Origin of the sequence: Acinetobacter sp. Leaf130 (assembly GCF_001423205.1) — a bacterium.
GTDB classification, from domain to species: domain Bacteria; phylum Pseudomonadota; class Gammaproteobacteria; order Pseudomonadales; family Moraxellaceae; genus Acinetobacter; species Acinetobacter calcoaceticus.
Map to the genome: position 1 here is coordinate 1 of NZ_LMOE01000008.1, position 57,671 is coordinate 57,671.

The window sequence follows — 57,671 nt, forward strand, 5'->3', positions numbered from 1 at the left end:
CGCTGATGGTAGTGTGGGGTTTCCCATGTGAGAGTAAGTCATCGCCAGCTCATTATTCTAAACACCCTCAACTTTACAGTTGAGGGTGTTTTTTTATGTTTGAATTAAATGATAAAAATATTGAGCCTGCGTAAGTAGCAATTAATTAACAAAAATATCTAATCAATAGATAAGGTTATTCTGTAGCAATATTTTTTAATAAAAAATCTATTTTTCTTCTGAAAATTTCAAACTGATATGTATGATAAATAGAAACTATATGTTATAAATATTGAATAGGCATGATTTTTGCTTGTTTTATGGAATCTAAAATATATGAAATTATCTGTTGGGTTGAAAGTTGCGAATTCTCTATCGTTAACACCTCAATTGCAGCAGGCGATTCGTTTGTTACAACTCTCTAGTTTAGAGCTTGAACAAGAAATTCAGATTCAATTAGATAGTAATCCTTTACTTGAAAAAATAGAAGAAGAGTCATTAACAGAAAGTTTGTCTACATTAGAAAGTAAAGACTCAGATGACTTAACAACTGAACTAAATGCAAACCATTTGCCTGATGATTTACCAGTCGATACTGAATGGGATGATATTTATACTCATCAATCGACGGCTTTGGCTACTCCAGAATTTGAAGAGCGAGAGGATAATCGCCAAGTTCAATTATCTTTAAAAGAACATATTCTAGAACAAGTTAATCTTCTGCACTTTTCTAAAATAGATCAATTAATTGCTTACTGTGTTGTTGATGCATTAGATGATAAAGGGTTCTTGGATGCTGAGTTGGAGGAAATCATTTTAGCATCACAGCAATTATTGAATGAAATGGATATCGATGAAGAGATAGAGGAAGATGAAGTTTTAGTTGTTTTAAAACATATTCAAAGACTTGATCCATTAGGAATTGGTTCACGTAATTTAGCTGAATGTTTAAAGATACAGCTCGAATTTTTATCGAAAGACGTTGAATATTTAAACGAGGCAAAAAGCCTATTGCAATATTATGAACTTTTAATAGCAAATGATCTAAATAAATTACTCAAGCAGACAGGTCTAACGAAAGATCAATTGAAGTTTGCAATCAATCTTTTAAAAACATTAAAACCCTATCCTGGTATGGACTTTGATAAAGAAGAATCAGACTATCAAATTCCAGATGTGGTGGTTTCTAAAAAAGATTTACACTGGCAGGTTCAACTAAATCCAGATGTGCTGCCTAAATTAAGAATTAATAGTTTTTACTCTAGTATGATTCGTAGAGCAGATCAAAGTGAAGACAATTTATATTTACGTAATCAGATGCTTGAGGCAAAAAACTTTATTAAAAGCATTGATGAGAGACATAAGACGCTATTAAAAGTAGCATCTTGTATTGTTGAGCATCAAAAAGCTTTTTTGGAGATAGGTGCTGAAGCAATGAAACCGCTGGTTCTCCGAGATGTTGCTGAAGAGGTAGAATTGCATGAATCTACAGTTTCTCGTGTAACAACAAATAAGTATATGCTTACTCCACGCGGCCTTTTTGAGTTGAAATATTTTTTCTCTAGTCATGTAGGCACTACTGCGGGAGGTGAGGCTTCTTCTACTGCAATTCGTGCCATGATTAAAAAACTTGTAGCAAGTGAAAATCCATGTAAACCTTTGTCAGATAATGTAATTGCTACATTATTAAAAGATGAGGGAATTGAAGTGGCGCGACGTACCGTCGCAAAATATCGAGAATCGTTACATATTCCTTCATCGTCTGAAAGAAAAGTCTTGATCTAAATTTTGAAGTATGGCTATTCTAGAGATTCATTATGACGAAATAATGAAATTTCATTTTCACCAAGAGGAGTAGCTAAAATGGTTTAATTGCCCCAATTTATCTTTTTGATAACATTAAATCGTTTTAGTTCTTCTTTAGATAACCTAAAAAAGGTGAGGGATAGAATTATGCAAATAACGATTCGTGGTCATCATTTAGCAATTACACCAGCTATAGAAGAAAATATTAAATCAAAATTTAATCAATTAACGAAACACCTAGATCAGGTGAACAGTATGCAGATTAAATTAACAAAAGATCATCAAATTGATAAGCGCTCTCATAAGGGCAGTTCAAATCATGTTGCAGAGGCTATTGTAAGATTGCCGGGGATTGAGTTGTTTGCTCAGGCAACTGCTGATGATATGTATACTTCAATTAAAAAATTGACTGAAAAATTAAAAAGACAATTATTAAGATATCGAAAAATGCAATGTACTTATTCGCAAGTTACTGTTTCTGTTTAATAAGTTTTTTGAAGTTAAGAGAGGCTTGAAAGATAGCCTCTTTTTTATTGATAAAATATAAACACGTACTGAATTCTTGGAAAAAGTTATAGTAAAATACTCCGTTTTACCCCTTAGGTTGTGTCAGAGGTCTTTGCAATGAATAGTGAACAGCTCACTCAAATTTTAAAAGAAGCTTTCCCTGTAGCGGAAGTGGCGGTGAGCGGACAGGCTGGAAAATTTGACCTCCGTATAGTGGATGATCAATTTGAAGGTAAGCGTACAGTGGCTCGTCAACAGTTAGTTTATGCACCATTAAATACTTATATTGCAAGTGGGGAAGTTCACGCGGTAACAATTCGTGCAATGACCAAAGATGAATGGCGTAAAGCAAGCCTTTTCGGAGCTTAAATATTAATGGATAAATTTTTAATTACGGGTGGTGTTAAGCTCGAAGGTGAAGTGCGCATTTCTGGTGCTAAAAATGCGGCTTTACCCTTACTTGCTGCAACTATTCTTGCAGACTCTCCAATTACAATAACCAATGTTCCAAATCTTAAAGATGTTAATACGTTGGTAAAGCTAATTGGTGGATTAGGGGTAACGATTGGCTATGAAAATGACACAGTAAAAGCAGATACCTCTACTTTAGATAATCAGTTTGCACCTTACGAACTAGTAAAAACAATGCGTGCCTCAATTTTGGTTTTAGGACCATTATTAGCACGTTATGGTAATGCTAAAGTTTCTTTACCAGGTGGTTGTGCGATTGGTTCAAGACCTGTGGACCAACATTTAAAAGCTTTAGAAGCTTTAGGTGCGCATATTGAAGTTGAAAATGGTTATGTCCATGCTTCAGTTGATGGTCGCTTAAAAGGTGGTGAAGTTGTTTTTGATATGGTTACTGTTGGCGGTACCGAAAACATCTTAATGGCAGCAGCATTGGCAGAAGGTGTTACGACTATTCGTAATGCAGCACGTGAACCTGAAATCACTGACCTTGCTCAAATGTTAATTAAAATGGGCGCCAAGATTGAAGGTCTTGATACAGATACTCTTATTGTAACTGGCGTAGAAAGTTTGCATGGCTGTGAATATGCTGTTGTTGCTGATCGTATTGAAACAGGTTCGTATTTAGCAGCTGCTGCAATTACGGGTGGACGTATAAAAACAACTCATACAGATCCAGCATTGCTTGAGTCTGTTTTAGATAAGTTTGAAGAAATGGGTGCTGAAGTCACTCGTGGTGATGACTGGATTGAACTTGATATGTTGGGTAAACGTCCTAAAGCTGTAAGTTTTAGAACTTTGCCACATCCAGAGTTTCCAACCGATATGCAAGCACAACTGATGGCTGTAAATGTTATTGGTCGTGGATTCGCAACAATCTCTGAAACGATTTTTGAAAATCGTTTTATGCATGTTCCTGAATTGTCACGAATGGGCGCTAATATTCAGGTGGAAGGTCACGATGCTGTTGTAACCGGAGTTGAAACCTTACAGGCGGCACCTGTTATGGCAACAGATTTACGTGCTTCATTCTCTTTAGTTCTGGCTGCTTTAGTTGCAGAGGGTGATACCTTAATTGATCGTATCTACCATATTGACCGTGGTTATGAACATGTCGAAGAGAAGCTTCAAGGTTTAGGTGCCAAAATTAAGCGAGTAAGTTAATGAATGATGTAAGAAACGATGATCCTAATTTTGATGTGATGGGTAATTTTGATCATGGTTTGACCTTGGCATTAAGTAAAGGGCGTATCTTAAAAGAGACGTTGCCTTTATTGGCTACAGCGGGTATTAATTTGCTCGAAGATCCGGAAAAGTCTCGTAAGCTCATTTTCCCTACTACGCATAAACAAGTACGTATTTTGATTTTACGTGCGTCTGATGTACCGACCTATGTAGAAAATGGTGCAGCAGATATAGGTGTAGCAGGTAAAGATGTATTGATGGAGCATGGTGCTCAGCATGTATATGAGTTGCTTGACCTGAAAATTGCTAAATGTAAGTTAATGACTGCTGGCAAAGTAGGCATGGAGCATCCAAAGGGTCGTCTAAAAATTGCCACGAAATATGTCAATCTTACACGTCAGTATTACGCAAGCTTAGGTGAGCAGGTTGATGTTATTAAGCTCTATGGTTCTATGGAGCTGGCACCTTTGGTTGGTTTAGGTGATTACATTGTAGATGTGGTTGATACTGGTAATACTTTAAGAGCAAATGGTCTTGAGCCATTAGAGGAGATTTGCAAAGTATCTTCTCGGTTAATTGTAAATAAAGCCAGTTTTAAACGTAAACAAACTTTGTTAAATCCAATCATTTCACAGCTTGAGCAAGCTGTTCAATCACGTTAAAAGCAATTTCCCATCATGCTTTTGCGATAGTTAAGCCAGATGATGCCCACAAGCGCTTAGAAAAAGAGTAAACTTACTTTTTCTTTTTCGCCTTGTGGGTAAATTGATGCGACGTTTATCGACTCAAGATCAGAACTTCAAACAGGTTTTTGCTAAGCTTTTAGCATTTGAAACCGTGAATGATCTTAATTTAGTGCAAACAGTAGATCAAATTATTGCTGATGTTCGTCAGCATGGTGATGATCATGTTTTAAAGCTTACTCAACAGTTCGATCGACATCCTGCGCATCAATTTTCAGATTTAGAATTATCTCAAGAACAACTTAAAACTGCTTTTGATAATTTAAGCCCAGAAATTCGTGATGCTTTAGAGTTAGCCGCAAAGCGTATTCGTATATTTCATGAAGCTCAGAAACAAGATAGCTGGACTTATATAGATGACTTGGGCAATACATTAGGGCAAAAAGTGACGCCTTTAGACCGTGTTGGTATTTATGTGCCAGGTGGTTTAGCCTCTTATCCATCTTCAGTTCTAATGAATGCTGTACCTGCTCATGTTGCGGGTGTACCTGAAATTATTATGGTTGTTCCTGCACCAAATGGTGAGTTAAATCCATTGGTTCTTGCCGCAGCTTATCTTGCGGGAGTTAGCCGGGTATTTACCATTGGTGGGGCACAGGCTGTAGCAGCTTTGGCTTATGGTACACAGACCATTCCACCTGTAGATAAAATTACTGGTCCGGGGAATCGTTTTGTAGCAGCTGCTAAACGTGCTGTATTTGGTCAAGTCGGCATCGATATGATTGCTGGACCTTCTGAAATTTTAGTATATGCAGAAGGTGAGAATAATGCAGATTGGTTAGCGATGGATGTTTTATCACAAGCTGAACATGACACAGTGGCTCAAGCTATTTTTATAACTCCAGATGAAGCTTTGCTTAATGCAGTAGAGTTGGCAATCGAAAAGCATTTAAATGAATTGCCAAAGGCAGATATTGCACGAACTTCAATTGAAAACCGTGGTGCTTTGGTATTAGTCAAAGACCGTGCAGAAGCAATTGAGTTGATTAATCAGGTTGCACCAGAGCATTTGGAGCTGTGCTTAGATGATGCCGAAGCGATGAGCGAAGATATTCGTCATGCTGGAGCAATTTTCATGGGACGTTATACACCTGAAGCAATCGGTGACTATTGTGCGGGTCCAAACCATGTATTACCGACATCTGGAACTGCTCGTTTTTCTTCTCCTTTAGGCGTTTATGATTTCCAAAAACGTTCGAGCTTGATTATGTGTTCGAAAGATGGGGTTAAAACCTTAGCTAAAACAGCCGACATATTAGCTGTCCAAGAGAACTTAGATGCTCATGCACGCTCAGCACGCTATCGTTATCAATAAGCTTATAAACCTTGTAGTTTTTTTTTAATTATTACTCAGGGCTGATTTTCAGCCCTTTTTTGAGATAAGACCATGACTTTATCTACAGCACAAATGCGCTTTTGGAGTCCAGAAGTTCGTGAATTAGAGCCTTATGTTCCTGGTGAACAGCCTAAAATTCAGAATTTATTGAAACTTAATACGAATGAAAATCCATATCCGCCATCACCAAGAGTAGTTGAAGCAGTTCAAGCTGTTTTAACTCAGCAAGCTGATGCATTGCGTTTATATCCAGACCCAGATGCTACAGCTTTAAAGCAAGCAATTGCTAAACAACAGAATATTGAGGTATCTCAAGTTTTTGTGGGGAATGGCTCAGACGAAGTACTTGCTCATATTTTTAAAGCATTTTTCCTTCAAGACGAACCTATTCTTTATCCGGATATTACTTATAGTTTTTATCCAGTTTATAGTCAGTTCTTTGGAACAAAAACTAAAGAAATTCCACTTAATGAGAATTTCGAGATAGAAGCTAAGGACTATATACAACCAAATGGTGGGATTGTTATTACAAACCCTAATGCACCAACCAGTATTGCAATGGCTTTGCCAGATATTGAGCAAATCTTAAAAGCAAATCCAGATCGGGTAGTGGTGATCGATGAGGCTTATGTTGATTTTGGGGCAGAATCCGCAGTTGGTCTTGTAAATCGTTATGAGAATTTGGTTGTTTGTCAAACAACTTCGAAGTCTCGTTCATTAGCTGGTTTGCGCGTTGGTTTTGCAATCGCTCAGCCACATTTAATTGCAGCGCTTGAAGCTGTCAAAAATAGTTTTAACTCATATCCTATTGACCGTTTTGCAATTGCAGCCGCGGTAGCTTCTTTTGAAGATCAGGCTTATTTTGAAGAACAACTTCAGAGAGTTATTTCTAGTCGTGAAAAGCTAGTAGATGACTTAACTGCTTTGGGCTTTAAAGTTTTACCTTCTAAAGCGAACTTTATTTTTGCTTCACACTCAGTCCATGATGCAGGCAAACTTGCAAAGCAATTACGTGAACAAGGTATTATTGTGCGTTATTTCAATAAGCCTCGTATTAATCAATTTTTGCGTATTACAGTGGGTACTGATGAGCAGAACATGCGTTTAGTGCAAACGTTAAAACAAGATATTCTTTAAGTTTTAATCTGCTGTGCTGTTCATCAAGTTCAGCATAGCAGAGATTTTATCAAGGCTTTCTTGATATTCTGCTTCTGCATTTGAGGCAATCGTAATACCACCGCCGGCCCATAAAGAGAGCTGATTTTGATATTGTTGAAAGCTGCGGATAAGAATATTCCAGCGACCCGTTCCATCAAAATTGAAGTAACCTAATGTCCCGCAATATGCACCTCTTGCTTCTTCTTCTAATTCTTCAATAATTTGCATTGCCCGAATTTTTGGTGCCCCTGTAATTGATCCTCCCGGTAAAGCAGAGAGCAACATTTGCATAGGGTTGATATCATTTTTAAGAGTCGCAACAATCTCACTGACCATATGATGGACTTGATTAAAACTCTCGATTTCGAATAATTGTGTTGTTTTTACCGACCCTGTATTGGCATAAATGCTCAAATCATTACGTAATAAATCAACAATCATGACATTCTCTGCCTGATCTTTTTGCGAGTTTTTTAAAGTTTGTTTAGAAATAAAATCTCTTTCAATATTCTCATATCGAGGCATAGTTCCCTTAATCGGTCTGGTCTTAATTTGTTTATTTTGATTGAATTCAATGAAAAGCTCAGGGGAACAACTTAATAACTCAAATTGATCTAATTTTAAATAACCTGCATATGGTGCATTAGTAAGATTCCATAAATCTTCTGCTTTATTTAACAACGACCCTATAAAATTAGCTTTAAATTCTTGAGTTAAATTAATTTGATAACAATCACCCGCTTTAATATATTCTTGTATTTTATAAAAGGCCTCAAAATATTGTTCTTTAGACCATCTTGGCTGAATCGCATTCTTTAATTTAAATGTATTTTTAGAATTATTGACAATAGGAGTCTCTAATTCTTTTTCAATATATGTGAAGAGATCAAGAGCATTTTCTTCATCGCTAAAAAAATACCATTCATTATCTATATATTTTAAAAAAGAACGATATTGGCCTAAGAATAAAGATGGCTGTATATGATTCTGACCGTTAATAAATTGATGTGCTGCAAAATCATAACTAATAAAACCAATATAGCCACCGTTAAAACTTATTATCGATTTATTATCTTTATTTTCTTTTAAATTATTTTCTTTAAGTTGAATAAAATCTAATAACTGATTCGATTTTGAGATATTTTTATATTCATTAAAATTTTGACGCTGAAAAACTAAATCATTTTTATTTTGAATAAGAATGTATTGTTGAGGAAGAAAGCCAATAATAGGATTGTTATTGTCATTTAAATAAATGAGCCCAGTTAATCCTTGTAAATTTTTTAAAATCTCGGCAGCATTTTTACCATTTAATGAGATTTTTTTCTTTAACTGAGACATTTTTGAATAAGAGAATAGTTAATGAGGGGAATATTAGTTTACTACAACTTGTGGATCGTCAGGGAGAAGACTTATAGGGGAGGTGTTTTTTGCTGATAAAATAGTCGAATTTTAGTGTGGGATTGGGGGATATTTAGAAATTAAAAGTAGAATAAATTGAGTGTACCGTTTGTCGGGTAGTTGGCAAAAAATGCACAACACTAGTTGAACAAAAAGTAACGTAGATGTAATTTAGTAATTGCTAAGCAAAACTACTCAAGGATTGGAAGTTTCGGTTGCTATATAAAGAAAAATGCAACTTGAGACAATGAGAGTGGTTAAAGTCAAAAAATAAATGCTCTTGGGAGAGTGCTCAATGAAAATGTTCACTAAACTTGCTTTAGTTTCTTCTTTAGCTATCAGTGCAAATGCAATGGCAATGCAGTCAATGGATGATGCTGCACTGAGCGCTGCTACAGGTCAGGATGGTATTAATATCGGTATTGCTTTAGGTGCTGGTGGTATTTCTATCGATAAATTATATATTCACGATAACGATGGTTTAGACCCAACTACAGGTATTACAGGTGCTGCAGCAACTGCGGGTGCAATTACAATCACAGGTACAACGGCAACTGGTGGTAAAGCGATCACTCTTACGCAGGTAGATACGACAAAGAATCTATTAGATCTTAAAATTGATAGCGTTGGAGCATCTGGTGGAAATGGCGCGTTTTTAAACGTTGCTGCAAATGTAGGTGCAGTTAATATAAAAGTTGGCTCTATTGGTGTTGGTAGTTCTGGTACTTTAAATGAAACAACTGCTGTACGTGGTATTACTGAAGCTGCTCCAACTGAAATTCTCACTGGGTTAGATTTATCTTTAGGTGCAATTTCAGCGAATGTTCAGTTAGGTGCTACTCCACAAGGTGCAATGATTAAGGTAAATTCAAGCTTACAAGGTGGTTTGACACTATCTAACTTGGGTATTAACGATGCTGCTGGCGGTGGTAAAATTGTTCTAGACAAAGTAATGGTCCGTGGTGCTGGTAATACAACTGGTAACTTAGATGTGAATGCAGATATTTCTGTTGTACCTACTGGGTTGAAAATTCAAAATAATAGTACCCAAGGCATGAACGTATATGCACAGGGTATTCGTTTAGGTTCTAATACTGCTGCTTCAATAGGCGATGTTGAAATCCAAGGTATTAATGTAGGTACTTCTACAATTACAATTTCTGGTCACTAATTTAGAAAGTTCAAAATTAAAAAAGCGCGTTTAGTACGCGCTTTTTTAATTGAGGTTTTAATTAAATTTTTCTTAAGAATTAATAAAATTACTATATGTATATTAAATATATTAGAAGTGCTCATAGTTAAGAATGAGAGCCAATTAACAGTTTAGTTAGAGTAGAACTATGCATTCATCAAAAAGATTAAAAAAAAGCTGTTTTTTACAAAAAAACAAGGTATCTTCGAGTCACAGGGATGTAGAGCTATTGCTCTAAGAATAAAATGAATAAGGCCAGTTAGGCCACCATTTAGACCAAGTGCTTATGTTAGAGATAGTTTTAGGCTCAGCATTGATGTATTACTTTGCGACAGAAGCCTTCGAAATAGAAAAAAAGCCGCCGGGAACTGTTTATTACACAGAGACTGCCGATTCACGTAATTTATCTTTTCGCCGAAATCATATTGAACCCGTTACGATTAGACCTGCGATAGAGGATCAATTTCGCGGTATTGTTCGACAAGCATATGATTATAGCTGTGGTTCGGCTGCACTTACCACTTTATTAAATGGCTATGTGGGCACTAGCTTGACTGAACAACAAACGATGAGCGGCTTGCTTCAGTATGGTGAATATCAACGGATTATTGAACGCCGTAGCTTCTCACTACTTGATATGAAGCGTTTTGTGACTGCTATTGGTTTAGATAGTGGTGGTTACCGAGGGGAGTTCTCTGATTTAGTTAGATTAGGTCAGCCTGCAATTGTTCCCATTTCATATGCTGGATTTAAACATTTTGTCGTATATAAAGCTTATAAAGATGGACGAGTCTATGTTGCTGACCCTGCATTAGGGAATATCAGTTTTGACGAAAATCGTTTTAAAGAGATTTGGGATAATAATACTTTGTTTGTTATTTCTGTTCCTGAATCGCAACGTAAAGACTTATTGGCATTGAAAGATGCGGATATGCGTCATGTGGAAGATGCAACAGTTAACCGTTATGCCTTTGTTGATGTGCAATATCCGACATTTAATTATGACCGTTTAGCAAATAAGGCCTCAACAATGCGACGGGTTTTGGATAATGACAGCCATTCTTCAAATCATAATCAGCCGATAGAAACTTTTATGCGTCTTTATTACAAACGTAAGTAATGAATTTTTGATTTAGTAAAATAAATAAATTGGGTGGAAGGAATATGAATAATCGATGGATGAAGATGAGCGTATTGGCCTTAAGTATGAGTGCCATTACAGGAACAATCTATGCAAAGGATCAAGTTGCACAAACGGAAGTTCAAAATACTGTAGTTGTTTCTGAACCGAATACGGCATCAGAAGTAACGCCAGCAACAGATTCAGTTCAAGATGGAAGTGCAATTTCATCTACAGATGTGGTAACTAGTGATCCTGTAATAGCAAATACTGGAGCTAATCAAGCTGCTACCGCTTTACAGAAAAAAGAAGGTGATGCGAGTCAAGAGACCAACTTACAAGAAGTATTTACCTCGAATGAACGACAATATTCGTTAATTAAAAGAGGGGAAATTTCTACATATTATGATCTAGATTACACCTATTACCGCGATAGTATTTTGGATTTAGCACTAGCTGATGATAACTCTAGTATTAGTCGTTTAAGTATTAGGGAAGATGCTCAACATACATTGACTAACAGTTTTACAGCACAATATGGTGTTTTAGATAATTTAACACTTTCAGCAACAGTACCTTTAGTTGCTAAATCTGATATTGCTAGTGATTCAACTACTGCAGGATTGGGTGATATTTCTTTAGGGGCGCGTTGGGAACCTTTTCCACTTAAACAAGGGCGCTTACCTTTAGTCTTATTTGGTAACGTATCTACTAAAACTGGGGATAGCCCATATGAAGTTGCTCAAAATGAGCTTTCAACTGGTAAAGGCTATTACTCTGTAGGAGTAGGAGCGAGTACTCGTAAGTACATCGATCCAGTTGTTTTATTTGCATCTGCCTCTGCCAATTATGGTTTTAAAGAGACTGGTTTAAATCAGGTACGTGGTGGTGGTCGTGTTTTAGAGTCATTTGATCCTGGAATTAGTGGCGGGTTCTCTTTCGGTTTCGCCTATTCATTTAACTATGACGTGTCATTAACCATGTCATATCAGCAAAGTTTTAACTTAAATTCTGAGTTTCAATTTGAAAATGGTGAATCATATCAGTCGCCAGATCAGAGTAGTGCGGTGATGGCTTTTGCTTTAGGGGTACGTGTTTCACCTGATACGATTGTTAACGGTACAGTTGGTTTTGGTTTAACAGAAGATGCACCAGATGTTTCACTTGGTTTATCGTTCCCGCTAGATATTTTAGGTTTGCGCAAAAAATAAAAATAAGGAGATAGGCAGGTGAAATATCCTAAATTATGTCCTCTAACGGCGGCAATTGTGATCTCTGGTGTTTCTAGCTTTGCCAATGCTCAATTAGGACAAAACCTAGCTGTTGATATTCGTTCACTATCGATGGGGAATGCTGTAACGGCAGATCCGCCAGGGATTAGTGCAGTTCATTTTAACCCAGCAGCATTAGCTAAGATTGATGGCCTGCAAACCGATGTACAAGGTATTCTTGCAAATTTTGATATCCAGCGTGAGTTCTCGGCTCCTCCTGGGTACAACGTTTTTGGTTATTCGGATGATCCTCTGGTTTGTAATGATGGTCCGGAAGTTACTGCTAATATTTGTACAGACTTTAAAGGGCCTGTACGTGGCGATGTAGAATATGCCAGCTTATATGTGCCTATTCTTAAAAAAATGGTTGATTTAGGAGCTGGTTATCCACTCGTTGCTCCTACAGCAGGAATTGCCTATAAGCCTCCGGGTTCGAAAGTAACCTATGCAACAGCAATATATGCACCATTGGTAGCAGGTTTTGGTGCAGAAAATGGTAATGCTGGTAACTATATGGGGCAACAAGTCGCTGTAGAGCGAATCACATATTTATCCCCATCTTTTGGTTATCAAGTGAATGACCATTTATCAATTGGTGCTTCAATTGGTATGTCATATAACGCACTAGCATTAAAGACAGATCTTCGTTTTCCGAATGAGATGATTGGTGTCTTACGCATGGTTGATGAAGTGGTTTGCGCGCCATTTAAGAACAATAATGACATGATTACTAGTCTATTATTATTCGGGATGTGTAATGCTCAAGAAGGCATGAATCCATTTAATAAAATGGGAGCCTTACAAGTTTCCATGGAGCAGTCTTTAAGCCCAAGTTATAACTTGGGCTTGCTGTGGGAGCCGACAGATGATTTTGGCTTGGGTATGGTCTACCAAAGTTCAGCCAAGATGCGTATGAAAGGCAAATACATGATTGATAATGCTAAAGCGCCTCAAGAATTGATACGCGGGCTGAACTCATCTGCGACCGGACAAATTTTAGCGCGAATTCTAGGCTTGCCTGGCTATGTGCCAGATATTGAATCGGGTTTAGTAGCGATGGATTTAGAATATCCCGCACATTTTCAGGCAGGTATTAAATATAAGATTTTTCCAGATTTACAAGTAAACTTTGATGTTGGATGGACCGATTATTCAGCATGGGATAAATTTAAATTTGAGTTTGATCGCCAGATTTCATTACTTAAAGTTGCAAAACTATTATCTAATGATGTGACCGATAACTCTTTAGCATTGCCATTAAAGTTTACTTCACCATGGAGTTGGGGAATTGGCTTAGAGTATTCGGCAACGGATCGTTTGAAATTACGAGCAGGTTATGAGCCCCGCGCTAGCGCTATTCCTAATGACAAACGTAATACTATGGTTCCAATTAACAATGCGCAATTGTTCGGTTTAGGATTGGGGTATCGTTTTGATACAGATACTGACCTAGATCTTTCAGTTGGTTTCTTACGTAGTCGAGATAATATTCCAGCATGTACGAGTACTTTATCGAATAAATGTGGTGTCGATAATATTTTATTAAATCCTTATGCTGGTTTGGATGTAAAAACAAATACTAAAATTACAGTGCTTGGTTTGAGTTACAGAACAAAATGGTAAGACAATATAAATGGATGTTTCGACCTAAATTTGCTATTTCAATTTTATGTATTGCAATAGCAAATGTTTCTATATCTTATGCAGACGGTTTTTATACGATTATTGGTCCTGATGGTCGTCCTATGATTGTACCGAGTAAAAAATTGGATCAAAAAAAACAGTCTATCCCTCAAATAAAAATACAACCTCAAAATGCACCAGATAAGACAGTAATTCTTCCTGCTCAAAAAAATTATAAAGAAAAAGAGCAAATTAAAGATTTACCGAAAAAATTAGAACAACAAGCAGAAAAGAAATTAAATACTGCACCAACTGCACCAACTGCACCAACTGCACCAACTGCACCAACTGCACCAACTGCACCAACTGCACCAACTGCACCAACTGCACCAACTGMACTGCACCAACTGCACCAACTGCACCACAAAAAACTCAGAAGGATACTCACTCTGTTTTAGCAGAAAGTCGTGAATTAAAAACACCTATTGAAAAAACTAAAACTAGTGAAAATGTAAAAGTTCAGACGGCATCTAATAATGATGAGTGGCAAAAAAAGTTGCTTTTAATTCCACCACCGATAAAAAGTACTTCGCAAGCTTCCCCAGCGCCAACTGCTACTCAAGATAAGTCTAAATTTACTACTATCGATGGTGTGGAATATGTAAATAATGAATATCTTGAAGATCAAGAGTTTAATCTTGAAGGAAAAAAACGTTTTTATCTCGTGCCAGATGGCTTAGGAAGAACCGAATCAGTAGAGCGGAAGAAAGGCGTAAGCCGATCAACGTTAGATCAGCTTTTTAATCGCCATACTCAAGATAAAGAGTCTACAGTTGTATTAGCACCAACATATATGCGTTTATCTTCGAAAGAGTTAGTAGCAGCTTTTGAACAAGATCAATGTTTTATTAAGGGTTATAACAAGTCAATTAGGACGCTTAGTATAAATAAGGAAGTAAATGTATGGCCAAGAAAACCATTGAAAGAAAAGTTTGAGTATGAGTTGATAAAGCTTGATCCCTCAATCCAACATTTAAAAATTATGTCGTTCGCTGCTAGTAATGAGAAACCTTTATATTATTGGCCTTTAGCTGTTTTTTTAGATGACAAAGGTTGTATTTTAGAGGGAGTAAGTGGATTTAAGAGTAAATCTTATCCTTCTACCATGTTACAACATGCATCAATTCAAGGCGTTTTAAAAGTACCACCATCAGCACATTACATGATGATGACACCTTTATCCTCTGCCGTAGATGTTGCAGAAACCGAGTTATCTAATCAGGGACAAATTCAAATTTCCGTATTACGTTAAAAATAAGTAGGGTATCTAATGAATAAAAAAGTTTTATGGCCTTTTGCATTAACCACATTAGCGATTATGCTAAATGGATGTGGTGGTGGTAGTTCCACAATAAATGAGAATCCTACAAATGGATCAGGAGGAGCTACCGCTAATGGAAGTTGTTCGGTAACAAGCAGTGATTGTCTACAATTTTCTTTAGATTACCCAATTGCTGGTATCAATTTTACATGTAGTAGTGCGGCCAATCTAAGCTTTGTTACTAAGGCTTCAGGTAATAGTGTTATTGGATCTTGTAAAGTTGGAGATACTGCTAATTTTTATTTGCAAGATGCTAAAAATACAAGAAAAATTGAACTAGGCTCCGTCAAGCTGGACACTGTTTCAAAAATTCAGATGACTGTTCCACCACGTTTAAAAGTTATGGATATGGCTATCGGATTAACTGGACAAACTCCAACATCACTTAGCCAAGATGATCCTACAGTTCGTGTTGCAATGGCATTGGTAAAACTCTTTCAAAGCATTGGCTTAGAGCGTGGTGAGAATGTTGTTGGCGATTTGCAGCCAACACGATTTACCGATGACAAGAAAAATACTCTAAATATTTTAGTTCAAAATATTACCGCTACAGAATGGAAAAATGGTGCTTATGCCAATATTTTGAAACCTTGGTTAGATGTAAGTCAGATATCAGATGAACAAGCTTTTGAACTAGTAATACAATTAGCAAACTTAAGTTTAGTAGGACTATATCAATCAGATTATCTTACTTTGGTTAAACCTGTTTTAGGATCGAATCAACCTTCTTTAGTAGCTGAAAATTTTTATGGATGTAATCTAACGAATTTGGCGGATTGTCCAAAAAATGGGGTTAATACCCAACATGTGTTAGGTAATTTGTTCTTATTATCTGATCGTCAGGGATATACATTTGGTTATGGTTTGCAGTGGAAAGGAACTAGTACGATTGCGACTGGAACAGCGATTAGTAAAGTATTTAATATTTTGACCAAATCAAAACCAACTCAAATGATTGCAAGTGCGCAAACTAGCTGGCTTGATCCAGTTCAAACAGAGATTAAATCAACAAAACCATTTCGCTTAAAAATCTCTAGTAATATTAATGAAGACTTAGTGATTTATCAGGGTAAATTATTAAATGATTCATTTATCGCAGGACGTGATAGTTCATATTTAGCTTTGACGAATACGAAAATTCCTAATCCTCAGCAATATGCATTATGGAAACAGAGCGCTGATAACCAAAATTATATTGGTTCTATGGATATTACTAAAGTGGCACCAGCAAGTTATTTATCCAGTCAGATCTTTAAAACTGCTAATAACGTCAAATCTGGTCAAACTTATATTTTTCCATTATATGCGACTCTAAACTTTAAATTTGATACCGCAGGAATTGCACCTATTGATCTGGGTATTGTAGTTGATGAACATGGAGATATTCGAACCGATATTAAACCTAATGCTACTTCAACAGATATGTCTGGTCAGTGTGGAGTGGTTTCAAATACGAATTTAATTGATAACAATGGCGTTCAACAATACCGCATTGGTACAACTGGAGGAACGGAATCAGCAGCCACTGATAAGTCAATTACAGTAAGAATGATTTTGGGTGCACCTGAATTAGGAAATTTAAATGGTATTGTCTTTGGTTTAAATTCAAATGTAGTTCAAAGTACTTCTGAAGATGACATGAAAACATTAGTTGTAAGCGGTGCAAAAATTAATGTTGCTAACCTATTGCAAGGGCAAAGTAGTGGTGCAAACCTTACAACCTATGCTAATGAAACAGTTCCATGGGTTAATCTCTATGCGTTATATCAACAGGTATATAATAATATTAAAAATATTTCGCCTGCTCCGACTGAAGCTGAAAAAGCTCTAGGTCAGCGTCAGGCAGGAACTGTGACACTTAGAACAGCTGATTGCTATCAGATTAAAACTAAATCTTAAAATATTAAACAAATAAAAAAGACCGCATAGCGGTCTTTTTTATTATCTAATTGATTAACCAGTATGGTCTAAACGAGTACCCAAAGTTTCAAGATGCGTTGGAAAAACTTGTTTTTTACGGTCTTCAAAATAATGTCTTAATGTATGTTCGACGCTAGGGAAGGCTAGCTCTCCCCATGGAATTTCATGCTCTTCAAACAGACGACTCTCAATACTTTCTTCACCTGCACCAAAAATTCCATCTTTCAGCTGTGCTTTGAAAAGTACATAAATTTGACCAATACGCGGAATATTGTACATACAATACAGTTGTTCTATTTCTATCTCGGCTTCTGCTTCTTCACGAGTTTCGCGTGCTGCTCCTTGTTCCATGGTCTCGAACAATTCCATATAACCAGCGGGTAAAGTCCATAAACCATAACGAGGTTCGATAGCACGACGACAGAGTAATACTTTGTCTTCCCATAACGCTAAGGCACCGCAGATTACTTTGGGGTTTTCATAATGGATATTGCTACAATGAGTACAAACACGGCGTACTTTATGATCACCTAAAGGAATTTTTTGTTCGGTTTTATGCCCACACGCTACACAGAAACTCATAATTATCATCGAGTATAGAGATGACTCAGCATAACTGAATTTTTAGACTTACGCATCAACTCTATGTCTTAAGTTTATTTTTCAGATATGATGCAAAGAGAGACAGAATAATAGGTGAATGGTATGGAAGAGCACTTGCTAACACAAAAGTTACAGCAAAGATTGCGCTTTTCCACCCGCATACAAGAAGCACAAGCAGCAGTACTGATTGCTATTACAAATGAAAATGATCCTAAGGTATTGCTTACACGCCGTTCAATACATATGAACAACCATGCGGGGGAGGTTTCTTTTCCGGGTGGAAAGCGTGATCCTAGTGATACCAGTAATATTGTTGTAGCGTTAAGAGAAGCTCAGGAAGAGACAGCTTTAAATCCTTTTGATGTACAGTTGTTAGGTGATTTGCCGATGCAACGTGCACGAAGCGGGTTGTCTGTAAAACCTATCGTTGGGCTTATTCCTCCAGAGGTGACTTTAATACCTCAGCCTACCGAAATTGATCGAATTTTCTTTGTCCCGTTACAGCAACTTATTGAGACGCGTCCAACACCCTATGAAGTTCGATATGCCCATCAGTCTTTATATTTTCCAAGTTTACAGATTGATAATGAAATTATTTGGGGTTTAACTGCTCGTATGTTAGTTGCTCTGTTTAAATATGGATTGGGTTATCAGAAAGAGTGGCCATTTTTACTCAACTCACCAACATTTGGTATGCCAAAATTTTCTCATAAGAATAAATGATCAGGATTGATAAATTATGATGTATAGCTATCAAGGACAGCACCCAAAAGCCTTACATGAACCATGGGATGGTTGGGTTGCTCCCACAGCAACGTTGATTGGACAAGTAGAGTTGGGCCGTCAAGTCAGCATCTGGTTTGGTGCAGTAGTTCGTGCTGATAACTGTGTAGTTCGAATTGGTGATTTCTCTAATATTCAAGAAAATTCAGTTTTACATACCGATGCTGGACTTGAGCTAAATATTGGTGAATATGTCACGGTCGGACATAAAGTTATGCTGCATGGTTGTACGATTGGTGATAATAGTTTGATTGGCATGAACGCCGTAATTTTAAATCGAGCTGTGATTGGCAAAAATTGTATTATCGGAGCCAATGCCTTAATTCCTGAAGGGAAAGTCATTCCAGATAATTCAGTGGTGATGGGATCGCCCGGCAAAATTGTTAAGACTTTAGATGAAGACGGTGCTGCAAAAATACGGTTGAGTGCATTGCATTATGCTGAACATTTTAAAAGTTATAGTGATTTAAAAGAATTTCACTTTTAACTCTTTTTTAGCAAAATATTTTTATGCCAAGTTAAATCTTGGCATTTTTATTTAGACAGAGAACGACTCGCCTATCAGAGCCGAGTGGGGTATCATAACCCTCGTTTTTAATCTGATTTAATACTAAGGTTGTGCATGAAATTGCTGGCGTTGGAAACTGCAAATGAGCAGTGTTCTATCTCATTAGTCGATGAAACCCAAGAACTGTTTTTTCAACTCGATACGCGGGCGAAAGCACAAACCCAGACCATTTTGCCGATGATTGAGCAGGGGCTACAACAAACAGGTCTTGAGGTTGCTGGTCTGGATGCAATTGCCTTTAGCCGTGGGCCGGGTTCTTTTAGTGGTGTCCGAATTAATGCAGCTGTGACTCAGGCTTTGGCATGGTCACAAGATTTACCCGTTATTCCCGTTTCGAGTCTGCAAGCTTTAGCACAAGCCGCATACCGACTTGAAGGTTTAGAACAGGTGACTGCGGTTCTCGATGCTCGTATGAATGAAGTTTATATTGCAAGTTTTGTTCTAGATGAGCATGGAATTATGCAATGTATTGATGAAGAAAAATTAATGGGCTATGAGCAAGCGGCTGCTTATGCAAAGCATTGCTTAATTGGTTCGGGTGCGAAGCTCCTTCAAGCTGATGCACAACATCAAACAATCACTGCAACTGCACAAGACATTGCTTCTATTGCACGTGTTTATGCAGCGCAAAAGCAGTGGGTTGATGCTGAACATGCTTTGCCAGTTTATTTACGTGATGATGCATGGAAAAAAATAGCAGATCAGGGTAAAGCAAAATAAAGGCACTACTCATGCACATATATTTTGAAGTAGATTTTCAAGAGCAAGCACAGCACTACCAAGCTGCGCTTTGTTCTAGAGGTGTGACTGTCGATTTGCAGCCAGTTGAAAAGCTTAATTCACGTTTTTTGCGTTTAAATCCTGAGTTGGCACTTTGTGTAGATGAAAACGGGCTATGGTTATCTGCAAATGGCATGAAAATGCAGCCCGACTGGAAAGCCGAAATTTCCCGTTTAAAACGTGCAAGTCTTAAATCAGAAATGATTGCTCGGGCTTGTCAGTTAGGTGAAAAACCTATCTTAATTGATGCTACGGCTGGTTTAGGACACGATAGTTTGCTCATGGCTTATCTTGGCGCACAAATACAATTGGTTGAGCGCCATCCGATTTTATTTACCTTACTTGAAGATGCAAAAGTACAAGCTGAACAAGACAGCTTTTTAAGCCAGTTTATGAATCGGATTCAACTGATCTTTGCTGACTCTGCAAGTTATTTACAACAGTTGCAGCAAACAGCCCAAATGGTTGATGTGGTTTATCTAGACCCGATGTTTCCGCAGCGTGACCAGAATCATCAAGCCATCAAAAAGCAAGCCCAAGTTAAAAAACAGATGCAGCTTTTACATCTACTTTTACCCGAAGATGGTGAGATGGATTTGGGGGATAATTTGCTGGTTTTGGCACAGAAAGTTGCTAAACGTGTAGTGGTTAAACGGCCACGCCATGCTATTTTCTTGGCAAATCAGGAGCCAGCTCATCAATGGCAAGGAGATGCTTGTCGTTTTGATGCGTATTTTCAGTAGGCTTATGTAAGGTTAGGTTTTATTGCTTGAATAATGCACAAATATATGTGATATAGTTCAAAAGCATGATTGCTAAAATTCTTAGCAGGCATACACTTAATATGCCTGACAAAAACGAAATTTTTGAAAACCTTCTATGATTGATCTTAAACCCTCCATTAACTTTTGGCATGATTTTAAAAGCAACCAAATTGCCGGAATGTGGCTGTTTTTGGGATCAAGACGTTCTTTACAAATTGTACATCCATCAATTCTTCAGCTCATTGTCTGGGGAATTTTAGGGGGATGTACTAACTCTCTTTATAGCTGGCTTGTGGCTGGTCAAATCGGTGATTTCAATTCACAAGGTTTAATTGGTTACGCACTTTGGCCGTTTATTGCTTTAATTGTCGGTATATTTTTATCACAGCGCACTAACCAACCTCGCTTAATGCTAGTACCAGCTTTACTTTGGTTGGTTCTAGATACAAATATCTTATTAATTCAATGTTTAATTCAGTATTTAGGTTCTAACGGTTATCTCAACTTTATTCCAGATGCTATTTATAACGGAATTTTACCAAGCCTATTTGTGGCTTTGTTCGTATGGCAAAGTTTAGCGGTGATTTGGGTTTTCTCACGCGAGCTCAAGTGGCCTTGGTGGGAACGTGCACTCGTCATGGTTGCGACTATTGCGACGATGGTGGTGTGGCAACTTTCTGTAAAAGATCAACCGATTTGGAAGGTCGAAGATTCAGCTCCAACATTTGCTGAAGATGCTTTTTATGCACAAAGTAAGCTACTGAATGACTCGTTAGAGCAAGTCCAATATGGTGAGCAGGCAAAAAGTCATTGGTATTTTTTAGGCGTGGCAGGTGATAGCTACCAAGATGTTTTTAAATCGGAAGTAGTCCGTATTAAAGAACAGTTTGATACACGTTTCGGAACGATTGGGCGTTCGATGATGTTGGTCAATAATCCAGATACGCGCACAGAAATTCCAATTGCCTCTAAAACCAGTATAGAGTTAGCCCTACGCCGTATGGGGCAACAAATGAACCGTGATAGTGATGTGCTATTTCTATATATGACTTCACATGGTGAACAGAATCACTTTGAAATTGAAAATGCACCATTAGATCTAGGGCAAGTAGACCCTAAATGGTTGCGTGAAACACTTGATAAATCCGGCATTCGCTGGCGTGTGATTGTCATCTCTGCCTGTTATTCAGGAAGCTTTATTCCTGCTTTACAGTCTCCTGATACTTTAATTATTACTGCCTCTGCTGCTGATAAAACTTCGTTTGGATGTAATAACGAAGCGGACTATACCTATTTTGGTCGAGCTTTCTTTGATTTGGCTATGCGAGAGCAATCTTCGATGAAAGATTCGTTTAGTACAGCTAAGCAAACGGTAACCAAATGGGAAGTGGCTCAAGGTGTAGAACCTTCAGAGCCTCAGTGGATGATTGGTAAAAATATGGAACTTATGCTACCTCAATTGGAAAAGTATCTATTTCCTCAGCAAAATACTGGTAGTGTAGATATTGCTCAAACAAAAACAGAGGCCAAAAACGATGCAACTCCTGCAAAAAAACCGCTGCTTTGAAGGTGAGCAACGTGTTTACCAATTTGAATCTCAGTTATTAAAAGGGCCAGCTAAGTTTGGTGTGTATTTGCCACCAGCAGTTTTAGAAGGTAAACCCTGTTCAACCTTGTTTTATTTAGCAGGTTTAACTTGTACTGAAGAAACCTTTGCCATAAAAGCGCACGCACAACATATGGCGGCACAATTAAGCCTAATACTGATTACACCGGACACTTCTCCTCGTGGAGAGCAGGTTGCAGCAGGGGATAATTGGGATTTAGGTCAAGGCGCGGGTTTCTATATTAATGCAACGCAAACACCTTGGTCTGAGCATTATCAAATGGAAAGCTATTTGATTGATGAGTTATATCCACTCATTTTGAAAAGCTTTCCTGTAAACGCTCAACAAGTTGGTATCTTTGGGCACTCAATGGGTGGCCACGGCGCATTAACTTTGGCTTTTAAATATCCTGAGAAGTTCAAGTCTGTATCTGCTTTTGCACCGATCTGTGCACCAACTGAATGTGCATGGGGAGACAAAGCCTTTAGTCATTATTTAGGTGCAGATCGCGAAAGCTGGCTTGCTCATGATGCCACAGCTTTAGTCTTGAAAAATGGTGCAGTATTTGACGAAATTTTGGTTGATCAGGGATTGGATGACCAATTTTATGAACAGCTTCACCCTGAAAAATTTAAGCAAGCATGTTTAAAAGCAGGACAACCTTTAACTTTAAGACAACATGCTGGCTATGATCATGGCTATTACTTTATTCAAACCTTTATGGATGAGCATTTACAGTTTCATGCAATCCAGTTAGAAAAGGTAAATGGCTAATTAATGTTGCCATTCCACCTGAAATTCTTGTTGAGCCATGCGGTTTAGATGATCAAGCACGACTTTTTCTAAGTGGTCATGGTCATCTAGCTGACTATCAATAGCAACGTTTAGCTGCTCTGTTTCTGGTGCAAGCGTAATGGTTGCTGTAGGCATTAAAATTTTGAAATCTTGTTCAGTCTCTTGTACTTCAAATTTGTGTTTCCAATGATTAACTAGACGTTTTGCAATACGTTTGCCATCGTTTGTTAATAGATGAGTTGTGCTTTTCATTATCAATCCTCACATTACTTTAATGTACCTTAACAAATTCATTTAGCGCTTAGCATTCTAATGTTGCAACGTTACGTTGCAAGTTTGAAATGTTGCGATTTGAGCAAGGAAGAGCAGGCCAAGTAGGCGGTTTTTTGTTATAATTTTAAGCCTCTCCTTAAACTCTTAGCCAGGTCATCCACTTATGTCCAAGCCTTATTTGATTGCTCCTTCTATTTTATCTGCCGATTTTGCTCGTTTAGGCGAAGATGTAGACAAAGTGTTAGCCGCAGGTGCAGATGTAGTGCATTTTGATGTAATGGATAACCACTATGTTCCAAATTTAACTTTTGGTGCTGGCATTTGTAAGGCTTTAAAAAATTATGGAATTAAAGCACCTGTTGATGTGCATTTAATGGTGTCTCCGGTTGACCGCATTATTGGAGATTTTCTGGAAGCTGGTGCTGATATTATTACGTTTCACCCAGAAGCCTCTCATCACATTGACCGTTCATTACAGCTGATTAAATCAGGTGGTGCAAAAGCCGGTTTAGTATTTAACCCTGCAACGCCATTACACTATTTAGATTATGTACTTGATAAAGTTGACCAAATTTTAATCATGAGTGTGAACCCTGGCTTTGGTGGGCAAAAGTTCATTCCAATGACCTTAGAAAAATTGCGTGAAGCTCGTAAAATTATTGATGCGAGTGGTCGTGATATTCGTTTAGAGGTAGACGGTGGTGTTGGCCCTGCAAATATTCGTGAAATTGCAGAAGCTGGTGCAGATATGTTTGTTGCTGGTTCAGCCATTTTTGGTCAACCAGATTATAAAGTTGTAATTGATCAAATGCGTGCAGAGCTTGCGAAAGTAGGTAGTGTTGACGCTTAAAAAAGTATGCTTAATCAAGGGTAGGCTTGTGGATAACTTTGTTTATAACTGTATGGATAACTGTGTTGATAACCATATGGATAAGATGTTGGTAAAATAAACAAAATTAGATCAACTGCTTATTCTCTAGGCTGAATGTATGAAAAAAGAACGTTTTGGCGTTCTTTTTTTATGCGAGTTGGATATTTTATTACCTGATTTTTTATTAAGCTTTACTAAAAAATAACCAGTGCAAAAAACGATAATATTGTGTGGACGCCTTTTAAGAAATATATGGATGTAAAACTGTAAAAGTGTCATGAAAAATAAAGCTAAATTTGGTTTAATAAGTTTTTAGTAAGAGATCTAGATAATTAATGACGATAAAAATTTTAGCGGTAGATATGGATGGGACTTTTCTTAATTCTAAGAAGCAGTACAACAAAGCACGTTTTTTAAAACAGTACGAACAACTCAAACAAAATAATATTCATTTTGTGGTTGCCAGTGGTAACCAACTTGCAAAGCTTGTTACCTACTTTCCAGAAATTAGTCATGAAATTGCTTTTATTGCAGAAAATGGTGCACATGTTGTAGATGCAGGGCAAGAAATAGCTTTTGCTCATTTAAGTCAGCAACAATTTATTGAGACATTAAAAGCAATTGATTCAACCTATACATCTAAAATGGTGATCTGCGGAAAGCAGAGCGCTTATGTACACAAGTCTATGCAGGCCGATGACTATGCTAAGGTCGCTCGATACTTTGAAAAGCTAATAGTTGTAGAGGATTTTTATGCATTAAAAGATTTAGTGTGCAAAATCACTTTTATTGCTCAGAAAAACGAAAGTTTTGCTATTTTTCAAGATCTTCAGCAGCAAAGTTTTGTTGCAGATCAATTATTAGTTCCCGTTTCAAGTGGTTTTGACTTTATCGATCTTATTCTTCCTGACCAGCATAAAGCACATGGTTTGAAGCTTTTATTAGAAAAATGGAAGGTTGAACCTGATCAAGTCGTTGCGATTGGCGACAATAATAATGACATACAAATGATTAAAGCAGTGGGTTATGGGTTTGCGGTTGAAAATGCAGTAGAAGCTTTAAAAGCAGTAGCGCCTTATGCGGCTGCGAGTAATGAGCATGAGGGTGCATTGCAAGTGATCGATTTAATGCTTAAGCATGAAGCTCCATTTTCTTAATTGATGAAGATCAATTGCCTAGAGTTGAAAATTGTATATCAGTAGAAACTTGGTTATGCTAGTACTATTAAGATTATCCGTTTGCTCTAGGTAATATACGACAATGGCCCTACAACACCTACGCAAGTATGCTTGGTTTGTGTTCCTAATGACTTTGGTCATTGGGTGGAGTGGTGTGTCTATTGCTCAGACGCCTATGCAGTATGATCTTCACACTATGCCATGTCATAGTGAAAAAATGACTGATCACTCTGTACATGTTCAAGCAGATGATCAGACTGTATGTCATCAAGCCATGACCCAGTCTCTTCATTCGCACGGTGAGCATTGTAAGGACTGTAACCCCGTACATTGTCAAATTGTGAATCTGGCATTGCAGCAAGCTGTACCAGACCTTGAATCACAATTTGTTCCCATATCCTCTCAATTTAGCAGTATTTATCAGGCTCAGCATTTAGCCGGATACTGGCAAGAAATTTTACGTCCTCCTAAAGCTTAATCCTTTCTTACTTATTTTTTAATTAAAAAGGATTACAGCAATGTCTCATAAAACAATTAGCAGCTTAGTCGCTGTATTTGGGCTATTGGTTTCACCATGGTCCCTCGCGGCAATTAAGGAATATCACCTTAATATTAATGAACAACAGGTAAATGTTACTGGTCAACCGCTAAAGCGAATTACAGTAAATGGAAAATTTACAGCACCACTCCTTGAGTTTGAAGAAGGGGATGATGCTGTTATTCATGTGCATAACCAATTAAAGAATCAGGATACGTCTTTGCACTGGCATGGTTTGTTATTGCCAGGGTTAATGGATGGCGTACCGGGTTTCAATGGTTTTAAAGGAATCGCTCCAAACGGAGATTTTGTTTACCGCTTTAAGGTGAAACAAAACGGCACTTACTGGTATCACGCCCATAGTAAAGGCCAAGAGCAAGACGGTTTATATGGCCCACTCGTGATTTATCCGAAAGGGAGAACACCAGTTGCAGCGCATGAAAAAACTGACCGTGATTATGTTGTGATGCTTTCAGATTTTCATAATTCATCTAGCGATAGCATTATGAAGAATTTGAAAAAATCTGCTGAGTATTATCAAAATCGCCGTGAAACTGTATCTGATGTCTGGAAGCAGGTTAAAGCACAAGGTTTAAAAGCAACTTGGCAAGATCGTTCGATGTGGAACCAGATGCGGATGTTAAAAACCGATATGTCTGATGTGACGGGTTATACCTTCTTAGTCAACGGTAAGACACCGCAGCAAAATTGGACAGGTGATTTTAAGGCAGGCGATAAAGTCCGACTACGTTTCATTAATGCCTCTGCAATGTCATTTTTTGATGTCAGAATTCCAAACTTAAAAATGACAGTCGTGAGTGCAGATGGCCAGCCAGTCAAGCCTGTAGCAATTGATGAGTTTCGTATTGGCACAGCCGAAACCTATGATGTGATTGTTGAACCTAAACAGGCAAATTATCAGATTGAGGCTGAGTCAATTGACCGTAGCGGCTTTGCTATCGGTACTTTGCATGATGAAAATACTCAGGCGGTTGGTCCAATTCAAATGCCACAGCCACGTCCGCGATCTTTATTGACCATGGATGATATGGGCATGAGTCATGGTGATGGATCAAGTGATGAACATGCTGGCCATCAAATGAACATGCAACATGACATGTCGACCATGCCTGAAATCAAAAAAGAGACAAGCCATGCCAATCATGATCACACAATGATGAACATGAGCCATGACATGAAAAATATGTCATCTGAAGAACATGATCATTCTATGATGCAAATGAAGCACGACATGTCAGCGATGCCTGAAATGAAACACGATATGCAGGCAAAGCCATCTAGCGAGCATGATCACGCTATGATGAATATGAATCATGAAATGCCAGCTCAATCTGAAAGTACGACTAAAAAAGATGAGCCAGTTTATGGCTGGGCAAATGCTTCAACACCAACGGGAATGAAAGCACTGCAATATAGTGATTTGCAATCTTTAACACCTCAGCCAGACACGCGTGCACCAGAACGTGAATTAGTTATTCGTTTAGGCGGCAACATGGAGCGTTATATCTGGACCATTAATGGCAAGAAATTTAGCGAAGCTGAGCCATTACAAGTTAAATATGGCGAACGTATTCGCTTGAAGTTCGTGAATGACAGCATGATGGCTCACCCAATGCATTTACATGGCATGTTTATGCAATTGGAAAATGGTCAACAAGCTGAAAACTTACCCAATAAACATACCGTTATTGTTCCACCAGGAAAGACCGTTACTGCGTTATTGACAGCCGATGCATCAGGAGAATGGGCGATTCATTGCCATCTGCTTTATCACATGAGTGCAGGGATGATGAATAAGTTGATTGTGGCTCAAGTGAATGATGGGGCACAACCAACATCTCAAGCACCTGTTCAATCTGAAAATGAGAAAGGAGCTAGTCATGCGCATCACTAAGTTATTTTCTCAAATGATATGTTGCAGTGCTTTCTCGAGCGTATCTGTATTTAGTTTTGCTCAAGAACCTTTAACACATGATCATTTACGCGAACATGGTGGTCAGGTTTATCAGGCGACTACGATTGATACGGGCTGGACTCAAAATGAAGAGGGAGAAGGGAGTTTTTCTTCTGAATTAGAAACTTGGGTGGGAACGGATGAAAATAAATTGTTCATTAAAGCCCATGTTGAAAAGGCCGAGTCAGAAGATACTAATTATGGCGGTTCAGTGCTTTACAGCCGAAATGTAGCTGACTATTGGGATGTACAGGCCGGTGTAAACTATGAGCGTTTACAGCGGGAAGACCAAAAGCAAGATCGCTGGGCTGGTGTAGTTGGTTTACATGGCATGGCACCTTACTTTTTTGAAACCGATGCCTATCTCTATGCCGGTGAAGATCAGTTGTGGAAGCTAAGCTTAGAAACTGAAAGAGACTTACTCTTTACCCAAAAGTTGATTGGTAAACCTTATTTAAAAGCAGACGTTGTTTTTCAAGATGAATCTCGTTATGCCAGTAAAACAGGTTTATCGAGTTTACAAGCTGGCTTTCAAACCCGTTATGAAATCAACAAAAAGGTCATGCCATTTGTTGATTTCGGTTATGGCTATGAAAAAGGCTTAAAACAAACTGCTTGGCAAACTGGAACTGATTCTGAACATGGTTGGTATTATGGAGCAGGGTTAACACTTAAATTCTAATTGCAGAACAAAAAGTAAGCTTAACGACATGCCATTGGTTTATACTAATGGCATTGTTTTTTGTGTCAGTTATGGTGCACAGATGGCTTTAGAAAAACAAGAGAATCAAATACATTTAAGTAAAAGTGGCTCTAGTTGCGGGTGCTCAAGCATGCCTTCTCAGGAGTATTCTACCCCTAGTGAACCTGTGGCTAAGAAGAGCCAATGGGTGAGTTATTATCATATACCTCACATGGATTGTGCAGCCGAAGAGCAAATGGTACGGATGGCTTTAGCCTCTTACGCTGACGATATTCAGGAACTTAATTTTGACTTACCGGCACGCCATTTGGCGATTTATCACAGTGCTCAAGCTGAAATGATTACCCAAAGCCTACAACGTTTAGGATTAGGAGCCGAGTTACAACAAACGCAGCCACATTATGAACCTGTTGAAAAACCTAAAAAGGTTAGAGCCAGTTCTTCAATGAATGCAGCACAAAAGCAAGTTTTACAATGGTTATTACTTATTAATGGGGTCATGTTTGTCATTGAGTTTATGGCAGGCATTATTGCTTCATCGACAGGGTTAATCGCCGATTCACTCGATATGTTCGCAGATGCTGCAATCTATGGTATTGCCTTATTTGTGGTAGGTAAAAATCTTAATGCTCAATTAAAGGCTGCACATTTGTCAGGTTGGTTGCAGTTCGGCTTAGCCATAATTGTGTTAATTGATGTCCTGCGCCGCTTTATATATGGCAGTGAACCTGTTTCAATTTTGATGATTTTGATTGGTGGATTAGCTCTTGCAGCCAATATTAGTTGCCTTTATTTAATGAGTGACCATAAAGAGAGCGGGGCGCACATGAAGGCGAGTTATATCTTTTCTGCAAATGATGTCATCGTAAATTTAGGTGTTATTGTTGCGGGAATATTGGTTGCTATTACGGGTTCTCCTTATCCTGATTTAATTATTGGACTGATTATTGTTTTATTTGTTTTGAATAGTGCCCGAAAAATTTTACAGTTAAAAAACCAATAATATTTTCTAAGCTAGGTAAGCTTTAGATAGAGTTTGCCTTCATTTTTTATTTTAAAGTAAACTGAGTCCTCACATAAAGGAGGAACGACCTCCCCCATAATGGGTCATCATGTCGGGACGACCTGACAATATAAAAATTAGTGAATGTTATGGCTTGGGCTATTTTAATTTTAGCAGGTGTATTTGAAATCATTTGGGCATATTCTATGAAAATGTCTGAAGGTTTTACACGCTTAACCCCTAGTATTATTACCGTAGTTTTTATGATTTTGAGTGTAGTTCTACTTTCAATATCAATGAAAACTTTACCTCTTGGTACTGCCTATACGGTTTGGACAGGAATTGGCGCAATTGGATCATTTTTAGTGGGCATATTCTTTCTCAATGAACCAATTGGAGCTATGCGAATGATTGCCGCTGTACTCATTGTGTCAGGTTTGGTTTTAATGAAAATTTCGTCACCGTCCTAAGAGAATAAACTATGTTGCTGTCTTATAAGTATATCAATTCGCCTGTTGGGCAATTAAAGCTAGTTGCGAATGAAAATGCTTTAGTGGCAGTACTCTGGGACAATGAAAATCCAAAACGTGTTCGGCTGGCTGAGCTGGTCGAACAAGTTGAACATCCAGTTTTATTAAAGACTGAGCAACAATTAGAAGAATATTTTGAAGGCAAGCGCTGTGAGTTTTCTTTGCCATTAGATTTCGAAGGAACCGCATTTCAAAAACAGGTGTGGGCTGCGTTACTCACCATCCCTTATGGGGAAACAAGAAGTTATAAAGAGATTGCACTTCAAATTGGTAATGAAAAAGCTGTACGAGCAGTGGGCGCTGCAAATGGGAAAAACCCGATTTCGATTATTGCGCCTTGTCACCGAGTAATTGGTGCGGGTGGGGCATTAGTTGGTTTTGCTGGTGGTCTTGATAAGAAAGATATTTTATTAAAGCTAGAGCAACAATGAGCCGTTTTGCGCTCGATTTTTTTAGTCTTTTCTACTAAGCTGTTAACACTGATATTTCATGAAGAAGGTGCTTCATTGCATCGCTTTTTTGAAATATTGATCTTATTCATAACAAACTCTGGATGTTCTAAAAATGGCTGTCGGTGACGTAACAATGCCACAAATGCATGTGGTAAAAGGTGTAAAAATTGGCTCAACAGAAGCATATGTACGTTACCCAAACCGACGAGATTTAGTCATTTTTGAGTTTGCAGAAGGTTCAAATGTTGCAGGTGTATTTACCCAAAATGCATTTTGTGCTGCACCTGTTCATGTCTCTAAAGCCCATCTTACCCAAGGTAATCCTCGCTATTTAGTGATTAATACGGGTAATGCCAATGCAGGTACTGGACCTACAGGCTTGAAAAATGCTCAAGATACTTGCGCAAAATTAGCTGAGATTGCTGGGGTAAACAGCTCAGAAATTTTACCGTTTTCTACAGGTGTAATTGGTGAGCAGCTTCCAATGGAGCGTTTACTCGCTGGACTTCGACCTGCATTAAACACTTTGCAAGAGGCTGCTTGGTATGATGCAGCGTCTGGCATTATGACCACAGATACAGTACCAAAAGGCGCATCTGAACAATTTGAGCTAGATGGTATTACTTATACCATGACAGGTATTAGTAAAGGCGCTGGCATGATTCGTCCAAACATGGCAACCATGTTGAGCTTTGTAGCTACAGACGCACCTATTAGCCGTGATTTAGTACAAAGCTTATTAAAGACAACGGTTGAGCATTCATTTAACCGTATTACGATTGATGGCGATACCTCAACCAATGACTCTTGTATTTTTGTGGCAACAGGTCAGGTAGGTGGAGCTGAAATTACTTCAATTAACGATGCACGATATGCTCAAGTGTTAGAAGTACTGGCTCGTGTTATGAATCGTTTAGCACAGTTAATTGTACGTGACGGCGAAGGTGCAACGAAGTTTATTACTGTTGCTGTAGAAGGCGGTGGCAACACTCAAGAATGTTGTGATATTGCTTATAGTATTGCTCATTCGCCGTTAGTAAAAACCGCGCTTTTCGCATCTGACCCGAACTGGGGCCGTATTTTAGCTGCGATTGGCTATGCAGGTGTTAAAGACTTAGACGTGTCTAAAATTCAGGTATGGCTAGATGATGTACAAATCTGTAAAGATGGTGGAGCTGCCGAGGACTATACCGAAGAGGCGGGTGCGCGTGTTATGGCACAAACAGAAATTACTATTCGAGTTGATTTAGGACGCGGTCAGGCCAAAGACACGGTATATACCTGTGACTTATCTTACGACTATGTCAAAATTAATGCTGATTACCGTTCTTAAATATCAGTTATAATCAAGCCTCGACAAAGAGGCTTTTTTATTAGCCCCATCTTTTGATATTAAATGATTCAAGTTAGTAAATCATTTAAGCAGTAACGTTATATGCGAGCAGGTATGCCAGCATGAAGGATAGAGAAGACGTTTTATGAGTGATGCGACTTTAATTGCCAACGATGCAAAAAACATTGTACAAGCGCATTTAGACCGTTTAGGTGAGCCAAAAGACAACCGCTTAAGTGAAGAAGCAAAACAACAAAAGTTTGCTCAGATCGAAGCAGAGCTCAAAAAACGTGATGCTGTCCTTGTTGCTCATTACTATTGCGACCCTGAAGTACAGGAACTTGCCGAAAAAACAGGTGGGTGTGTTTCTGATTCTTTAGAAATGGCCCGTTTCGGACGAGATCATGCCGCCTCTACACTGGTTGTGGCAGGTGTTAAATTTATGGGAGAAACAGCAAAAATTCTGTCTCCTGAAAAAACAATTTTAATGCCGACACTCGAAGCGACTTGTTCACTCGATTTAGGTTGTCCGGTTGATGAGTTCACTGCCTTTTGTGATCAGCACCCTGACTACACCGTAGTTGTCTATGCCAATACCTCGGCTGCTGTTAAAGCACGAGCAGATTGGGTGGTGACTTCAAGCTGTGCAGTCGAAATTGTTGAGCACCTAGATAGCTTAGGTGAAAAAATTATTTGGGCACCAGATCAGCACTTAGGTCGTTATATTCAAAAGAAAACCGGTGCTGATATGTTGCTTTGGGATGGCGCATGTATTGTGCATGAAGAATTCCGTGCACGTGGCATTGCCAACATGAAAGCACTGTACCCAGATGCGGCTGTATTGGTACATCCAGAGTCGCCAGAATCGGTTGTAGACATTGCAGATGCTGTAGGTAGTACTTCTCAATTGATTAAAGCTGCACAGACTTTGCCAAATGAAAGACTTATCGTGGCAACTGACCGTGGTATTTTCTACAAAATGCAGCAAGCTGTACCAAATAAGATTTTAGTTGAAGCGCCAACAGCAGGTGAGGGCGCAACTTGTCGTTCATGTGCTCACTGTCCGTGGATGGCAATGAATGAACTCGATGGAATTTTAGAAGTTTTACAAAAAGGTGATCAGGAAATACACGTCGAACCAGCGCTTGCTGAACGTGCCAAAATGCCTTTAGATCGAATGTTAGCCTTTAGTGCATCGTTAAAGCGTTAAAAAACCTCAAAATGCTTGTTAAATATACATTTGATAAGGATTTTTAACTTTTTTTGACAATAGGTGTTGACGTCTGAGGGCGTCGCGCCTAGAATGCACACCGTACCGCACGATGTGCGATACAACAAAAGCTGAGATAGATCGGAGCATAGCACAGCCTGGTAGTGCACCTGGTTTGGGACCAGGGGGTCGTAGGTTCGAATCCTACTGCTCCGACCACTTAAAATAATATTTTAAGATCGGCGAAGTATCGCATGATAAGCATCATCGGTTAAGCGCCTGTAGCTCAGTTGGATAGAGCATCCGCCTTCTAAGCGGATGGTCACAGGTTCGAATCCTGTCAGGCGCGCCACTCGGTAGCTTGGTACATAGAACTATTTGATGGTGGATGTAGCTCAGTTGGTAGAGCCCTGGATTGTGATTCCAGTTGTCGCGGGTTCGAATCCCGTCATTCACCCCAATTTCGGAGCATAGCACAGCCTGGTAGTGCACCTGGTTTGGGACCAGGGGGTCGTAGGTTCGAATCCTACTGCTCCGACCATATTTAAAAGCGTTCAAGCTTTAGAAATATCCCAAATATTAAAAAGAATTTCTTCTTGTCTTAACGATAGAAGGAATTTTTTTGTTTTTATATATTTAAATTTTAATTCATACACACTCCAATATTTGAACTCATATCCTTAATACATATAACCTCTGTTCTCTGTTCTCTGTTCTCTGTTCTCTGTTCTCTGTTCTCTGTTCTCTGTTCTCTGTTCTCTGTTCTCTGTTCTCTGTTCTCTGTTCTCTGTCTGTTCTCTGTTCTCTGTTCTCTGTTCTCTGTTCTCTGTTCTCTGTTCTCTGTTCTCTGTTCTCTGTTCTCTGTTCTCTGTTCTCTGTTCTCTGTTACTGATATTTTTGTCTTAACTCATCTTTTTCTTTATCTGATAAAAATGCAATTTTAAGTCCATTGTCTTGAGCTGTATAAATTTGTTCAGGGGTTAATCCTGCCAATGGGGCAGCACTTAAATATTCATGTTGTATCTCAATGCCTTCTACAGCAGGGTCATCTGTATTAATGGTGGCAAGCACACCATGTTCTAAAAAAGTCTTTAATGGGTGCTCTGCTAAAGACGGAACTGTATTGGTTTGAATATTTGAGGTGAGACAAGACTCAATACCAATCTCATGTTTTGCCAAATAATCTAAAAGTTTTAAATCTTGAACTGCTTTAACGCCATGTCCAATTCGTTCAGCACCTAATTCTTCAATCGCTTGCCAAATACTTTCTGGGCCGGCAGCTTCGCCTGCATGTACCGTAATGTGCCAACCTGCATCACGCGCTTTTTTAAAGTGATCAATGAATAAGTTGCCCGGAAAACCAAGCTCATCTCCAGCAAGATCCAACGCTTTAATATCATTTTTATGGGCAAGTAGAGCATTTAATTCTTTTGCGCAGGCTTCTTGACCAAACGTACGGCTCATAATGCCAATTAAATTCGCTTTTACCCCGTAAATCTGACTGCCTTCTTTCACACCAGCAATAACCGCCTCAACGACTCCCTCAAGCGGTAGTTGATGCGTCATGCCCATGTAACCCGGCGAAAAACGAAGCTCTACATAGTCTAGGCCTTGTTGTGCAGCATCTTGCATGTTTTCAAATGCAATGCGTTTGCAGGCATCTAAACTGGCTAATACTTTTACGCCCCAATCCAACTTCGATAAAAAACTTAATAAGTCAGGTTGGTTGTCAATCACTTGTACGTGTGGACGTAAAGATTCAATGTCGTAGGCAGGCAAATCTAAATGGTATTGTTGCCCTAATTCTAAAATAGTTTGAATACGGATATTGCCATCGAGGTGGCGGTGTATATCTGTAAGGGGAAGTGTTTTTGTAATCATAGGCTTCTTCTTATCTGTTCGTATCCATTCATCATGCCTGTTTAGGGGCACTGATAAAAGTTTGGATTTGCTATGTTTTTGTGAAAAGGGGTTTAGTTGAGTTTTTTGAACTTAAGATATTCGTTTAAGTTTTAATTTTGATGACATTGTTCTGGCCTAAGAAGATAACGCAGTCTGTGTAAGATACAAGCACTAAGATTTTTATTGTTTTTAATCTCGCTGAGCCTACCTACTGTTGACTCTTTAACAATGGATTGGCTAAAGAATGGTCATTGGTATTTCGTCTGTTACTTGTAAATATGAGTGAAGGCTTGCTAAAGACCAAACTGATAAAGCGATTAATTTATCTGTAGAAATCTATTTCTGGCAAGTAAATGAAAAGAAGAAATAGGAAGCGTTCAAATGAAGTCGGTACTTTGTCATCAAGCAAAATTACAAGTGGTGGACCAACCGAAATTAACTCCTACAAAAGGACAGGTGTTATTAGAAGTGGTTCGATGCGGGATTTGTGGCTCTGATTTGCATATGCAACATCACTGCGACCACATGCATGATTTAGCCGCACGTGTCGGGTTTAATGGTTTAGCTAAGTCTACGGACCCGTTTGTACTGGGACATGAGTTTTGTGGCAAAGTTTTGGATTATGGCCCAAAAACTCGTCATAAATTTAAAGCCGATACACTCGTTTGTGCGATGCCTCTTTTAAATGTAGATCAGCATGGTTATTTATCTACAGGGCTTTCTCCAAATGCTTCAGGTGGTTATGCCGAGCAGGTACTTGCTCAATCAAGCTTGATGTTTGAAGTACCGAATGGCTTAAATGCAGATAGTGCTGCCATGACTGAACCTATGGCGGTTGCTTTGCATGCTGTTCGCCGTAGTCGTGTGAAAACCAGTGAGCCTGCGATTGTAATTGGCTGTGGTCCTGTCGGGTTAGGTGTCATATTAATGCTTAAAGCGGCTGGGGTTAAAACTGTGGTTGCCAGCGACTTTTCGCCAAATCGCCGTAAGCTTGCCGAGCAATGTGGTGCAGATATTGTGGTAGATCCTAAAGAGACATCGCCATTTGCTAACTGGAAAGAGTTTGGTTTGCTGGGCAATGTATCTGATGCAATTAACATGGGCATGGGGCTGTTTGATAAGTTACAAGCGACACGCTTACCGTGGTGGCATGGATGGCGCATGATTGATAAGTTAGGTGCTTTGCCAAAACGTCCTGTTATTTTTGAGTGTGTGGGTGTACCGGGTGTTTTACAGCAAATTATTGAAGGTGCACCTTTGTTTTCCCGAATTGTCGGGGTGGGCGTGTGCATGCAAAGTGACAAAATAGAACCCGCACTTGCAATTAATAAAGAGTTAGAAATTCAATTTGTATTGGGCTATACACCGCTTGAGTTTCGAGATGCGCTACATATGATTGCAGAAGGTAAAGTGAACTGTTCACCGCTAATTACAGGTGTTGTTGGCCTAGAAGGTGTTACGAGTGCATTTGAGGCATTACGTGACCCTGAACAGCACGCCAAAATCTTGATTGACCCGAAACGTAGTGGTTCAGATATTCAATTGATGAGTCATTAATTCAAAGTAAATTACGGTTAATTAAAAAGGTTGTGATCTCATTAATCACAACCTTTTTTTATGAGTATAAATCGCAATATTGGGTGTTCAATAATAGCTATAGAGCTGTGTTACTTTTTAGCTGCTCTAATTCGTGGTGAATCCAGTCAACAAATTTCTGAATGGTCGGTGTGATGTCTTGGCTCGAGTGAATCAGGTAGTACTTTCGGCTGCCTTTTAGTTTTTTATTGGAAACAATCACCAGTTCCTTTTTTTGTAGTTCAGACTCAATCAACATTTGCGGAATTAAGGCCATTCCCATGTCATGACTGGCAGCAACGGCAAGCATTGAAAATAACTCATGGCGTTGTCCATCAAAAGGCTTCGGGTGCTGCATCTGGTGAGTCAGAAACCATTCTTGCCAAATGCTAGGTCGAGTGGTTTGTTGCAGTAGGGGAATTTTTAGTAAATCTTCTGGAGTTAAATCATAGGTATTTTCATTGATCATCACTGCATCTGGAAAATACTTTTTGATTAGTCTTGGTGAGCAAACAGGTACAATTTCTTCATCCATTAAATAATGCGCTTGTATGCCGGGCCAGTGGTCAATTTGCTGCTGTGTGCCTGCAAAAATAGCAGCGTCAAAAATATTGTCATTAAATAAAAAAGGTTTGGTACTGGTCTCTAAGTGAACCGTAATTTCAGGGTGTTTTTGATTTAAAAGATGAAGTTTGGGTAATAGCCAGCGCGTTGCAAAGGTGGGAACCACACCTAACTTTAATGTTCCACCTAAACCCTTATGAGAAATCACATCTGCCGTACATTTTTCTAGCCCTAATAAGTAGGGTTTAATGCTTTTAAAATATTGTTGACCTGCAATGGTGAGTTCAACGCCATGTCGAGTACGTATGAATAATTCAACACCCAAGAAATCTTCTAACTGCTGAATTTGGCGAGAGACCGCGCTTTGGGTAATACATAACTCTTGCGCAGCATAGGTATAACTTAGATGTTTTGCTGCACTTTCAAAGCAAATCAGGCCCTGTATTGATGGGATGCTTCTTCGCATAAATAAAATCCTTTTATTTGTCTTCATATTTCAAAACAGCATATGACCTAAATGCAGATAGCAGAGTTTAGTCTAAAAATAAGCCATTTTTAATGAAATACAACGAATTAAATATCTAAATTTAATCCTACTTATTTTAAGTATGCATAAGTCGCATATCTGCATGAAGATTTATCGTTTGATTACTGCATTTTTCACGCATAACATCGAGTTAAATAAAGAAGATCAAATCAAGCAGAGGATGCGATGAATCACATGGTGACAACAAAAAAAGCAAAAGTTCAATTTAACTGGCAAGACCCATTTTTAATTGAGCAACAGCTTACCGAAGATGAACGTATGATTCGTGATGCGGCTCATGCATATTGCCAAGAACGCCTGCAACCACGTGTACTCGAACAATTCCGTCATGAAACAACAGATCCGTCTATTTTTCGTGAAATGGGAGAGCTTGGCTTATTGGGGCCAACCATTCCTGAGCAATATGGCGGTGCAGGTTTGAACTATGTGAGTTATGGTTTGGTCGCACGTGAAATTGAATATGTCGATTCGGGCTATCGCTCTATGGCGAGTGTACAAAGCTCATTGGTGATGGTTCCAATTCATGAATTTGGTACTGAAGAGCAAAAGCAGAAGTATTTGCCTAAATTGGCAACTGGTGAATACATTGGCTGTTTTGGTTTAACAGAACCTGACCATGGCTCAGACCCAGGCAGTATGATTACGCGTGCTAAAAAAGTTGATGGTGGTTATCGTTTAACTGGCGCAAAAATGTGGATTACCAATAGCCCAATTGCTGATGTATTTGTGGTTTGGGCAAAAGAAGTTTCTACTGAAGGTAATGTGGGTGATATTCGAGGCTTCATTTTAGAAAAGGGCTGGGAAGGGCTATCTGCGCCTGCCATTCATGGCAAGGTCGGTTTACGTGCCTCGATTACAGGTGAAATTGTAATGGATAACGTTTTTGTACCTGAAGAAAATGCGTTCCCTGAAATTCGAGGTTTAAAAGGTCCATTTACCTGTTTGAACAGTGCGCGTTATGGCATTGCATGGGGCGCAATGGGTGCTGCCGAGTTCTGTTGGCATACCGCACATCGATACACAATGGACCGTAAACAGTTTGGCCGTCCGTTGGCTGCAAATCAGTTGATTCAAAAGAAACTGGCAGATATGCAAACTGAAATTGCATTAGGTTTGCAAATAGCTTTACGTTTTGGCCGTATGAAAGATGAAGGTATTGCGTCAGTTGAAGGCACATCTTTAATTAAGCGTAACAACTGTGGAAAGGCGCTTGATATTGCTCGCATGGCACGTGACATGATGGGTGGAAACGGTATTAGTGATGAGTTCGGTGTGGCCCGTCATTTGGTTAATCTTGAAGTTGTGAATACCTATGAAGGCACACATGACGTTCATGCCCTGATTTTAGGTCGTGCGCAAACAGGCATCGCGGCATTTAGTAACTAACTCATTCATTTTTAAAAAATTGAGGTGTTCTTTCAAGAGCACCTTTAGGGTTTTGTACGCAAAAATTTATGGATAATGACAAGATTCATCGCAAGGATACTCATGTGAAGATGTACCTCTGTGTACTTAAAATTGAATATAAGATGATGAAAAATATAGAAGATTAAGTCATACAGAAAACATAAGTAGGCCATCGATGACTCATTTGGGAAAATGAGGAACTAAAGATGAACAATGACGTTCAAGTAATATCGAAAGAGTTAAGAAATACATTTCCAAGTAATCTTGGAACATATGAAAAGATTGGACCACATACATGGAAATGGGCGTTGCTATTTGCCTATTTTGCGATGGTGGTCGATGGTGTTGATATTATGCTGCTGTCTTATAGCTTAACCAGTTTAAAGACAGAGTTTGGTTTAAGTACCTTTCAAGCGGGCGCATTGGGTAGTGCGTCGTTGGCAGGAATGGGCGTTGGCGGTATTTTGGGTGGTTGGGCATGTGACAAGTTTGGTCGTGTACGGACCATTGCCAACTCGGTGACCTTCTTTTCGGTAGCGACTTGTTTATTGGGTTTTACGCAAAGCTTCGAGCAATTTATGGCTTTACGCTTTATTGGTGCTTTAGGAATCGGAGCACTCTATATGGCTTGTAATACCTTAATGGCTGAATATGTGCCGACAACTTACCGTACAACAGTATTGGGCACTTTACAGACTGGCCAAACAGTGGGCTATATTGCTGCGACGCTGTTAGCTGGTGCAATTATTCCCGATCATGGCTGGCGTGTTTTGTTCTTTCTGACCGTGGTGCCTGCTTTTGTTAATATTTTCCTACAACGATTTGTGCCAGAACCAAAATCTTGGCAGCTCACCAAAATTGAAAGTTTACAAGGCAATAGGCAGCCTAAAGAAATTGTGGTGGATGAAAAACCAAAAAGTAGCAGCATCTATAAGCAAATTTTTAATAACTTTAAGCACCGTAAAATGTTTTTGTTGTGGATGACTACAGCATTCTTCTTACAGTTTGGTTATTACGGCATTAACAACTGGATGCCAAGTTATTTAGAAACAGAAGTGCATATGAACTTTAAAAACTTAACCAGTTATATGGTGGGTTCATATACTGCAATGATTCTAGGCAAAATTTTAGCGGGTTATCTTGCTGATAAATTTAACCGCCGTGCTGTTTTCGTGTTTGGAACAATTGCCAGCGCCGTGTTCTTGCCGATCATTATTTTCTTTAATACTCCTGACAATATTTTGTATTTATTGATCACCTTTGGCTTCTTATATGGCATTCCATATGGTGTGAACGCGACGTATATGGCTGAAAGTTTTTCAACCGATGTGCGCGGAACAGCCATTGGCGGTGCTTATAACATTGGTCGTGTCGGGGCTGCTATTGCACCAGCCACCATTGGTTTCTTGGCATCGGGTGGTACGTTTACCATGGCCTTTATTGTGATGGGCGCTGCGTATTTTGTTGCGGGTATATTGCCAGGCTTATTTATTAAAGATCGTCAGTACGATCCACAAAGACAATCATAAACAATGACAAGAAGGTGCGTTGAGTACCTTCTAAAAAGATAAGGGTATCGTTATGGGTGCATTACAAGGAATTCGGGTTTTAGATTTAAGTCGTGTGCTTGCGGGACCGTGGTGTGGACAAATCTTGGCAGACCTTGGCGCAGAAGTGATTAAAATTGAACGTCCTCGAGTCGGTGATGACACCCGCATGTGGGGACCGCCATGGATGCCCGATCAAGATGGATACATGACACGTGAATCTGGCTATTTTCAGTGTACCAACCGCAATAAATATTCTGTTGCTGTGGACATTACTACACCCGAAGGTCAGGCTTTAATTTATGAAATTGCTAAGACTGCCGATGTTGTAATTGAAAACTACAAGACAGGGTCTTTGGCTAAATATGGTTTGGACTATGCTTCGTTAAGTGAGCTGAACCCGAACATTGTGTATTGCTCGATTACTGGTTTTGGACAAGATGGTCCGCGTGCGGAAGAACCCGGTTATGACTTTATTATTCAGGGTATGTCAGGCTTAATGAGCATTACCGGTGAGCCTGATGATGTGGCAGGCGGTGGTGCACAAAAGGTTGGCGTGGCTGTTGTAGATATTCAAACTGGTTTGTATTCAACCATTGCCATTCAAGCGGCCTTGATTGCACGTTCGCACACAGGGCGTGGTCAATATATTGATATGTCACTACTTGATGTGCAGGTCGCAGCATTGGCAAATCAGGGAATGAATTATTTAGCTTCGGGTAAAGCACCGCAGCGTATGGGCAATCAACATCCAAGTATTGTGCCGTATCAAACTTTTAAGGCCAAAGATAAAGAATTTATTATTGCGTGTGGTAACGACAAGCAGTTTAAAGATTTGTGTATTGCGATTGGTTACCCAGAGCTGCTCGAAAATGAAAAGTTTGTGCGTAATCAAGACCGCGTAAAGTATCGAAATGAACTGATTCCTTTATTGTCGAAGCACTTTTTGCAGAAAACTGCCAAAGAATGGGTCGAGATGATTCATGCGCTTAAAGTACCCGTAGGTGTTATCAACTCTATTGAAGATGCTTTGGCTGAACCACAAATTGTACACCGCAATTTGGTGGTGAATATTCCTCATCGTTTAAATGAAAACTTCCAAACCATTGGTTCACCAATCAAGTTGTCTGATACTCCGGTTGAATATCATCATGCACCGCCAGAGTTGGGTGAACATACTGCTCAAATCTTATCGAGATTTAAAACAGCAGAGGAGCTGGCTACGTTAAAAGAGAAAGGTATTATTGATGGAAAAATTGCTTAATTGATTGCTGCTTTTAATGTGATTTAATTTAAATAGAAACTGTGATTTGCAATAAATCACAGTTTTATTATTAAAAAAATAAGAGTTTTAATATTTAAAAATAAGCGGCAGCTCTGGTCTGAAATCATGAACCATTCCTTGAGGCTCATGATCAAAACTAATTTCCATTAAATGCTCTAATCCATCAGTCACTTCAAAACTATCAAGCGTATTGAACAGTAACGAAGTAGGGTGCTGTTCAAGGTTTGGAATAGAAACCTTAATTGCGGTGATTTCTGATAAATCTTTGCTATGCACAAGTGGTTGTTGTTTTTCTTTTGCAGCAAGGTCTGGTCGTGAAGCAAATGAAAGGAAGAACCACATGGGTTCAGACACAACAGAATCTTTGGCAACGTTCACTTCTAAGTTGGCTGGTAAATAGCTTGGCTTGTAAACCCAATGAGGAAATTTTGCACCGTTATCATCTTTATTTTTAGGGCGAAAACAAATACCAAAAGGGGACGCGATATTATCTTGAGCACTGAGTCGTTCAAAAAGCAGAGTGGGTTTTGTGAGATCACTTGAGGCTTCTTCTGGATTATTTAAAAAGATTAATTCGATAAAGCTATTTTTAAAGAAAAAGCGTATGTTTTCAGTACCTTGACCCGGGTGCTTATTGGGTGAACCTTCTGTTAGACCAAATTTCTTTAAAGTTTCAGCTTCGGGAGCGCCTGATTGTACACAAATAAAAATATGGTCCACTTCCATTTTAAGTTCTCATGTTAATTTTGATGAATATTAAATAATTGATTAATAGAATTTTTCATGTTTATCGCAAGTGTTTCATCGAAACCATCGACTAAAAAGCGGCTAATTAAGCCTTCAATCACCGTATAGATCAGCTCAGATAAGGCTTCACCATTGGGTATATTGCAGTTTTTCGCAATCAGTACTTTAATCCATTGTTTATGGGCTTTAGAAATAGAAATAATGTCTTGATCATCTTGGTTAGATTCAGCGACCGCTCTTACAAATAAACAGCCTTTAAAAAAATCTTGCCTAAACCAATTGGTATGCCAATCAAGAATTTTATTGATGGCCTCTAACCCCGTTGCATCTCCCACATAGCCTAAAAGACTTTGCTTAAACCGTTCATCACGGGCAATCAGTACAGACTGAACCAGTTGATTTTTATTTTTATAGTACGTGTACATGGTGGTTTTGGAACAACCGGATTCATCGCGAATCAGGTCGACACCAACCCCGACAAAACTATTTTCATTAAATAACTTCTCGGCTGTATCTAATATTTTTAAGGCAGATTTTGACATAAAACTTTTCCAAAAAATAAAATAGTACAGATCTGTACTATTTGGAATTTTATCTATATGCTTTTTAAAAAGCAAATTTTTGTTTGAGGAATACAACCCATGTTCTCGATCTTTTATGGCAAAGAAAAACTGGCTCCATCGCCCAATAAAATTGATATTTTACGAAGCCTTATTGGTGGAACATTGAGCATCTTTATACTTTTGTGGTTGAGTAAGCTCACACACAATATCTTTATCATGGCTCCGTTTGGTGCGACCTGTGTATTACTCTATACCGTGTCCCAATCACCTTTGGCACAGCCCAGAAATATTATATTTGGGCATCTTATCTCGGCTTTTGTAGGTTTGTTTTTCCTAAAATTTGTCGGAGTTTCTATTTTTACAATTGCTTTTTCAGTGGGCTGTGCCATTGCACTCATGCAAGTTTTTAAGTGTATTCATCCACCTGCTGGGGCCAATCCTTTGGTTATTTTGCTTACCGCGAGCAGCATACATTACCAGTGGAGTTTCTTGATTTTCCCTGTTTTGGTCGGTGCAGTGTCTTTAGTTCTGGTGGCGATGCTGATTAATAATATTAAAGCGAGCACCAAGTGGCCGATGTATGGCTTGGGAATTTTAAATAGTAAAAAGTAGGGAAGGCATGAAGTGTTTTGAGCTGAAAAATAATAAAAGTATTCACTATGCCAAGATAGTGAATACTTTTGAGTGAAATTATGACTTCTTCGAAATACGATCTTCGATGGCAAATTTGAGTAAAGAAGCACTGCGGTAAAAACCATGTGCGAACTTTCCAAATGGCATGGTAATAAAGAACGTCATGACCGTGGCTAAATGGAAAATCAGTAAAAGTGCCATGTAAGGGGTATTGCGAAATGCCATGAGTGCTAACCCTGAAGCGCTAACGATAAGTAGAAGGAAGATAAAGCCTCGATCTACAGGTTTTTGCTCGCGGTCACCATGTAATGGATGGCGTTTAAGGTTTAAATACAGCAAGCCAGATGGCCCAACCACTAGGCCAAGTCCACCCAAAGTACCCAAAATCACAGGTAAGCTAAAAATAGGGTAAGGCGCATGTAGGTTAAGGAAATAGTGATATAAAGTCGCTACACCTGTGGCTGCAAAGCAGAGCATAAAGCCATAAAAAGTAAGGTGATGGAACACGCGGCGGATTTGGGTATAACGGTCATCTTGCTCATTACAGCCTTTGCCATGCCCACCATCTAAATATTTAAGCGTTAATACATTTTGAGTGGCTTGAACAAGATCAGGTTTTTCAACTTTGCCATGAATGACTTTAGATGTTTGTCGCCAGAACTTACTAATTCCAATGCCGAGCAGAACAATCGCAACTGTAAAGGTCGCTCCAAAAAGTAGAGCTAAAAAGTTATGCGGGAAAATCGCATAGAAATTACCTTGGTAGCCTGCAAACAGGTCAGTGCCTTTGTACCACACCACAGCTAACATACATAAAAAGAAAATAAGTGTTAATGCCGAGACAAAAGGAATCCCGACAGACTTATAAAGTCGGCCTAAAGGCTGAGGGGTCGCAAACTCTTGATAAGTTTCTAAACGTACTTGTGCCATCGCTTGTGGAATATTTACACCAAACTCATGTGGTGGAGCGTATTGGCAAGCATGTAAACATGCACCACAGTTATGGCACAGGTTTGCGAGGTAATGAATATCGGCTTGGTTAAACTCAAGGCGCTTAGTCATCGCCGCAAATACAGCACAAAATGACTCGCAGTAGCGACAAGCATTACAAATCTGTAGCGCTCTTTGAACTTCCTGCTCATGGTCAGAGAGCTGAACAACTGGAATTAGGGCTTTAGTACTAGCATTCATGTTCAACTCCTTGTGAAAGTGCATAGTGGGCTGCATTTTTTCCGGCAATGCGTCCAAAGGTCGTTCCAATCGACATGCCGACTCCTGCGGTATAACCCTGACCGAGTACATTACCTGCCATCATTTCACCTGCGACAAACAGGTTGCGGCTGGCTTTATTGTTAAAACGCACAGCAGCATCGTCTTCGACTTTTAAACCTAAATAGGTAAAGGTAATGCCGGGTTTAAGCGCATAGGCATAGAAGGGTGGTTGATCGAGCGGAACGGCCCAATGGGTTTTGTTGGGAACAATATTTTTGGTGGTGCAGTCATCTAAAACCGTATGGTTAAAGGTACCTTGCACGCAAGATTGGTTAAATTCTTCTACGGTGTGGCATAAGGTTTTTGCATCTAGCCCGATTTTTTCAGCCAGTTCTTGAATGCTATTTGCTTTTACACCCGCAAACACAGGTGGCATAAAGCGACCAATGGCTTTTGAGTCAATAATGGAATAGGCAATTTGCTGTGGCTGTTTGGCAACAAGACGGCCCCAAATCGCATAACGTTTTGGCCAGAAGTCTTCGCCTTCATCGTAAAAACGCTCGGCTTTATTATTGACCACAATACCCAATGAAACACAGTCAATACGGGTGCAGATGCCGCCGTCATATAACGGTGCTCGTGCATCTACGGCCACGCAGTGGGATTGAGATGGGTCACCAATAATATCGGCACCTTGATCTATCATAAATTTGAGTAAGTTACCCTGATTAAAGCGGGTTCCACGAATAATGAAATTATCGGCAGGCCATTCGCCGTTTTCATTTTGTCCCCATGCTTCTCTTAACCATTCTAGATTTGACTCAAAACCACCTGCGGCTAATACACAGCTTTTTGCTTTAAACACACGACCATCTTCAGCAATTGCGGCTTCAAAATGTCCTTGGTTTAACTTTAGATCTCTAATTTTTGTGTTGTATAAAATTTCGATGCCAAGTTCTTGAGCACTACGGTAATACGCATTAATGAGGGCTTTACCGCCACCCATAAAAAAGGCATTGGTACGTGCAACATGCAAAGCACCCGATAGTGGTGGCTGAAAATTCACGCCATGTTTACGCATCCAGTCACGACAGGTCGCCGTGCTACGAATGACGAGACGAGCTAAGTGCTCATTGGTTTTTCCGGCAGTGACTTTAAGTAGGTCTTGCCAATATTCTTCTTCGGGGTAGGCATCCACCAATACATCTTGAGGAGCATCATGCATGCAGCGAAGGTTACGGGTGTGTTGTGAGTTACCACCACGCCATTCTTTAGGTGCTGCTTCTAGCACCAGCACAGAAGCGCCATTTTCCTTTGCTGTGAGCGCAGCACACAGTGCGGCATTCCCACCACCAATTACAATCACATCATGCATGGATTTCTCCCTTTCTCAGCTAGGGCTAATGTAGCTTTAAAAGAGAGGATGGAGTGAGAGGCTGAGTTTGAATGGGTGTTTAGTAAAAATAAACACTAATGGCTTAAGTGTTTATTATCTCCGCACCCGGCCAACGTTTTTCATTAATCAGGTTGGTCACACAGGCACGAATCACCACTTTAGTGGCTAAGGTGGCAGGTGAGATTTCTTCTTCAGATAAACTAATTAAATAGTTAATACGTTCAATTGCAGGTTCTAGAACGCGCAGTAAACATAAGTCTTGCCGAGAGTTTAATGCTGCACCCGCAGGTTGGATGGTTGCCATTTCAAGTTGGCTAATGCTTTCCATTAGCAAATGTAGCCCATCAATTTCATAGGCCACTTTAAGCTGATGAATTTTTTGTTCGAGCAACAAACGCAGCCCATGCCGTTGGCTCGGTAAAATCAGTGGAAGTTCTTTTAGTTGTGGATGGGTAATGGTTTGAGTGTCGATACAGCTCTCAAGGTGGTACTGGCTCAGCACTTCTTTTGGCGAGATTAAAAACATCTGTTCTTTGACTAAAGGTTGTATGGCCCACTGTGGGTCGACATCGTCACTAAAGATGATTGCAACATCGAGCTGTCTTGCATTAACCAAGGCTTTGAGATCACCCGATAAGCCTTCAATTAAACGGACTTTAATGTCGGGATAACGGTTTCTCATGAGTTTTAAAAAGTGCGTGCCTATAACCGACGCGACACTCGGTGAAAAACCGACGGTGACATGACCACTTAAGCGTGAAGAATGTGCAGAGTCTACGGCATGGTCTAAGTGTCTAAGCGCCAGTTGAACCTGTTGAAAAAAAGCCAAACCCGCAGGGGTGGGAACCGTTCCCAAAGCGGTGCGTTGTAACAGGCGAATCGAAAGCTCGCTTTCTAATTTTGAGATTTGCTGACTTAATGCAGAAGTTCCAATATCGAGATTTTTTGCAGCTTTACCCAAGCTTCCTGACTCGATCACCGCAATAAAATACTTTAATTGTTTGAGTTCCACGGCAAATACTACATTGTCCTTTATTGGTTATTCTACACTGGTTTATCGCTATTCATTTTGTTCTATTACGCTGAGTAAACCACCAACAGAGTAAAGGCAACATCACCTCAAGATGTTGCCTTTTAGAGCTTTTATTGTTTAACCTGCTCAAGACCCTGTTCTTCAATAATTTGTGTTGCTTGTGGTGACTTCACAAATTTGATGAGTTCTTTTGCGACTTTTTCATGTTCAGAGTTTTTACCGATGCCTGCTGCAAATACAGTGACTTTTTGATAAGGCGCAGGAATTGGACCGACTAAATCAACTTGACCATATTGGCCTGTAAAAGGTTTGATTTCACTAATTTGCTGGAAACCAATATCAAACTGACCTTCAGCAATACGTTTTGCAACGCGGTCACCGACCACTTTTTCTGCTTTACTAGAAATCACTTTGTATTCGACAGGTGGGAAGCTTGGAAAAACATCTTTTTCAAGATGCGTACCGCTCGCACTTGCTGAATAGCCTATGTGCTTAGCATTTAATAAAACTTTTTCGAATTTTGCCGCAGAGCTAATATCTGGTTTTGGTGCACCCTTAGGCACAGCCATGCCAATGCTTGAATTGACTAAAGCACTTTGTGAACTTGGGTCTACATAACCTTTTTCTGCAAGCTTGTTCAGTTCAGGAGCAGCCAACACCATCACATCAAAATGTTCACCACGATCGAGTCGATTTGGAATTGCGGTTGGCGACGCGCCCATTGATGAACCAGACGAAAGGTGAACCGTATGACCAGTTTGCTTTTCAAATATTGGAATGAGTTTTTCCATAGATGAATAGAAACCGCCTGAGCTAATCACTTCGAGTGTATCTGCGTTAGCAAGCGTTGAGCCTAAACCTGCACCAGCTAAGCAAATGGTCATGAAGATAGGGGACTTTTTCATAGTATCTCGCTTTAATGATAGGAGAGCACAGTACGGCTGCAACATGCGCCGTACTGTTCATTAAAATTTCAGGTTAAGTAGTTGTTTTAAGCGCTAACCTTCACAGGTTCAGCAATTGCTTCAGAATTTTTCTGCTTGGAACCACGGCATAGATATAAGCTTGAGATCAGGCTACATACCGCTGCTAACATCAGCCAGAATGCTGGTGTACTTGCGTTACCTGTGTGTTCAACTAGATATGTACATGCAATTGGAGTCATGCCACCAAAAATAGCTGCTGCAAGACTAAAAGCTAAAGAGAAGCCGACTGTACGTACACGCTTTGGCATCACTTCGGCGAGGGTTGCTACCATGGTGCCGTTGTACAGACCAAAGAAGAATGAGAAGTAAGCAAGCGTAATAATCAGATTGGTGAAACTAATATCACTCACCAACCAGCTTAAAACTGGATAAGTTGTAAAGATGGCAAGTGTCGTAATGCCGACTAAAACAGGACGACGACCAATTTTGTCTGAAAGTAAGCCACCCATTGGCAACCAGAAGAAATTCGACAAACCAACAAACACAGTCGCTAAAAGGCTATCTGTTACCGACATTTCTAAAGTACGTTTTGCATACACTGTGGTGTAAACGGTAATGAAATAGAAAGTAGTTGTGGTCATCGCACTCATCATCATGCCCGCAAGTACGATGCGCCAGTTGCTTGCAAGCGTGCTGAAAATTTCTTTGGTCGATGGATGAGTTTTTTGTGCTTTAAAGTCTTCAGTTTCCTCTAAAGTACGGCGGAACAAGAAGATTAAAGGAATAATCAAACAACCAATTAAGAACGGAATACGCCAGCCCCACTCACCCACTTGAGCATGAGTTAAAATGGTGTTGAGCCAGTAGCCAAGTAATGCTGCAAACACAACCGCAATTTGTTGGCTGCCAGACTGCCAGCTTGTAATAAATCCACGGTTTTTATCTGTTGCAATTTCAGCTAGATAAATCGATACACCGCCAGATTCAACACCTGCCGAGAAGCCTTGTAATAGACGTCCAATCACCACCAAAATTGGCGCAATAATACCAATGGTTTCATAACCCGGTACAAAGGTAATTAAGATGGTTCCGATTGCCATAAGGCTCAAGGTAACAATAAGACCTTTACGTCGTCCAACTCTGTCGACATAAGCACCCAAGAAAATAGCGCCGAGAGGACGCATAAGAAAGCCCGCAGCAAACACGGTAAATGTCATCATTAAAGAGACATATTCATTTTCAGAGTGGAAAAATTTTGCTGCGATATAAGTGGCATAGAAACCAAAAAGAAAAAAATCGTACTGTTCTAAAAAGTTGCCACTCGTTACATTTAATATTTTTTTAAAAGTAGCCCTACGGTTATTCACGACATCCATTGGAGACCTCCTTGGCCTGACAAAATGGAAACATTCACGATCTTCAAGAGAGGGCCTTAAATCGACTCATTCAATAAACCTAAATAGCAAATGGGTTAGAGATGAGATTTAAAGGTGTCCTTTGTAGAAAATGTGATGCCTTGTTTCCAGTTCAAACTACACATCTATAATTCGATAAACAGAAATTCACTTATCATTCAGATGAAAATGTAATCTCAAACAGCAGGAGGGAGTGAGAGGGCAAAATTAATTAGGTATTTAATAAAATTAATGACCCTTTATAAAATAATTTCAGAACATGGCCAAATTTGGTTTTGAATCAACTCTTTCACACAGGCTTTAATTGCCGATTTTGCAGCGAGTGCAGCAGGTGATAATTCTTCTTCGGCAAGGCTGACTAAGTAATTGATTCGCTCAACTTCAGGATCGATCAATTTTAGTAGTTGAAGCTTGTGTTTGTACTCTTGCAGACAAGCACTTCCGGGGCGGACGCTGGCAAGGTCGAGGTGAATCAGGCTATCCATCAGCAAGTGCAAGCCATCAATTTCATAGACGACATTGAGTTGTCCAATCTTGTGCTCAAGCAGTTTTCTTAAGCTATGACGCTGCCGTGGCAACACTAAAGGAATATCACCAATTTGTTGAGACCGAATAATGCCGCTTTTGATGCACTCAGCAAGACCGTATTTTTCGAGCACTTCTTTTCGTGCCATTAAATACATTTGCTCGCGTACCAGCGGTTGTATGGACCATTGCTTGTCAATTTCATTGGTAAAAATAATGGCAATATCAAGCTGACGTGAATTAATCGACTGAATCAGGTTACCTGACAATGTTTCCACAATTTCTAGGCGAATGTCTGGATAGCGTTCAGACATTAATTTCATTAAAGGGATGCCAATTAAAGCGGTAATGGTAGGTGGAAAGCCAAGACTCACATGGCCTGAAAGCCTTGCCGAATGGGCAGCATCTACCGCAAAGTTAATCTGACGTAAAATCAGTTGAGAATGTTTTAAAAAGGCGAGGCCTGCCGGAGTTGGGGTCACACCAAAAGCATTACGCTGTAATAGGCGAATGCTTAGCTCTTGCTCTAGCTTGCTAATTTGTTGACTTATTGCTGACGCACCCACATCGAGTTTTTGAGCAGCTTTACCAATACTGCCTGCTTCAACCACCGTCAAAAAATATTTTATTTGCTTGATTTCCATAATAAATGTATTCGCTCATCATCCTTGATTTATAGAGATATGAAGGATTGGGAAATCTATCATGCGCTTTAATATTAACAGCAATAAATACAAAAGTTTCTTAAAAAATTATCTGAAAGTTTTAAATCTTTGTCGTCTTTAATCTTGAGTTCAAATGAACTTATCTCATTTCAGAGAGACAATCTTATAATTTTTAAATATGGCATCCACAGTCAACGAATTGGCGTTTGGGGCTAAGCACACCACTCAAAATCTAAATAAAGTGAACAATCAAAATAAAAAAATCCAGGATGGATCCATGATTTTTGTCGTAAGAAATAGAACATTAGTATTGGGAATCGCTTCAATTTGTACAAGTGCATTACATGCTGCTGCATTTGATAAAACAGGCCAATCCGTATCAGCATTTTTACAACCGGGAAATTACTTTGAAGCCAGTTTAGGTGTGACAGATACTGATTTAAAAGGAGTGGAATCTGGTACTAACCCTTCACATCAGTCAATTTCCGACATTGCCAATACAGATTATCGGCCGACTGCAGCTTTAAAATTTCAGCTTGCACCGCAGTATTCATTCGGATTGCTTTACGATCAGCCTTTTGGGGCTGACACCGAATATTCTGGTGTAAATGGCTTTGTCGCAACGCCGAAAGACACAGTTATGCTTCCCGGTATTACGACTACAAGCCTTGCAAATGCTACTTCTGGTCAAGTTCCCACAGGGAATGCTAAATCAGAATTTGATATTCAAAGTTTCAGCTTCATTGCAGGATATCAGCCTAATAAAAACTGGAATATTTTTGCAGGACCGGTTTATCAAACCTTCAAAAGTCAGGTCAATTTAAGAGGCAATGTATTTAGTCTTTATAATGGCTATGACTTTCAAACTAAAACTGTGGGCGATTGGGGTTGGTTAGCTGGACTGGCTTATCAAATTCCTGAAAAGGCCGTTAAAGTTTCGCTTACCTATCGTTCTGCTATTACCCACAAAGTAAACGCAACCGAAAATGCGCCGTTAATTGATATGTTAACGACTCAGCAAGGACGCGATTTAGTTAGCCAACATCTCGACTATATGATTTCTATTGGGCAGATGACCGAGCAAAAGAAAAACTATTTAAATCACATTATTTCAGAGTTACCTAATGGCGAAGGGTCTGGCACAACCAAATTTAAATCTCCAGACTCAGTGAATTTGGAGTTTCAAACGGGTTTACGTCAGGGAACTTTATTGTTCGGTAGCTTGCGTTGGGTAAATTGGAGTGATTTGGCGCTACAACCTTACCGTTTTGGTGAAATTTCAAAAGTTGTCGGGGTGTTATCAACACCGAGCCGTCCAGAAGGATTTAATTTGGTTCGTTATGACGATGACCAATGGACTTTAAATTTGGGAGTAGGGCAACGTTTTTCACCTAAATGGTTAGGCTCTGTGTCAGTGGGTTGGGACTCTGGTGCAGGTGATAAAGTCTCAACGGGTGGCCCAACCAAGGGATATTACAACTTAGGAGTGGGAGCCCAATACAGTCCAACATCGCAATACTTTATTTCTGGTGGTGTGAAATATTACTGGTTAGGCGATGCAAAAGGTCAACTTGGCGCACAGGCGGGTAGTGACTATTACGTGGGTGAGTTTAAGGACAACCACTCGATTGGGTATGGACTCAAGATTGGTTATAAATTCTAAATAATACAAAAAATTAAAAAGGAAGAAACGAATGGACTCATTGGTAATTACCGTATTCTTACCCATAGCTTTGGCCATTATTATGGCCGGCATGGGACTCGAATTAACCCTCAATGATTTTAAACGTGTTCGTCAGCATCCTAAGGCAGTGTTTGTCGCACTGTTTTGCCAGCTAATCGTTCTGGTGAGTATCGCTTTTCTCATTTGTAAGGTCTTTGTTTTACCTCCAATGATTGCGGTGGGACTGATATTACTCGCCGCTTCGCCAGGTGGTCCAACTGCAAATTTATATAGCTATTTATATAAAGGTGATATTGCCCTCAACATTACTTTAACTGCCATCAACTCGGTGATTGCCGCTTTTACCTTGCCATTGATTGTTAACTTTGCCTTACAACATTTTGTCGCGAGTGAACAAAATGTAGGGCTACAGTTTTCTAAAATCATTCAGGTATTCGTGATTATTTTAGTTCCCGTCGTGATTGGGATGTTGATCAGACATTTTTCGCCTCATTTAGCAGAGAAGCTAAATAAACCTGTTCGTGTTTTCGCGATCATATTTCTACTTTTTATTGTTTCACTTGCGATTGCCAAGGATTACCAAAAACTTCTCAATTACATTGGGCTAGTGGGTGGGGCCACCTTACTTTTCTGTATTTGTAGTCTTGCGATTGGATATTTGGTGCCTCGTTTATTTGGTATTAATAGCTTTCAAGCCAAAGCCTGTGCTTTTGAAATAGGAATTCATAACAGTACCTTGGCGTTAACGATTGCTTTAACTGTTATGGCGAGTTCAGACGCAGCTATGCCGGCAGCCGTGTATTCAATCTTAATGTATGTAATGGCAACTCTATTTGGTACATTATTGAATCGATTAGAAAAGAAAGAATTAGTTAAAAGAAAAGTACTTATTAATTAGATATGAACATTATTCAAAGAAGGAGCTTAAAGCATGGTAAATAAAGTTCAACTCTATCGTTTTTTAGGTTTGTCAGCTTGTGTGCTATTGAGCAGTACGTTGAATGCTCAACCTGCGGAAGTAAACTCATCTAATTTACCTACCGTCTCACAAAAAGCGATAACCATTATTGACGGCCAAACAGAATGGTTAAGTAAGGTTTATAAAGATATTCATGAGCACCCAGAATTGGGATTTATGGAAACCCGCACTTCTGCCATTGTTGCCAAAGAGCTTAAGTCATTAGGGTTTGATGTTAAAACCGGAATAGCAAAAACAGGCGTGGTCGGGATTTTAAAAAATGGGGCGGGACCAACGGTCATGTACCGTGCCGACATGGATGCCAATACGGTTCAAGAAGCGACTGGTTTACCTTATGCAAGTAAAGTGCGGGTAAAACTTGATGATGGAACCGAAACACCTGTTGCACATATGTGTGGTCATGATGCGCATGTGACATGGATGCTGAGTATGGCAAAAACCATGGTAGCTCTAAAAAAGGAATGGAGCGGAACCATTATTTTAGTCGCACAACCTGCTGAAGAGCCTGTAACGGGTGCTAAAGCTATGGTATCTGATGGTTTATGGACAAAATATAATTTACCAAAACCTGATTATTTCTTTGCAGTGCATACCACACCTGCACCTGTTGGAACGGTAATCAATGCACCGGGACCACGCATGGCGGGAACCGATCAACTTGATATTTTATTTAAAGGGGTTGGTGGGCATGGTTCACTCCCATATTTAACCAAGAACCCGATTAGCATGGCTGCAAATGCCATTACTCAATATCAAACTATTATGGGCAATGCAGTTAACACCCAGCAACCTGCGGCATTGTCTATTGGTTCAATTCAAGCCGGAAATTCGAATAACGTGATCCCTTCAACCGCGTTGGTCAAAATGAATATGCGTTGGTTTGATCCAAAAGTACGCGAAACGATGTTAAATAACATTAAGCTCATGAGTGAAGGCGCGGCTGAAATGCAGGGTATGAGTCAAGATCAATTGCCTACTTTAACGCTCAAAGGTTCGACCATGCCTGTAGTCAACGATAAAGAATTCTCTGCGCGTCTAAATGGACCATTAAAAGCATTATTAGGCGATAAACAAGTCTTAACCAATTTCCCACCGTTTATGGGGTCGGAAGATGTTCATCATCTCTTAGGTGATCAAAAAGACATTCCGTTTAACTTTATGTTCATTGGCGTGGCAGATCCGGTTGTGTTTGCAAATGCAGTAAAGCAAGGCAAACCCGCACCTTACATTCCGCACAGTCCGAACTATGTTGTAGATTTAAAAGCCTTGCCAGTCGGAGCTAAAGTCACCACAGTGTCTATGCTTGAACTGTTAAATAAAAAATAAGATATTCATAAAAAAAGATGCACATCGAGGCATCTTTTTTTTATCTAAAATTTCTAAAAATTTAAGATAAAGACAGATGTTTTTCCCGATAGTGTAGCGGTGATAAATCTGTCCAGCGTCGAAAAGCACGGGTAAAACTACTCACATCGGTAAAGCCAAGAATATAGGCAATTTCGGTAATATTGTGGCTTGAGTTTTTAATATACGACAAAGCGAGTTCGTGCCGTGTATTGTCGAGTAGCTCGCTATAAGAGGTATTTTCTGCCGAAAGCTTGCGTTGCAGACTGCGTATACTTAAGCCTAAACTTTTTGCAACGTCTTGCTGTTGAAAGTCACCTGTAGATAATTTTTCAATGAGTTTTACTTTCACACGAGCCAATATATTTTCTTTATCAAACCGAGCGAGATAACGATTAATAATCTCATCATATTCTTGGGTGAGGCTAGGATTCCCACCATCTAAAGGCTGCTCTATGGTGGCTGTGTCAAATACAATCATGTCTTTGGGCGCATTAAACACAATCGGGGCTTTTAAAATGCTTTTAAAGTTTTCCAGATCTTCTGGTTCCGAGCGTCTTAGTTCAATGCGTAATGGCGAAAAAACAGAGCCTTGTAACGCGCGACTTGAACGAATAAAAACAGAGATAAAAGCATCGATAGATTCGGGTTGAACTTCGTCAGGAACATGAATAACGAAATAATGATTTTTTCCCTCGCCATAAAACTCGAGTTCAGGAATGTCGGTTACTATACGAAAGTAACGAATAATTCTTAAAAACATTTCTTTTAGTGTTGTGCTGGTAATGAGTGAATGGCCCAACACATGAAATGTATTTTGGTTGACTTGGCTGGCAACTTTAAGGCCAAAGCACGAGTCCTGAGTCGCTTGAACGGCTAATTTCCATAAATTTGCTGTGTTTTTTAATGAATAGCGTGCATCTGGATCATTTAGGGCCTTAACATCTAAACCTGCTTGTTTTAATAAAGGTTGACTATCCACACCTGCTTTCTCAAGCGCTTTTTGAATCGCTTTAACCCAGCTAGCCAGTGCCGTTGCTGTCTGTGGCATGTTATGTCCTATAACTTGTGATTCATATTCCTGTGAGCAGTATAAAAGATTCAAAACTAAAAAATCTTTTGTTTGTTTTGAATCTTACTATTTTGGCATCCATAGCCAATAGATTGGCGTTTCGAGCTAAGCGTACAAAGGTAGATATAAATAAAGTAGGGACATGAGAAAACTGAGGAATAACGGATGACCTACATATATAAAAATCCTGCTGGAATGAGTGATAGCGAAAAAACGGAACACATTAAAAAAGTGGTCACAGCGGAAGGTGTGGCTTTACGCAAGCGCCATCCCATTTTGAACCATCAAAATGCAATAGGGGCGATGATTCTATTTGTTTCCCTCGTTGGAATGATTGCTACGGCCGTACTCTATATCAATCATCAGCTTTCAGCGTGGTTCGCAATTCCAATTATTGCGTTTTTTGCATCTCTTACCCATGAGTTAGAACACGACCTCATTCACTGGATGTATTTTAGAAAAAAACCATGGGCACATCATTTAATGATGGGCTTAGTGTGGTTAGCTCGTCCAAGTACCATTAACCCGTGGAAACGCCGTGAGCTTCATTTTAATCACCATAAAAATTCAGGCACTGAAGTTGATTTAGAAGAAAGAGCGCTCACCAATGGAGAGCAGTGGAGCATACGCCGACTCGTCGCGATCGGTGACAATGGCTTTGCAGTTTTACTGCGCATTATTGCTGCAAGTAATTGGACCGTTAGAAAAGTTATTTTTAAACGTGCGTTCTTAGCTTATTTTCCACTTGGAATTATTCATTGGTCTCTTTGGTATATCTTCTTAGGCTTCCATGCAGTTGATATGGTTGCAAGCTTGGCAAATGCACCGATTGCGTGGTCAGCTACAACCCTAAATGTTATGCATGTGATTAATATTCTGACTGTGGTATGGATTGCGCCAAATGTGCTGCGTACCTTCTGCCTGCACTTTGTGACAAGCAATATGCATTACTACGGTGATGTTGAATTAGGCAATGTGATTCAACAAACTCAAGTGTTAACACCGTGGTGGATGATGCCGTTCCAACTCTTTTGCTTTAACTTTGGTTCGACGCATGCCATCCATCATTTTGTGGTGAAAGAACCATTCTACATTCGACAAATGACTGCGCCTGTTGCCCATAAAGTCATGCGTGATATGGGTGTTCGATTTAACGATGTCGGAACCTTTAAAAGAGCGAATCGTTGGAATGTAAATGATTTATCTGAATCGAATACTTAAAAAATAGATTCTTAACTCGCTTGAATGGACTGAGTTCTACAGATAGGGCTTAGTCCACACTCTACAGTTTCTTAAAAATGAAGTGTCTCTACTGAAACTGAGTAAAAAGAAGAATCACACCTAATGCACATAAAATTGAACCAATCACCTTATTAATTTGCACTTGTTTGGCTAACATTTTTTGTCTTAATAGCATGGATGAAAACAGAACAGCCACCAATGAAAACCATACAAAATGTGCAAATGACATAAAAAAGCCATAAGCCAAAAGAATCGTTTTAGGCGTGGTTAAACTCACAATTTGCGTATAGGTACTAATCACGAATAGCGTGGTTTTCGGGTTGAGGGCATTGGTAAAGAAACCATATTTCAT

Annotated in this window: 52 protein-coding genes, 4 tRNA genes and 1 pseudogene (1 of these 57 running past the window's edge); 42 read left to right on the forward strand and 15 right to left on the reverse strand. The window is 39.4% G+C overall.

From position 1 onward, the window contains the following. Positions 1-315: 315 nt before the first annotated feature. The 7 genes from ASF86_RS16005 to hisC all read left to right on the forward strand — a co-directional run bounded on the left by ASF86_RS16005 (position 316) and on the right by hisC (position 7,161). The gene (locus ASF86_RS16005; RefSeq protein WP_056483604.1) at positions 316-1,764 is read left to right on the forward strand and encodes an RNA polymerase factor sigma-54; all 1,449 of its coding nucleotides are present in this window, start codon (positions 316-318) and stop codon (positions 1,762-1,764) included. A 168-nt stretch (positions 1,765-1,932) separates the two neighbouring features. Continuing rightward, positions 1,933-2,271 carry a ribosome hibernation-promoting factor, HPF/YfiA family gene (hpf, locus tag ASF86_RS16010; protein ID WP_004641296.1) on the forward strand — a complete coding sequence of 113 codons (339 nt, stop codon included), beginning with the start codon at positions 1,933-1,935 and terminating at the stop codon, positions 2,269-2,271. A gap of 138 nt (positions 2,272-2,409) precedes the next feature. Beyond that, complete coding sequence (gene ibaG, locus ASF86_RS16015) at positions 2,410-2,661, forward strand: BolA family iron metabolism protein IbaG (RefSeq protein WP_004794487.1); 252 nt, start codon at positions 2,410-2,412, stop codon at positions 2,659-2,661. A gap of 6 nt (positions 2,662-2,667) precedes the next feature. Further along, positions 2,668-3,924, forward strand: a complete 1,257-nt coding sequence (murA, locus tag ASF86_RS16020) for a UDP-N-acetylglucosamine 1-carboxyvinyltransferase (RefSeq protein ID WP_005049013.1) — start codon at positions 2,668-2,670, stop codon at positions 3,922-3,924. After that, positions 3,924-4,607 (forward strand): ATP phosphoribosyltransferase, encoded by a 684-nt coding sequence (gene hisG / locus ASF86_RS16025; protein WP_005043031.1) that lies wholly within the window; start codon positions 3,924-3,926, stop codon positions 4,605-4,607. The genes murA and hisG overlap by 1 nt, the downstream gene beginning before the upstream one ends. 106 nt (positions 4,608-4,713) lie before the next feature. Further along, the gene (gene hisD, locus ASF86_RS16030; protein WP_056483607.1) at positions 4,714-6,003 is read left to right on the forward strand and encodes a histidinol dehydrogenase; all 1,290 of its coding nucleotides are present in this window, start codon (positions 4,714-4,716) and stop codon (positions 6,001-6,003) included. Between the two features lie 72 nt (positions 6,004-6,075). Further along, positions 6,076-7,161, forward strand: a complete 1,086-nt coding sequence (gene hisC, locus ASF86_RS16035; protein WP_056483610.1) for a histidinol-phosphate transaminase — start codon at positions 6,076-6,078, stop codon at positions 7,159-7,161. A 3-nt stretch (positions 7,162-7,164) separates the two neighbouring features. Here hisC and ASF86_RS16040 read toward each other — a convergent pair whose 3' ends face one another. Next, on the reverse strand, positions 7,165-8,523 hold the full coding sequence (locus ASF86_RS16040) for an anthranilate synthase component I family protein (RefSeq protein ID WP_056483613.1): 1,359 nt from the start codon (positions 8,521-8,523) through the stop codon (positions 7,165-7,167). 355 nt (positions 8,524-8,878) lie between these two features. On the opposite strand from ASF86_RS16040, the gene ASF86_RS16045 reads away from it, so the two are divergent. From ASF86_RS16045 to ASF86_RS16070, 6 genes and pseudogenes are all read left to right on the forward strand, one after another. Beyond that, positions 8,879-9,754, forward strand: a complete 876-nt coding sequence (locus ASF86_RS16045) for a DUF6160 family protein (RefSeq protein WP_056483616.1) — start codon at positions 8,879-8,881, stop codon at positions 9,752-9,754. Between the two features lie 307 nt (positions 9,755-10,061). Beyond that, positions 10,062-10,895, forward strand: a complete 834-nt coding sequence (locus ASF86_RS16050; RefSeq protein WP_056483618.1) for a C39 family peptidase — start codon at positions 10,062-10,064, stop codon at positions 10,893-10,895. 44 nt (positions 10,896-10,939) lie between these two features. Beyond that, positions 10,940-12,106 carry a hypothetical protein gene (locus ASF86_RS16055; RefSeq protein ID WP_155860177.1) on the forward strand — a complete coding sequence of 389 codons (1,167 nt, stop codon included), beginning with the start codon at positions 10,940-10,942 and terminating at the stop codon, positions 12,104-12,106. Positions 12,107-12,124: 18 nt separating this feature from the next. Beyond that, entirely contained in the window at positions 12,125-13,789 is a 1,665-nt protein-coding gene (locus ASF86_RS16060) for an OmpP1/FadL family transporter (RefSeq protein ID WP_056483624.1), read from the forward strand. Continuing rightward, a pseudogene (gene filE / locus ASF86_RS16065) lies at positions 13,783-15,101 on the forward strand (putative pilus assembly protein FilE). Before ASF86_RS16060 ends, filE begins: the two are co-directional and overlap by 7 nt. Positions 15,102-15,119: 18 nt before the next feature. Next, positions 15,120-17,069: a hypothetical protein gene (locus ASF86_RS16070; protein WP_056483627.1), complete on the forward strand. Its 1,950-nt coding sequence runs from the start codon at positions 15,120-15,122 to the stop codon at positions 17,067-17,069. A 54-nt stretch (positions 17,070-17,123) separates the two neighbouring features. Here ASF86_RS16070 and ASF86_RS16075 read toward each other — a convergent pair whose 3' ends face one another. Beyond that, positions 17,124-17,672, reverse strand: coding sequence for an NUDIX hydrolase (locus ASF86_RS16075; RefSeq protein WP_056483630.1), 549 nt, complete (start codon positions 17,670-17,672; stop codon positions 17,124-17,126). 114 nt (positions 17,673-17,786) lie between these two features. Here ASF86_RS16075 and ASF86_RS16080 point away from each other — a divergent pair, with 114 nt between their 5' ends. The 6 genes from ASF86_RS16080 (at position 17,787) to fghA (ending at position 22,969) form a co-directional block, all read left to right on the forward strand. Continuing rightward, positions 17,787-18,416, forward strand: a complete 630-nt coding sequence (locus ASF86_RS16080; protein ID WP_171252350.1) for a CoA pyrophosphatase — start codon at positions 17,787-17,789, stop codon at positions 18,414-18,416. A 19-nt stretch (positions 18,417-18,435) separates the two neighbouring features. Then, positions 18,436-18,963, forward strand: coding sequence for a gamma carbonic anhydrase family protein (locus ASF86_RS16085; protein ID WP_081407745.1), 528 nt, complete (start codon positions 18,436-18,438; stop codon positions 18,961-18,963). A 135-nt stretch (positions 18,964-19,098) separates the two neighbouring features. Further along, positions 19,099-19,764 carry a tRNA (adenosine(37)-N6)-threonylcarbamoyltransferase complex dimerization subunit type 1 TsaB gene (tsaB, locus tag ASF86_RS16090; protein WP_056483639.1) on the forward strand — a complete coding sequence of 222 codons (666 nt, stop codon included), beginning with the start codon at positions 19,099-19,101 and terminating at the stop codon, positions 19,762-19,764. Positions 19,765-19,775: 11 nt separating this feature from the next. Beyond that, the gene (locus ASF86_RS16095) at positions 19,776-20,567 is read left to right on the forward strand and encodes a class I SAM-dependent methyltransferase (protein ID WP_056483642.1); all 792 of its coding nucleotides are present in this window, start codon (positions 19,776-19,778) and stop codon (positions 20,565-20,567) included. A 136-nt stretch (positions 20,568-20,703) separates the two neighbouring features. Beyond that, positions 20,704-22,155 (forward strand): C13 family peptidase, encoded by a 1,452-nt coding sequence (locus tag ASF86_RS16100; protein ID WP_056483645.1) that lies wholly within the window; start codon positions 20,704-20,706, stop codon positions 22,153-22,155. Further along, a complete protein-coding gene (fghA, locus tag ASF86_RS16105) occupies positions 22,124-22,969 on the forward strand; it encodes an S-formylglutathione hydrolase (protein WP_056483648.1) in 846 nt (281 codons plus the stop codon). The genes ASF86_RS16100 and fghA overlap by 32 nt, the downstream gene beginning before the upstream one ends. Here the strand turns inward: fghA and ASF86_RS16110 are convergent, their stop codons facing one another. Beyond that, a complete protein-coding gene (locus ASF86_RS16110) occupies positions 22,970-23,242 on the reverse strand; it encodes a DUF2218 domain-containing protein (protein ID WP_000843452.1) in 273 nt (90 codons plus the stop codon). Positions 23,243-23,426: 184 nt separating this feature from the next. Between ASF86_RS16110 and rpe the strand changes: the two genes are divergently transcribed. From rpe to ASF86_RS16180, 14 genes are all read left to right on the forward strand, one after another. Then, positions 23,427-24,113, forward strand: a complete 687-nt coding sequence (gene rpe / locus ASF86_RS16115) for a ribulose-phosphate 3-epimerase (protein WP_003655878.1) — start codon at positions 23,427-23,429, stop codon at positions 24,111-24,113. Positions 24,114-24,469: 356 nt separating this feature from the next. Beyond that, positions 24,470-25,291, forward strand: coding sequence for a Cof-type HAD-IIB family hydrolase (locus ASF86_RS16120; RefSeq protein WP_056483651.1), 822 nt, complete (start codon positions 24,470-24,472; stop codon positions 25,289-25,291). 103 nt (positions 25,292-25,394) lie between these two features. Then, on the forward strand, positions 25,395-25,790 hold the full coding sequence (locus ASF86_RS16125; RefSeq protein WP_056483654.1) for a hypothetical protein: 396 nt from the start codon (positions 25,395-25,397) through the stop codon (positions 25,788-25,790). A 40-nt stretch (positions 25,791-25,830) separates the two neighbouring features. After that, positions 25,831-27,765, forward strand: coding sequence for a copper resistance system multicopper oxidase (locus ASF86_RS16130; protein ID WP_056483656.1), 1,935 nt, complete (start codon positions 25,831-25,833; stop codon positions 27,763-27,765). After that, positions 27,752-28,507: a copper resistance protein B gene (locus tag ASF86_RS16135; protein ID WP_056483659.1), complete on the forward strand. Its 756-nt coding sequence runs from the start codon at positions 27,752-27,754 to the stop codon at positions 28,505-28,507. Before ASF86_RS16130 ends, ASF86_RS16135 begins: the two co-directional genes overlap by 14 nt. Positions 28,508-28,535: 28 nt before the next feature. Continuing rightward, positions 28,536-29,531, forward strand: a complete 996-nt coding sequence (locus ASF86_RS16140) for a cation transporter (protein WP_056483661.1) — start codon at positions 28,536-28,538, stop codon at positions 29,529-29,531. Positions 29,532-29,680: 149 nt separating this feature from the next. Next, entirely contained in the window at positions 29,681-30,001 is a 321-nt protein-coding gene (locus ASF86_RS16145) for a DMT family transporter (protein WP_003655889.1), read from the forward strand. A gap of 11 nt (positions 30,002-30,012) precedes the next feature. After that, complete coding sequence (locus ASF86_RS16150) at positions 30,013-30,492, forward strand: methylated-DNA--[protein]-cysteine S-methyltransferase (RefSeq protein WP_005042982.1); 480 nt, start codon at positions 30,013-30,015, stop codon at positions 30,490-30,492. Positions 30,493-30,625: 133 nt separating this feature from the next. Further along, on the forward strand, positions 30,626-31,846 hold the full coding sequence (argJ, locus tag ASF86_RS16155; RefSeq protein ID WP_056483664.1) for a bifunctional glutamate N-acetyltransferase/amino-acid acetyltransferase ArgJ: 1,221 nt from the start codon (positions 30,626-30,628) through the stop codon (positions 31,844-31,846). Between the two features lie 145 nt (positions 31,847-31,991). Next, positions 31,992-33,056 (forward strand): quinolinate synthase NadA, encoded by a 1,065-nt coding sequence (gene nadA, locus ASF86_RS16160; protein WP_005042977.1) that lies wholly within the window; start codon positions 31,992-31,994, stop codon positions 33,054-33,056. Between the two features lie 142 nt (positions 33,057-33,198). Next, positions 33,199-33,275, forward strand: a tRNA-Pro gene (locus ASF86_RS16165). Positions 33,276-33,331: 56 nt separating this feature from the next. Continuing rightward, positions 33,332-33,408 (forward strand) — tRNA-Arg (locus ASF86_RS16170). Between the two features lie 32 nt (positions 33,409-33,440). Beyond that, positions 33,441-33,516, forward strand: a tRNA-His gene (locus ASF86_RS16175). Positions 33,517-33,520: 4 nt separating this feature from the next. Further along, positions 33,521-33,597: transfer RNA gene (locus ASF86_RS16180), tRNA-Pro, on the forward strand. A gap of 344 nt (positions 33,598-33,941) precedes the next feature. On the opposite strand, the gene add is transcribed toward ASF86_RS16180, so the two are convergent. Further along, positions 33,942-34,937 carry an adenosine deaminase gene (add, locus tag ASF86_RS16185; RefSeq protein WP_005042975.1) on the reverse strand — a complete coding sequence of 332 codons (996 nt, stop codon included), beginning with the start codon at positions 34,935-34,937 and terminating at the stop codon, positions 33,942-33,944. A gap of 402 nt (positions 34,938-35,339) precedes the next feature. Between add and ASF86_RS16190 the strand changes: the two genes are divergently transcribed. Next, positions 35,340-36,515, forward strand: coding sequence for a zinc-binding dehydrogenase (locus ASF86_RS16190; RefSeq protein ID WP_056483667.1), 1,176 nt, complete (start codon positions 35,340-35,342; stop codon positions 36,513-36,515). A gap of 97 nt (positions 36,516-36,612) precedes the next feature. On the opposite strand, the gene ASF86_RS16195 is transcribed toward ASF86_RS16190, so the two are convergent. Then, a complete protein-coding gene (locus ASF86_RS16195; RefSeq protein WP_056483669.1) occupies positions 36,613-37,563 on the reverse strand; it encodes a LysR substrate-binding domain-containing protein in 951 nt (316 codons plus the stop codon). A gap of 246 nt (positions 37,564-37,809) precedes the next feature. On the opposite strand from ASF86_RS16195, the gene ASF86_RS16200 reads away from it, so the two are divergent. The 3 genes from ASF86_RS16200 to ASF86_RS16210 all read left to right on the forward strand — a co-directional run bounded on the left by ASF86_RS16200 (position 37,810) and on the right by ASF86_RS16210 (position 41,862). Beyond that, positions 37,810-39,030, forward strand: a complete 1,221-nt coding sequence (locus ASF86_RS16200) for an acyl-CoA dehydrogenase (protein ID WP_056483672.1) — start codon at positions 37,810-37,812, stop codon at positions 39,028-39,030. 227 nt (positions 39,031-39,257) lie between these two features. Beyond that, the gene (locus ASF86_RS16205; protein ID WP_056483675.1) at positions 39,258-40,580 is read left to right on the forward strand and encodes an MFS transporter; all 1,323 of its coding nucleotides are present in this window, start codon (positions 39,258-39,260) and stop codon (positions 40,578-40,580) included. A gap of 52 nt (positions 40,581-40,632) precedes the next feature. Beyond that, positions 40,633-41,862 (forward strand): CaiB/BaiF CoA transferase family protein, encoded by a 1,230-nt coding sequence (locus ASF86_RS16210; protein WP_056483678.1) that lies wholly within the window; start codon positions 40,633-40,635, stop codon positions 41,860-41,862. Positions 41,863-41,949: 87 nt separating this feature from the next. Here the strand turns inward: ASF86_RS16210 and ASF86_RS16215 are convergent, their stop codons facing one another. Both ASF86_RS16215 and ASF86_RS16220 read right to left on the reverse strand, forming a co-directional pair. After that, positions 41,950-42,609 (reverse strand): VOC family protein, encoded by a 660-nt coding sequence (locus ASF86_RS16215; RefSeq protein WP_056483681.1) that lies wholly within the window; start codon positions 42,607-42,609, stop codon positions 41,950-41,952. Positions 42,610-42,623: 14 nt separating this feature from the next. Further along, positions 42,624-43,172: a TetR/AcrR family transcriptional regulator gene (locus tag ASF86_RS16220; RefSeq protein WP_056483684.1), complete on the reverse strand. Its 549-nt coding sequence runs from the start codon at positions 43,170-43,172 to the stop codon at positions 42,624-42,626. Positions 43,173-43,271: 99 nt separating this feature from the next. Here ASF86_RS16220 and ASF86_RS16225 point away from each other — a divergent pair, with 99 nt between their 5' ends. Continuing rightward, positions 43,272-43,805, forward strand: a complete 534-nt coding sequence (locus ASF86_RS16225) for an HPP family protein (RefSeq protein ID WP_056483688.1) — start codon at positions 43,272-43,274, stop codon at positions 43,803-43,805. A 78-nt stretch (positions 43,806-43,883) separates the two neighbouring features. Here the strand turns inward: ASF86_RS16225 and tcuB are convergent, their stop codons facing one another. From tcuB to ASF86_RS16255, 6 genes are all read right to left on the reverse strand, one after another. Next, positions 43,884-45,017 carry a tricarballylate utilization 4Fe-4S protein TcuB gene (gene tcuB / locus ASF86_RS16230; RefSeq protein ID WP_056483691.1) on the reverse strand — a complete coding sequence of 378 codons (1,134 nt, stop codon included), beginning with the start codon at positions 45,015-45,017 and terminating at the stop codon, positions 43,884-43,886. Next, positions 45,007-46,413: an FAD-dependent tricarballylate dehydrogenase TcuA gene (gene tcuA / locus ASF86_RS16235; RefSeq protein ID WP_056483694.1), complete on the reverse strand. Its 1,407-nt coding sequence runs from the start codon at positions 46,411-46,413 to the stop codon at positions 45,007-45,009. Before tcuA ends, tcuB begins: the two co-directional genes overlap by 11 nt. A gap of 103 nt (positions 46,414-46,516) precedes the next feature. Continuing rightward, on the reverse strand, positions 46,517-47,446 hold the full coding sequence (locus ASF86_RS16240; RefSeq protein ID WP_056483697.1) for a LysR family transcriptional regulator: 930 nt from the start codon (positions 47,444-47,446) through the stop codon (positions 46,517-46,519). A 131-nt stretch (positions 47,447-47,577) separates the two neighbouring features. Further along, positions 47,578-48,372, reverse strand: coding sequence for a substrate-binding domain-containing protein (locus ASF86_RS16245; protein ID WP_056483700.1), 795 nt, complete (start codon positions 48,370-48,372; stop codon positions 47,578-47,580). A gap of 86 nt (positions 48,373-48,458) precedes the next feature. Beyond that, entirely contained in the window at positions 48,459-49,769 is a 1,311-nt protein-coding gene (locus tag ASF86_RS16250) for an MFS transporter (protein ID WP_056483703.1), read from the reverse strand. 278 nt (positions 49,770-50,047) lie between these two features. Then, positions 50,048-50,977, reverse strand: a complete 930-nt coding sequence (locus tag ASF86_RS16255) for a LysR family transcriptional regulator (RefSeq protein WP_004641378.1) — start codon at positions 50,975-50,977, stop codon at positions 50,048-50,050. Positions 50,978-51,275: 298 nt separating this feature from the next. Between ASF86_RS16255 and ASF86_RS16260 the strand changes: the two genes are divergently transcribed. From ASF86_RS16260 to ASF86_RS16270, 3 genes are read left to right on the forward strand one after another with little or no spacing between them, the layout of a single operon-like run. Further along, positions 51,276-52,661, forward strand: a complete 1,386-nt coding sequence (locus ASF86_RS16260) for a long-chain fatty acid transporter (RefSeq protein ID WP_056483706.1) — start codon at positions 51,276-51,278, stop codon at positions 52,659-52,661. A gap of 31 nt (positions 52,662-52,692) precedes the next feature. Next, on the forward strand, positions 52,693-53,580 hold the full coding sequence (locus ASF86_RS16265) for a bile acid:sodium symporter family protein (RefSeq protein ID WP_005042919.1): 888 nt from the start codon (positions 52,693-52,695) through the stop codon (positions 53,578-53,580). A 33-nt stretch (positions 53,581-53,613) separates the two neighbouring features. Further along, positions 53,614-54,987, forward strand: coding sequence for an amidohydrolase (locus ASF86_RS16270; protein WP_056483709.1), 1,374 nt, complete (start codon positions 53,614-53,616; stop codon positions 54,985-54,987). 61 nt (positions 54,988-55,048) lie between these two features. Here the strand turns inward: ASF86_RS16270 and ASF86_RS16275 are convergent, their stop codons facing one another. Then, entirely contained in the window at positions 55,049-56,056 is a 1,008-nt protein-coding gene (locus tag ASF86_RS16275; protein ID WP_056483712.1) for an AraC family transcriptional regulator, read from the reverse strand. Between the two features lie 216 nt (positions 56,057-56,272). Between ASF86_RS16275 and ASF86_RS16280 the strand changes: the two genes are divergently transcribed. Beyond that, complete coding sequence (locus ASF86_RS16280; protein WP_081407749.1) at positions 56,273-57,298, forward strand: fatty acid desaturase; 1,026 nt, start codon at positions 56,273-56,275, stop codon at positions 57,296-57,298. Between the two features lie 88 nt (positions 57,299-57,386). Here ASF86_RS16280 and ASF86_RS16285 read toward each other — a convergent pair whose 3' ends face one another. After that, positions 57,387-57,671 carry the final stretch of a LysE family translocator gene (locus ASF86_RS16285; RefSeq protein WP_056483718.1) on the reverse strand. Its footprint extends 324 nt past the window's final position, so 285 of the gene's 609 nt are visible here — the last part of the coding sequence; its start codon lies off the right edge, out of view; its stop codon occupies positions 57,387-57,389.

Excerpts from the sequence above, each read along its gene's own strand:
- ASF86_RS16005 (WP_056483604.1), top strand. The coding sequence starts at position 316 with ATGAAATTATCTGTTGGGTTGAAAGTTGCGAATTCTCTATCGTTAACA.
- hpf (WP_004641296.1), top strand. The coding sequence starts at position 1,933 with ATGCAAATAACGATTCGTGGTCATCATTTAGCAATTACACCAGCTATA.
- ibaG (WP_004794487.1), top strand. The coding sequence starts at position 2,410 with ATGAATAGTGAACAGCTCACTCAAATTTTAAAAGAAGCTTTCCCTGTA.
- murA (WP_005049013.1), top strand. The coding sequence starts at position 2,668 with ATGGATAAATTTTTAATTACGGGTGGTGTTAAGCTCGAAGGTGAAGTG.
- hisG (WP_005043031.1), top strand. The coding sequence starts at position 3,924 with ATGAATGATGTAAGAAACGATGATCCTAATTTTGATGTGATGGGTAAT.
- hisD (WP_056483607.1), top strand. The coding sequence starts at position 4,714 with ATGCGACGTTTATCGACTCAAGATCAGAACTTCAAACAGGTTTTTGCT.
- hisC (WP_056483610.1), top strand. The coding sequence starts at position 6,076 with ATGACTTTATCTACAGCACAAATGCGCTTTTGGAGTCCAGAAGTTCGT.
- ASF86_RS16040 (WP_056483613.1), bottom strand. The coding sequence starts at position 8,523 with ATGTCTCAGTTAAAGAAAAAAATCTCATTAAATGGTAAAAATGCTGCC.
- ASF86_RS16045 (WP_056483616.1), top strand. The coding sequence starts at position 8,879 with ATGAAAATGTTCACTAAACTTGCTTTAGTTTCTTCTTTAGCTATCAGT.
- ASF86_RS16050 (WP_056483618.1), top strand. The coding sequence starts at position 10,062 with ATGTTAGAGATAGTTTTAGGCTCAGCATTGATGTATTACTTTGCGACA.
- ASF86_RS16055 (WP_155860177.1), top strand. The coding sequence starts at position 10,940 with ATGAATAATCGATGGATGAAGATGAGCGTATTGGCCTTAAGTATGAGT.
- ASF86_RS16070 (WP_056483627.1), top strand. The coding sequence starts at position 15,120 with ATGAATAAAAAAGTTTTATGGCCTTTTGCATTAACCACATTAGCGATT.
- ASF86_RS16075 (WP_056483630.1), bottom strand. The coding sequence starts at position 17,672 with ATGAGTTTCTGTGTAGCGTGTGGGCATAAAACCGAACAAAAAATTCCT.
- ASF86_RS16085 (WP_081407745.1), top strand. The coding sequence starts at position 18,436 with ATGTATAGCTATCAAGGACAGCACCCAAAAGCCTTACATGAACCATGG.
- tsaB (WP_056483639.1), top strand. The coding sequence starts at position 19,099 with ATGAAATTGCTGGCGTTGGAAACTGCAAATGAGCAGTGTTCTATCTCA.
- ASF86_RS16095 (WP_056483642.1), top strand. The coding sequence starts at position 19,776 with ATGCACATATATTTTGAAGTAGATTTTCAAGAGCAAGCACAGCACTAC.
- ASF86_RS16100 (WP_056483645.1), top strand. The coding sequence starts at position 20,704 with ATGATTGATCTTAAACCCTCCATTAACTTTTGGCATGATTTTAAAAGC.
- fghA (WP_056483648.1), top strand. The coding sequence starts at position 22,124 with ATGCAACTCCTGCAAAAAAACCGCTGCTTTGAAGGTGAGCAACGTGTT.
- ASF86_RS16110 (WP_000843452.1), bottom strand. The coding sequence starts at position 23,242 with ATGAAAAGCACAACTCATCTATTAACAAACGATGGCAAACGTATTGCA.
- rpe (WP_003655878.1), top strand. The coding sequence starts at position 23,427 with ATGTCCAAGCCTTATTTGATTGCTCCTTCTATTTTATCTGCCGATTTT.
- ASF86_RS16120 (WP_056483651.1), top strand. The coding sequence starts at position 24,470 with ATGACGATAAAAATTTTAGCGGTAGATATGGATGGGACTTTTCTTAAT.
- ASF86_RS16125 (WP_056483654.1), top strand. The coding sequence starts at position 25,395 with ATGGCCCTACAACACCTACGCAAGTATGCTTGGTTTGTGTTCCTAATG.
- ASF86_RS16130 (WP_056483656.1), top strand. The coding sequence starts at position 25,831 with ATGTCTCATAAAACAATTAGCAGCTTAGTCGCTGTATTTGGGCTATTG.
- ASF86_RS16135 (WP_056483659.1), top strand. The coding sequence starts at position 27,752 with ATGCGCATCACTAAGTTATTTTCTCAAATGATATGTTGCAGTGCTTTC.
- ASF86_RS16140 (WP_056483661.1), top strand. The coding sequence starts at position 28,536 with ATGCCATTGGTTTATACTAATGGCATTGTTTTTTGTGTCAGTTATGGT.
- ASF86_RS16145 (WP_003655889.1), top strand. The coding sequence starts at position 29,681 with ATGGCTTGGGCTATTTTAATTTTAGCAGGTGTATTTGAAATCATTTGG.
- ASF86_RS16150 (WP_005042982.1), top strand. The coding sequence starts at position 30,013 with ATGTTGCTGTCTTATAAGTATATCAATTCGCCTGTTGGGCAATTAAAG.
- argJ (WP_056483664.1), top strand. The coding sequence starts at position 30,626 with ATGGCTGTCGGTGACGTAACAATGCCACAAATGCATGTGGTAAAAGGT.
- nadA (WP_005042977.1), top strand. The coding sequence starts at position 31,992 with ATGAGTGATGCGACTTTAATTGCCAACGATGCAAAAAACATTGTACAA.
- add (WP_005042975.1), bottom strand. The coding sequence starts at position 34,937 with ATGATTACAAAAACACTTCCCCTTACAGATATACACCGCCACCTCGAT.
- ASF86_RS16190 (WP_056483667.1), top strand. The coding sequence starts at position 35,340 with ATGAAGTCGGTACTTTGTCATCAAGCAAAATTACAAGTGGTGGACCAA.
- ASF86_RS16195 (WP_056483669.1), bottom strand. The coding sequence starts at position 37,563 with ATGCGAAGAAGCATCCCATCAATACAGGGCCTGATTTGCTTTGAAAGT.
- ASF86_RS16200 (WP_056483672.1), top strand. The coding sequence starts at position 37,810 with ATGAATCACATGGTGACAACAAAAAAAGCAAAAGTTCAATTTAACTGG.
- ASF86_RS16205 (WP_056483675.1), top strand. The coding sequence starts at position 39,258 with ATGAACAATGACGTTCAAGTAATATCGAAAGAGTTAAGAAATACATTT.
- ASF86_RS16210 (WP_056483678.1), top strand. The coding sequence starts at position 40,633 with ATGGGTGCATTACAAGGAATTCGGGTTTTAGATTTAAGTCGTGTGCTT.
- ASF86_RS16215 (WP_056483681.1), bottom strand. The coding sequence starts at position 42,609 with ATGGAAGTGGACCATATTTTTATTTGTGTACAATCAGGCGCTCCCGAA.
- ASF86_RS16220 (WP_056483684.1), bottom strand. The coding sequence starts at position 43,172 with ATGTCAAAATCTGCCTTAAAAATATTAGATACAGCCGAGAAGTTATTT.
- ASF86_RS16225 (WP_056483688.1), top strand. The coding sequence starts at position 43,272 with ATGTTCTCGATCTTTTATGGCAAAGAAAAACTGGCTCCATCGCCCAAT.
- tcuB (WP_056483691.1), bottom strand. The coding sequence starts at position 45,017 with ATGAATGCTAGTACTAAAGCCCTAATTCCAGTTGTTCAGCTCTCTGAC.
- tcuA (WP_056483694.1), bottom strand. The coding sequence starts at position 46,413 with ATGCATGATGTGATTGTAATTGGTGGTGGGAATGCCGCACTGTGTGCT.
- ASF86_RS16245 (WP_056483700.1), bottom strand. The coding sequence starts at position 48,372 with ATGAAAAAGTCCCCTATCTTCATGACCATTTGCTTAGCTGGTGCAGGT.
- ASF86_RS16250 (WP_056483703.1), bottom strand. The coding sequence starts at position 49,769 with ATGGATGTCGTGAATAACCGTAGGGCTACTTTTAAAAAAATATTAAAT.
- ASF86_RS16255 (WP_004641378.1), bottom strand. The coding sequence starts at position 50,977 with ATGGAAATCAAGCAAATAAAATATTTTTTGACGGTGGTTGAAGCAGGC.
- ASF86_RS16260 (WP_056483706.1), top strand. The coding sequence starts at position 51,276 with ATGATTTTTGTCGTAAGAAATAGAACATTAGTATTGGGAATCGCTTCA.
- ASF86_RS16265 (WP_005042919.1), top strand. The coding sequence starts at position 52,693 with ATGGACTCATTGGTAATTACCGTATTCTTACCCATAGCTTTGGCCATT.
- ASF86_RS16270 (WP_056483709.1), top strand. The coding sequence starts at position 53,614 with ATGGTAAATAAAGTTCAACTCTATCGTTTTTTAGGTTTGTCAGCTTGT.
- ASF86_RS16275 (WP_056483712.1), bottom strand. The coding sequence starts at position 56,056 with ATGCCACAGACAGCAACGGCACTGGCTAGCTGGGTTAAAGCGATTCAA.
- ASF86_RS16280 (WP_081407749.1), top strand. The coding sequence starts at position 56,273 with ATGAGTGATAGCGAAAAAACGGAACACATTAAAAAAGTGGTCACAGCG.